The sequence below is a fragment of the Halpernia humi genome, assembly GCF_900108025.1.
GTDB classification, from domain to species: Bacteria; Bacteroidota; Bacteroidia; order Flavobacteriales; family Weeksellaceae; genus Halpernia; species Halpernia humi.
Genome location: NZ_FNUS01000007.1, coordinates 1 through 57671 on the forward strand (window position 1 = coordinate 1; position 57671 = coordinate 57671).

Sequence of the window (57671 nt, forward strand, 5' to 3'; positions counted from 1 at the left end):
ACCAATCAATAAATTGATTTTTATTAAGTTTTTTAAGCGAAAATGGCTTAATTCCTTAATGGTAAAAATAAATTATAAATTTAAACAGGCTCTAAAAATTACAAGTTTTTAAACCACAAAAGGAACAAAAGTTTTATTCTTAAAGCATTTAATTAATACGTTTTAAAGACCAAAGAGTATTTAATTTTTTTTGTCATTCCGTAGGAATCTAGGCTGCTGAGATTCCTACGGAATGACAAACTCTCTTCATATAAAACTTTTGTGGTCTTAAAAGCGATATATTTTTCCATTTATCTTTTGTGGTTAATCCTTCGCAACTTTCACTTTTGCATTATTTTCTAAACCATAATTTCCAGAAGTAATAATTCTGTCTTTTAAATTAATATTTCCTGAAACTATTTGCACATAATTTTCATTCTCGGTTCCTTTTACGATATCCATTTTTACCGCGGTATCGTTGTTTTTTAATTTCATTACCCAAAATTTAGATTGCGTTTCATCCGTTAAAACGGCACTTTTTGGAACGTAAATTCCAGTATTATTTTGCTGATGTTTTAAATTAATACTGACAATTAAATTTTCAGGAATTGAAATATTTTCGTTTGGTTTTACTAAGACTTTTTCGGTTTGAGAAATCGGATCAATTGAAGGCAACAATTTTGCAATATGCCCGTGAAGCGTTTTTCCGTCGGGTAAATTAATTTCTAAATTTTTATTGTTGATGAGCATTTCGTGGTATTCATACGGCACATTCATCACAAAACCGAAACTTGAAGCATCGGTAATTCCGGCTAAAATTTCACCTTCCTGAACGTAATCGCCAATTTGATGATTTAAAGAATTTACAAATCCACTTGCCGGACAAACCACGGAAGTAACGCCAGAAAACCGGAAAGATTTATCCAATTTATTAATCGTATTTCCAAGCGCGCGCGATTCTTTGGTTTGCACAGAAAATAAAATTTGCCCTCTTCGTACATTATCGCCCAAATTAATTCTAAGATTTGTGATGTAACCAGTTGCGTTCGCTTTCACATCAGATTTTAATAAATAAGTTGCCGTTGCATTAATGGAAATCGCGTTATTTATAGAAAGCGTATCCGTGGGAAATACCACAGAAACTGGCGTAGCAGAATTTACAGCAGAATCTTGCGCAACAGTTTCCGTATTTTTTTTACAAGAAAAAAGTATGAAAACGAAGGTAAAAGTCAGGATAATTTTAAATATTTTTATCATGGTAGAATCATGTTATCTAATTGATTTTCTAAATGTAAAATCTGCATTTTATATTGCAAAAGTCCACTTTTTAAGTTGGTGTAATTGGTAATTGCTAAAATAAAATCGACCATTTTTACATCGCCAGTCGGTAATTGTTTTAGGTTGGCTTCAATTAAAGTTTTGGAATATTTCATTTGTGTTGTAGCCAGATTTACCATTTCGTTGTACTTTGAGATCTGGTTTTTTATTACCGCTTTTTGTTGTTTAAATTGCTTTTCATAAAAATCGGTGTAATTTTTTCGCGTGTCGAGTTCTATTTTTTTCTGTTGCAAAGACAATTCTTTTTGATGACCATCATAAATCGGAATATTTAAAGAAAAACCTGCGCTAATGCCAAAATTTTTATACGGCGTTTGCATTAAAGCGGAAGAATAACCGCCATCTGCATACAAGGAAAGTTTCGGTTGGTAACTGTAATTGATTAAATTAATGTCGTTTTCTAATTTCAAACTGTCTGTTTTGAATTTTTTAGAATAAATACTTTCTTTAAAATCCGGTTCTAATTGCAAATTAAATTCTGGTTTTTGCAAGTCTGAAATGTCTTTTTCTTCATCGCCAGAAAGCAATTGCAGCAATCCAAAATTATTCTGAAAATCGGCTAAATGTTGCTTAAGTTGCAATTCATTTTGCTGTTGCGTCACTTTAAAACTCAAATAATCAGTTTGCCGAAAGACGGATTTTTGGGTTAATTTTTTTAAAATTAAATCTTCTTGCCCGAAAATATCAATAATTTCTTGGTCAATTTTTGTTTGCTCTTGGTTTTGATACGCCAAAAGATATTGCTCTGTAATGGCTTTTTTTAAATTTAAAGCCGAAAAATTTTTCTGATTTATTAATTGCTGAATCGCTAAAGAAAAAGAATTCAGTTTTGCATTATAATTTTTTTTACTTAAAAAATCACGGGAAACTCTGCCCAAAAAAGTGAGATTATTTCCGTTAATCGTGGTGTTTCCGCTATATCCGTAACCATTAATTACCGGCGAATAAGACGCATCTGCAATGCCATTTACTTTAAAACCAAATTCTTTGCGCATTTTTATGCTGTCCAAAGAAGTAATGCTCATTTGGTTGTTGAAATCTTTTAAATTCGGATTATTTTGCTGGGAAGTTTTTAGATAATAATCGAGTGTGTTTTGCGCCGTGAAAAATCCCGTATTTAAAAAGGAAAAAAGCAGAAATAAAAATAATTTTATTTTTTTTGACTCGAACATTTAGGATTAAATCTGGAAATTAAATTCAAAAATAAAGTTTAATTCTGTATAAAAACTGAATTTTACAAACCAAAATATTTAATTTTAATAGTATGTTTAAAAAGGAATGCACCAGTTTCTTCACAAAGGCACGAATTTCATTTTTCAATTTAAGCAACATTTTTTGTCATTCCATAGGAATCTAAGCAAAGAAAATAAACCGCCTAGATTCCTACGGAATGACAAAAACCGGTTTTAAAATGTTTTTTAGGTTAAACTCAGTTTCCTTCGTGAAATCTTTGTGTCTCTGTGGTTAATTTAAACGGTTTAAAACAAAAAAATGGCGGTTTTCCTTAAATTCATAACTTAAATTTAAGTGGAAAGCATTGGCAATTTGTTTCGCAATTTCTAAACCTAAACCCGTTCCTTTTTCTTTATTATTTTGCCGTTGAAATCGGTTGAATAATTTTTCTTTATCTAATGCTTTTCCATCTGATAGATTAGAAATTAGCAATTCGTTTTCGCTAAAAACCACTTCTACTTCGCTGTCTTTTGGTGCATATTTTAAAGCATTTAAAAGTAAATTTCCCACCAAAATTTCGGCTAAATTTTCGTCTATTTCAACAATAAAAATTTCTGATAAACTCGTTTTTAAATAAAGATTTTTAAATTTAATTTGCTCTTGGTAATTTTTAAAAAATTTTTCTGCCAAAAGATTAAGATTAACGTTTTGAGTTTCAGAAAACTGTTTGTTTTCAATCTTCGAAAGCAACAAAAGGGATTTGTTGAGTTTGCTCATTCTGGAAGTCGCATTCGAAATATCGTTTAAAATTTCTGCTTGTTGCGCCGAAATGTTTTCAGTTTGCCAGAATAATTCTAAATTATTTTGCACAATTGCAAGTGGCGTTTGCAACTCGTGAGAAGCGTTTTCTGTAAATTCTTTTTGAGATTGATAGACTTTTTTATTGTTGGAAGAAAGTTCGTTTAGCGAAAAATTCAGGTCATTAAACTCATTAATCTTGCTTTTTTCTAAATTCAATTCATCTACTTTATCTACGCGAAACTGTTTTAATTTTTCTAAAGTTTTATAAAATGGTTTCCAAACTTTTTGCTTGATATTGTAATTTATGATGAGCAAAGTCCCGACTAAAACGAGCAAAATTGAGATTAGAAGTTTTAAAATAATTTTTAACAAATCTTCACTTTCCACCAAAGATTCTTTTATTTGAACATTATAATTAACGCCATCAGACTTCACTGAAAACTGTAAAATTCTATAAAATTCTTTTTCGTTTTCTATATTATTATAAATTTCTTTTGTGAAAAGTTGGTCTTTTGAAAAGGCATTTGAACTTTTAACTACAGTTATTTCATTTTCTAAAATCAAAAAATTCTTATCGTGTAGATTTTGTAATTTTTCAGTTACCAAAGTTTTTTGATCTTGCAGACTTTCATCAATATTATGTGTTAAAACCGATTGCAACACAAAATAAAAAACAGGAATAGAAACCAGCATTACTAAAACCGAAACACCGATGTAACGCAATGAAATATAATGCGTTAACTTCATTTCGCTTCAATTTTATAACCCATTCCGTAAACCGATTTTATGCAATCTTTTGCGCCAATTTTGGCTAATTTTTTCTTGATATTTTTTATGTGCGCGTAAAGGAAATCAAAATTATCAAAAAAATCAATATTGTCTTCTGCGATGTGTTCTGCAATGGCGTTTTTAGAAATAATTCTGTTTTTATTCACAGAAAGATAGAGCAAAATATCGTATTCTTTTCGGGTAAAATCAATGGCTTTTTTATTAAATAAAATGATTTTTGAATCGGTGTCAATTTCTAAATCATTAATTAAAATTGTAGAATTTCCTTTAAATTGTCTTCTTCTAATGACAGAAGAAATTCTGGCGCCGAGTTCGGCAAGATGAAAAGGTTTCGGCAAATAATCATCTGCGCCGAGTTGCAAACCAAGAATTTTATCGTCTAAAGAATTTTTAGCAGAAATAATAATAACGCCGTCGGATTTTTTTTCTTCTTTTAAAAATTTTAGAAGATTTAGGCCGTTTCCGTCGGGCAAAGTGATGTCTAATAAAATGCAATCGTAGGCGAAAGATTCTAATTTTTCTATGGCATTAGAATAATTTTTGGCGACTTCACAACTGTATTTTTCGTTTTTCAGGTATTCTAAAATACTTTTGCTGAGTTGGTCTTCATCTTCGATTAATAAAATTTTCATTGAAATTTTTTAGAAAATTAAGTCTTAAAACTGAATAAAAACTGATTTTTTCTTAAATCATCAGTCAAAATGTTTTTAAAACCCTATTTAAATCTATCCCAAAGCTTGCTGCAAATCATTTACAACATCTTCCACGGTTTCCAAACCTACTGATACTCGCACTAATCCGTCTGTAATCCCTACAGATAATCTTTCTTCGACGGATAATTTACTGTGCGTTGTAGAAGCAGGATGTGTAACAATTGTGCGAGTGTCTCCTAAATTTGCTGAAAGTGAGCACATTTTTATTTTGTCTAAAAATGCTCTTCCTGCTGCCAAACCGCCTTTTATTTCGAAAGAAACAATATTTCCGCCCAAACGCATTTGTTTTTTTGCTATTTCAAATTGTGGATGCGAAGGCAAAAAAGGATATTTCACGGTTTGCACGTTTGCATTTGATTCTAAAAAAGTTGCAATTTTTAGTGCGTTATCACAATGTTTCTCTACTCTAACAGCCAATGTTTCCAAACTTTTAGACAAAACCCATGCATTGAAAGGCGATAAAGCTGGCCCAGTATTTCTAGAAAATAAATAAATTTCTCTTATTAAATCTGCCCTTCCTACTGCGATTCCGCCCAAAACACGACCTTGCCCATCAATCAATTTTGTGGCAGAATGAATAACGATATCTGCACCAAAAGCAATTGGATTTTGCAAATAAGGCGTTGCAAAGCAATTATCAATGATTAAAATGAGATTGTGCTTTTTTGCAATATTTGCTAATAATTCGAGGTCAATTATATCTACAGCGGGGTTTGTAGGACTTTCGGCGTATAAAATTTTTGTATTAGGTTTTATAAATTGTTCTATTGTTTCTGGCTGATTTATATTGAAATAACTTGTTTCTATATTCCATTTTGGAAAATATTTAGTAAATAAAGCATGAGTGGAACCAAAAACACTTCCTGCAGAAACGACGTGATCGCCGGCATTTAATAATGCTGCAAATGTAGAAAACACGGCTGCCATACCTGTTGCAAATGCATAGCCTTCTTCTGCACCTTCCATTTGGCAAATTTTTTCTACAAATTCTGAAGTATTTGGATTAGAAAATCGGCTGTAGATATTTCTTTCTTTTTCTTCAGAAAACGATGCTCTCATATCTTCGGCATCTTCAAAAATAAAACTGGAGGTTAAAAACAAAGGAACAGAATGTTCTTGGTATTGCGTTCGTTCTAATTGGTTTCTAATAGAATTTGTTTCAAAACCTAGTTTCTTTTTATTCATAATGTTTCAGAATTTAATACAATTTTATAATTAATCTCGGCCGTTGGTTCTATAGTTTTGGCAACAGAACAATATTTTTGAAAAGACAAATCAGCTGCTTTCAAGGCTTTTTCCTTACTTATATTGCCCTCTAAATAGATCATTAAAGTAATTTTTTTAAAAGGAGAAGCAGCATCAATAGGCACGCGAATCCCTTCCACTTCTGTCCGAAATGAAGTGATGTTTTGTTTTTGTTTTTTTAAGATTGAAATAATATCAATACTACTACAACCCGCTAAACTCATCAGTAAAAGTTCCATTGGGCTTGCTGCCAAATCTTGACCGCCAAACTCCGCTCTACTATCCATTTCAACGATGTGTCCTCTTTCATTTTCAGCTTTGAAATGATATGCGTCACCAATTCTATTTAATTTAATTTTCATTTTTCTTTAATGCTTTCTATTCATTTTCCTTTCAAAAACTTGTATTATTAAAATACTTATTTGCAAAAATGTATTTTTTTTAACATTCTGCCACGTTCACCGCTATCGCCAAACCGCCTTCGGAGGTTTCTTTAAAGCGCTCACTCATTTCTTGCGCTGTTTCCCACATGGTTTGGATGACTTGATCGAGTGAAACTTTTGCTTTTTCGGGATCACTTTCCAATGCGATATTTGCCGCTGTGATGGCTTTCATAGCGCCCATAGAATTTCGTTCAATACAAGGAATTTGCACCAAACCGCCTATCGGATCGCAGGTTAAACCAAGATGATGCTCCATCGCAATTTCAGCGGCCATCAAAACTTGGCCCGGACTTCCGCCCATAATTTCCGTTAAACCCGCTGCTGCCATCGCAGATGAAACACCTATTTCTGCTTGGCAACCGCCCATCGCTGCTGAAATAGTTGCGTTTTTTTTGAATAAAGTGCCAATTTCGCCAGCAACTAAAATAAATCTGATAATTTCTTCGTCTGAAGTAAACTCGGTAAAAGCTTGCGCAAACATTAAAACTGCTGGAATCACACCACTTGCGCCGTTTGTGGGTGCAGTAATTATTCTACCAAAACTCGCATTTTCTTCATTGACAGCCAAAGCAAAACAAGACACCCATTTATTAATCGTAGTGAAAGTTTCTTCCGCATCTACAACCAATTTAAACCATTCATCAATATTTTTGTAAATTTTATCGCCCAAAAGTTTACGATTTAAATTTGCAGCGCGACGCGTCACATTTAAGCCGCCTGGCAAAGTTCCTTCAGCATTTACACCTTTGTAAATGCATTCTTTTATCTGTTTCCAAATATAAAGCGCTTCTGCCCTAGTTTCTTCTTGTGTTCGCCAAGATTCTTCATTTATTAAAATTAAATCTGAAATTCTATCTAAATTTAATCGCTCACAATAAAACCTCAAATCTTTTGCTTTATGACAAGGATAAAGCGTTCTAATGCAAGATTCCTCTAAAGAATTTTCTTCTTTGGTTGCTACAAAACCGCCGCCAACAGAATAGTAATCTTGGCTTAAAGTTTCACCATTTTCAAATTTCGCGGTAAAGACCATTCCATTTGGATGAAAATCTAAAGATTTTTCTTTATTTAAAATTAAATTTTTTCCATAAACAAACGGAAGAATTTTCTCACCACCGAGATTTATTTGCTTGCTATTTTTAATTAATTCTATTTTCTCGGAAATTTTTTTGGTATTAATAGTTTTAAAATTTTCGCCACTTAAGCCAAGCATTCCAGCGATATCAGTTCCGTGGCCAACACCAGTTTTTGCAAGTGAGCCAAAAAATTCTACATTTATCTCAGACACATTTTGTATGCTGTTTTCACGTCTTATTTTATCTAAAAAAAATTCTGCGGCGTTCCAAGGCCCCATTGTATGAGAACTAGACGGACCGATGCCCACTTTTATAATTTCGAAAATACTGATGGATTGCATAATATGTTGAAAAATGTTTGTTAACAAAGATAAAAAATTGATGTTAACTTTTGAATAAATTTTAACACAGTGGCAAGAAGGTTTCTTTCATAAAAAACAGAGTGGTAAATTTTGAAAATAAAAAAAGTTAAAATCCTTTAAAGTTTCCTAAAATATTAATTAGCGGATTTGTCTTTTGTATTTTTACCTCATAAATTTTTGAAATGCAGACAAATTACGACTATATCATCATCGGAAGCGGCGCAGGTGGCGGCACAATCGCATACACTTTAGCCGAAAGTGGGAAAACAATTTTAATATTAGAACGAGGAAATTTTCTTCCGCAAGAAAAAGAAAATTGGGATACTGTAGAAGTTTTTGAAAAAGAAAGGTACCACACCAAAGAAGTTTGGAAAGATAAAAACGGTGAAGATTTGCATCCAGGAACAGGTTATTGGGTTGGTGGAAATACGAAAGTTTATGGTGCAGCACTTTTTAGATTAAGAGAAGAGGATTTTGGCGAAATCCAACATTTTGGTGGCATTAGCCCGAGTTGGCCTTTAAAATATGAAGATTTTGAACCCTTTTATGATAAAGCAGAAAAATTGTTTGACGTACACGGAAAAGCAGGTGTAGATCCTACAGAACCGTTTCGAAGTGCGCCATTGCCATTTGAGGGCGTTGCAGATGAACCTAGAATTGCAGAAGTTCGGGAAGGTTTAACGAAAATGGGACTTCATCCGTTTGATATTCCGCTTGGTGTAAAATTAAATGAAAAAAATCTACTACAAAGCAAATGCATAAAATGCGATACTTGTGATGGTTTTCCGTGTTTGCTGCATGCGAAAGCAGATTCTGACATCAATTGTATTCGGCCAATAATGAATAGAGAAAATGTAACTTTATTAATAAATGCTAAAGCCGAAAAATTGCTAACTAACGATGAAGGCACCAAAATTACAGGCGTTGAAACCAATTTAAACGGAGAAAAAATAATTTTTGAAGGCAAAACAGTCATCGTTTCTTGTGGTGCTATAAATTCTGCTGTTTTATTTTTGAAATCTGCTAATGAAAAACATCCAAATGGTTTAGCAAACAAAAGCGACCAAGTTGGGCGCAATTTTATGAAACACCAAAATGCTGCGATGCTCGCGATGAGTTTTAAAGAAAACCCTGTAAAATTTCAAAAAACTTTCGCTATAAATGATTATTATTTTGCCGATCCGCAAAACGAAAATTTTAAATTTCCGATGGGCGGCATTCAACTTATGGGAAAAAGCAACCGCTACATGTTGACTGGAGATGCACCCTTTTTCACGCCTTCGAAAGTATTATCTGAAATGGCCGAGCATTCTGTAGATTGGTGGTTTATGGCGGAAGATTTACCTATGCCAGAAAACCGTGTGGAATGGAAAAATAATCAAATCCATTTAAATTATACGCCGCACAATGAGGAAGCTTTAGACCAATTGTTAAAAAAATTCTCTAAAGTTTTAACGGAAATGGAGGATCATATTAAATTTTTACCAGAAAATATTAACGTTAGTAAGAAGATTCCATTGGCTGGTGTTGCGCATCAAAATGGAACTTTAAGATTTGGAAATAATCCTGAAACTTCAGTTTTGGATATCAACTGCAAAACACACGAGATTGATAATTTATATGTTGTAGATGCCTCGTTTTTCCCAAGTTGTGGCGCGGTAAACCCATCTCTGACGATTATTGCAAATGCGATTAGAGTTGGAGAACATTTAATGGCTTTGGAAACTAACTAATATCATTTTGTCATTAAAATTAGTTTAAAAGATTAAACTCCTTCGGAGTTCTTTTTAATCTTATTCATTTTTTTACACAGATATTGCTCCGATTGAGCATTTTTTTCCGGAAAAAAACCAGGTTAAAATGATAATATAAAAATTTTCAATTTCAGATTAATTTTTGAAAAAGAAACTTACAAAGGCAGGAAAAAAAATCTGTAAATCTGACTTTCTACAAACAAGTAAGTGGTTTCAAGAATTAAATATCTTTAATAAAATCTTCATAATCCAAAAACAAAGTTTCCATTTTATCCATATTTTCAACAAAAAATTCGAAAATATCGCGCCAAGTATTTTTGTTGAAAATACTAACGCCAGTTTTTTCTACCCAGATTTTACTGATTATTTTTCCGTTTTGTAAAGTGAAATTTTCATCTAAAAAAAGTTCTGGGATTTCTCCAAGAAAAAGATTTTCTAAACTTTGTATTTTTTCAAAATAAGCATTTCGGAAAACTTCATCATTCATTTCTATATTTAAAGAAACTTCCGCTTTTTTATTATCGGCGTAAAATTTAAAGGAAAGATCTTTAATTTTTGTATCATACAACAACCATTTTCGGGGAAAAGATTTCCCGAAAGCAGTCCAAAATTCTTTCTTTAAGGTTGCGGCTTCTTCTTTTGAAAACATTTTTTTCTTATTTACTTTTCGAACTTTAAAATACATGCTATTTGAAATCTATGTCGTAACATAGCACTTTTAAATTTTTATTGAGAATAATGCAGTAATTGCTATTTGGTAATTTATAGATTGTATCTCCAACAGTTATTTTATTATAAAGTTCTGAGGTAGAATTAATAAAATTTTCTTTATTTTTAATTTTCAAATCTTTACAGAGCAAAATTTCATTTCTTAGATTATATTTTTTAAAGACCACAGCTTTAAAAGAGGAATCAAACAATTCTTTATTATCTTTTTTTTCTAAAGAATTTGAATATAGCCAACCAGATATTAATGCTATAATTATAACAATTTTAAAAACAAGATCACTATTATTTTTTAAAAACTGCATTTATCAAAAATTTATTAATTAAATGATTTTAAAAATTCAAAATTCTTTCTTTAAAGTCGCGGCTTCTTCTTTTGAAAACATTTTTTTTAATTATTGGTCACGGCTTTTTGTAATTATTGCCGAAAGTCGGAAGACTTTGCGCAGCGCGGTTTAAACATAGGATATTCCGCAAACATTAAATAAGTTTTTCTTTATATTTCGAGCCTAAATAATATAATATTGGAATTAAAATTAAAATCCAAATTAAAAAAATTCGGTTAGGTGTTAGAAAGTGAGTAGCGCTTTCAGTCTGAATAACATTGTGCGTTACATAAAAAAAAACATTTCCAGACCAATGCATAAAACCAGTAATCCAAAGATTCTTAGTTAAAATCAAGGGAATAATAAGTAAAACACCCAAGAAAAAAATATAACTCAAAGTATCAAAACTTTCATTAAGCCTGTAGATGTGATTTAATAAATAGACAAGAGAAGAAATTAGTACAATCCATATAACTTTTATTTTATTATTAAATAAATTGAACACAGTTGCGCGAGTCAAAACGTCTTCCGAAAATGATGAAAACATAACACCGAAAGCAAATGGCAAACTTAATTTTAATATATCTTTCCAATCAGGAATGTTCGTAATAAATTCAACTCTAATTGAAAGCGAAATTAAATAAGGAATTGCATATAATAAAAGGCCTAAAAATATCCCTATCATAAAATGTTTGAGTTTCAATTTCGAAAATGATAATCCCCAAAATGTAAGACCATTGTTCATATTCCAGTTTCCAAAAAACCAAGCCGTTATAAAAAAAAGGAACTGAAAACCAAAAAACCCTGCAATATTATTATTAAATAAAAGCATGTACTCAGCGGAATGGTAAAGCAAAAATAAAACAATAAATGAGACAGAAATTTTTAGCACTTCTAAATGTCTTGCTTTTAAATCTAAATTTCGAAAAATTTTACCCATTTCAAAAGTTTAATTTTTTTCCTTGAATTCTAAAATATTACAATTATCATATTTAACACTTTAATCTTGTGTAAAATTTTAAATCACGCCCAATTCTTTCCCCACTTTTGTGAAACCTGCAATTGCTTTATCCAACTGTTCTTTGCTGTGCGCCGCAGAAAGTTGCACGCGAATTCTGGCTTTTCCTTTTGGCACGACGGGGAAGAAAAAACCGATGACATAAATGCCTTCATCCATTAATTTTTCCGCCATTTTCTGCGCCAAAGGTGCGTCGTAAAGCATCACAGGAACAATTGCCGCATCGCCATCTGGAATATCAAAACCTTTGGCTTTCATTTCTTTACGGAAATATTCTGCGTTTTCCATCACTTTGTCTCGCAAAGAAGTGTCGTTTGAAATCATTTCTAAGACTTTTATGGATGCGCCCACAATTCCTGGCGCGAGAGAATTTGAAAATAAATACGGACGCGAACGTTGACGCAACATATCAATAATTTCTTTTTTACCGGACGTAAATCCGCCCATTGCACCGCCCAAAGCCTTGCCCAAAGTTCCGGTGATAATATCCACTCTTCCCATTACGTTGTTTGCTTCGTGCGTTCCGCGACCGGTTTTGCCGATAAATCCTGTGGCGTGACAATCATCTACCATAACCAAAGCGCCGTATTTATCGGCTAAGTCACAAATTCCTGCTAAATTAGCGACGATTCCGTCCATTGAGAAAACACCGTCTGTGACGATAATTGTATGGCGGTGATTTTGTTTTGAAGCCTCAATTAATTGCGCTTCTAAATCTGCCATATTATTGTTTTCGTATCGGTATCTCGCTGCTTTACAAAGTCTTACACCATCAATAATGGATGCGTGATTTAATGAATCTGAAATTATACAATCTTCTGCTGTAAATAATGGCTCAAAAACACCACCATTGGCGTCAAAACATGCGGCGTATAAAATGGTATCTTCCATTCCTAAAAATTCTGAAATTTTGCTTTCTAAAGTTTTGTGAATATCCTGAGTTCCACAGATAAAACGAACGGAAGACAAGCCGAAACCGTGAGAATCCATCATTTCTTTGGCCGCTTTTATGACTTCTGAATTATCGGAAAGTCCGAGATAATTATTCGCGCAAAAGTTGAGTAATTCTTTGCCATTTGCAGTAATTTCTGCCGATTGTGGCGAAGAGATGATGCGTTCTTTTTTGTATAAACCTTCGTTTTCGATAGTTTGAAGTTCGGATTGTAGAGTTTGAAGAAATTTTTGTGAAAGCATGATTTTAGATGTTAGATTTGAGATTTGAGATTTGTGATGTGAGATGTGAGATTTGAGATATTAGTTTAAAATCTGTAAAATTATTGAGTCGCTAAATTACGAAAAATGGAAATGATTTTTGGTTTTGATTTTGAAAATTGCAATTCTATGTAATGAAATGATTCTAAGGAATTTGTTGATTATAGTGAAATTTTAAAATCAAAACTTTAATTTGAAGATTATTAAGTTTTTTCGGGACTTTTGGTTTTACTAAAAAACTTTGTCAAAGTACTTGCTCTGCGCTTTAAAACTTTGACAAAGTGGATGGGATTTCTTGCAGGAATTATTCGGAATTATTGGAATTATTTGGATTTTCCGGATTTTAAAAATCTAAACTTTAAATTATATTATTAACAACTAGAATTATGAAGATTTGGAGATTATTTTGTTTTTTCGAGTCGTTTAGTTTTACTAAAAAACTTTGTCAACGTACTTGCTTTGCGCTTTAAAACTTTGACAAAGTGGAGCGAAATATATAAAAACTTTGTCAAAGTACTTGCTTTGCGCTTTTAAACTTTGACAAAGTGGATGAAAATATATTTTTGAAAAAGTACGTTTATTCTTTAATAAATTTAAAATTCTGACCTGCAATTTTTAAAATGTAAAAACCTTTAGCAAAACCAGAAATATTAATATTTGAGTTCGGGTAGAATTTTCCACTTTTAACTTTTCTGCCATCGGCTGAATAAATTTCAAAAATTTCGCTTGTTTGTAAACCAAAAATTGTTAAAGAATTTTTGGCTGGATTTGGATAGATTTGAAGTTTAGAATTTATTGAATTTTGGTTTGTTTGCAAATTTGAGTTTTGCGTTATAGTTGAGTTTTTCTCGAGGATTTGCAACTCATAATTGAATTCAACATTAGCAACAGTAAAATTTAGTGGTTCAGTAAAATATTGATTATTACTGTCATTATCTAAAGCAAAATAGGCGGTTTCGCCCAAAGTTCCTGTCACTTTTATTGGCAATGGTATTTTAAAATAAGAAACGGAAGAATCGCTTTGTGTTTGTGAAATTTTAAATGTAATACTTTGGTTTACAGAAGATTGTTTATATTGAATAGTATAAGTGGGATAGCCTTGTCCGTAAATCCATTCGTTAAAAAATTCTGTAAAATCTTTGCCAGTTGATTGAAGTAATGAATTTTTAAAATCTTCAGTTTTTGCGTAATTGTAAGCCAAATTTGGTCGGGAATTATAATCTCTTAAAGCCTGATAGAAATTATCATCACCCAAAATCCATTTCAACATTCTTAGCACATAACCTCCTTTTGCATAAGATAAACGACCGTCAAAAATGGCATTAATATTTGCTAAATTGACATCAGAAACGTAAACACTTCCGCTTGGCAGCGATGTAATGAAATTTTTTTGATTTAATAAATAGGCTTGAAATTCTGCGGGCGTATTTAATAATTTTTCGCGTGTAAGATGCTCGCCAAAAGTTGCAAAACCTTCATTTAGCCAAATGTCGTTCCAAGCGCCGCAAGTTATTTTATCACCAAACCATTGGTGAGCAAGTTCGTGAGCGATTAAAGTCTGCGTCCAGCCGCCCATAGAAGTTATTGTAGCGTGTTCCATGCCGCCGCCCCAGCCAAATTCCATGTGACCGTATTTTTCATTTCGGTAGGGATAATCGCCAAAAAACTGCTCATAAACTGGGAGAATTTGTTTCGTCCAATCGATGATGCTCATTTTGTTGGCATCCGCTGCGGTAGAAGGATAAACATAATTTACAAAAGGAAAAGGCGGTGTAGAAATCACATCATTAAATTTGGTATAATTGGTGATTCCTAAAGCGATTAGATACGCTGGAATTGGATATTTAGTTTGCCAAAATGTGGTTTTATTAGCGCCAGAAACTGTTTCAGAAATTAATTTTCCGTTTGAAGCCACATTATATTGCGAAGGCGCCGTTACAATCATTTGAATTTTTTCAATTTTATCATTCATACTTTGCTTTGTGGGAAACCATTCTTGCGCACCGTAAGGTTCAGAAAGCGTGTATAAAACTGGTGTTCCGCTCTGTGTGCTGGTTGTGAATGCTCCTGTTGAAAGATCTGGAATCCCAGAATATTTTATTGAAAGTGAATCTAAAGTATTAGAAGGAAGCGCATTAGCAAAATCAATTTTCAATTCTTTTGTCGGAAGTTGGGTAAAAGTGAGATTATTACCATGAAATTTCACTTCAGAAACCGTTAAAGTATTGGCCAAATCAAAATAAATTGAATTTATATTTTGATTGGGAACAAATGCTGAAGTTACAATCCCCGTAACCTTTTGTACAGAAGGATCTAATTGTAATTCTAATCTTTGAGATTTCAAATCATAATTTAAAGTATTGGGATTTATATTAAACGAAATCATTTTTTGATAAGTGCCTGCTTCGCCGTTTATCATTGCTTTTCTATCTCTCTCTTCGCTAATATTTTGCGCCGAAAGAAAGGGGGTAAAACAGTACAAAATAATAATTAAATATATTTGTTTCATATGTAAATATTTATTGTTTTTAAGGTCATATGTTATCGCCCTAATCTTCATTTGTGTTGGTTTGCAATTTTATTATAGGCGATTTCATTTAATGAAAATTTAAATAGTAAAGATAAAAAAAACCTTCCGATAATGTAATCAAAAGGTTTCTCATTTGCGAATTTAGAAATTTTACAATTCTAACGTTGGTATCAATAACTCTTCCATTTTTTTCTTAACATCAGCAACTGAACCAGCATAATTATTAACTAACAAAGAAAAAGTTAACGTTTTGCCAGTTTTTGTTTTAATGTAACCAGCAAGTGCTTTTACTTTATTTAAAGTCCCTGTTTTTGCGAAAATTTGGCCGTTGGCATCGCCGTATAAAAACATTCTTCTTAATGTTCCAGATTGCCCTGCGACCGGTAAAGATTCAAAATAATCTTTAAAATAAGATTCATGCATTCTGCTTGCTAAAAATTTTACTTGTGCAATTGGCGTTACCGTGTTGCTGTGAGACAAACCGCTTCCATCGATATAATTTAAACCATTCAAATCAAAGCCAATATTCGTGAGATGATTGATTACTGCTTTTTTACCAGAAGTAACTGATTGATCTCCGTATTTTTGGAATCCCACCATTCTCATAATTGCTTCCGCTAAAGCATTATCACTATGTTGATTAGTATAGTGCACGATGTCTAATAAAGTAGGCGATTCATAAGTATAAAGCACATTTCTGTGATCGGCCGTTGTTTGGGTTTTTAAATTAATAACAGAACCCGTAATCGGCAATTTACTTTTATTTAAAGAATTTTTTAAAAGTGTTGCTAAATATGAGGGCGCTTCTGGCAACGCCGTACTTAGATAATTTTTACCATCAAACACATCAGCAAAAGCCATTTTGTTGGTGAATGGAGAAACATAAAAATACCTTTCGGTTTCGTTGAATGGATTTTTTGCAGGAACAATCAACTTCTCATTTCTTGGATCAACATCTGCTGTAGAACCAGCCGGTAAATAATAACTTCCATCTTCTACCCAAACAATATTTTCTGGTAAAATCGGGCTTTTATTCACTTTAAAAACAGCAGTTTGAATAATGATATTGCCTTTAATTTTTTTGATACCAGCATCAGCAATGGCGTGAATATAATCTGTAACAATTTGTGTGTAAGATGCAGCACCCGCCTTTCTCGTTCCCAAAGAAGGATCGCCGCTGCCAACGATGTATAAATTTCCCGTAAGCGTGCCATCTTCATCAATATCACCTTTATATTCGAGTTGAGTTTTCCACTTAAACTTATCGCCCAAAAGACCAAAAGCCGTATCCGTCGTTAATAATTTAGTTGTAGAAGCGGGCACAAGAGGCGCTGTTTCATTATAAGAACTAATAATTTTTTTTGCAACAGGATCATAAACTACAAATCCCCAATTTGCATGACGCAAAACAGGATCGCTCATCATTTTGGTAATTCCGTTATCTACTTCTTCTTTTGCTGCATTTATATTTACTGAAGGAATTTCTTTTTCATTCGGTTGATTATCAGCGGCTGAATAATATTTATTGGATGCAAAAGTACCTTGCGAAAAAGCAAAAACTGAAACTGAAAATGTCGAAAGTAAAAGAAGATTTTTTAGTTTTATCATTTATTATTTTATTTATAAATTCCGCCAAATAGTGGATTTATTTTAATTAAAGATAAGAAATTATATTTAAAAACGTTCAAAATTAGAAATTATTGCCGAATGAAACGCCCATAAAACCTATAAATTGTCGATAAAAACTGTTAAATTATGTTAAAAATCAACAGTTATAGACTTTTTGATAGAATGATAGCCTGTAATTTCATCAAATTCTGCTAAAGATTTCAAAATCAAATCTTTATAAATCTGATAATTTTTCCCTTTAGGTAACTTTAATAAAACCTGAAATTGATAGAGATTTCGCACTTTTCCAATTGGCGATTTCTCTGGGCCCAAAATACATTCTGGAGGCAAATATTTATGCAAAACTGAACCTAAAAACTGCGAAGCGCGGTCGGCTTTGTCTTCCCTTCTATGTTTCAGTTCTATCAAAATTAATTTCACAAAAGGTGGATAAAGAAATTTCTTTCTTTCCTCCAAAAAATGTTTATATATTCCAGCCGTATCATTCTCACGAATAAGTGTAAAAACTTGATGCTGTGGATTATAGGTTTGAATTAAAATTTTACCTTCGCCCGAAGTTCTTCCTGCTCTGCCAGAAACTTGGGTGATTAATTGATAGGCTTTTTCTTCTGCCCTAAAATCTTGCGTATAAAGCAAAGAATCTGCTTTGGGAATAGCGACTAATTCTATACTATCAAAATCTAAACCTTTGGAAATCATTTGTGTACCCAGAATTATTTCGGCTTCACCACTTTCAATTTTTTCGTATAATTTCTCGTAAGCGAACTTCTTTCGCATAGAATCCACATCCATTCTATCAATTTCACTTTCGGGGAATAATTTTTGTAATTCTTCCTCAATTTGCTCAATGCCAACGCCTCTTTCATTAATTTTTTCTGAATGGCATTTTGGGCAAATTGCTGGCTTCGTGGCTTTTTGCCCGCAATAATGGCATTTCATTTCGCGAGAATATTTGTGGTAAGTCATCACCACATCGCAGTTGCTGCAATAATTCACATAGCCGCAACTTTCACATTCTACCACGTGCGCATAACCACGACGATTATGAAGGATTATACTTTGTTTCTTTTGTTCTAAATTTTCCTTTAATTTTTCAATTAACTTAAAAGAAAATTGCCCTTTGGATTGTTGCAATTTTTGGGCTTCTTCAAAATTAATGAGTTCAACTGTCGGCAAAGCAACGCCACCAAATCTTTTTCCTAAAAAAACGTATTTTAATTTTCCTTTTTCAGCCAAATAAAAACTTTCGACCGAAGGCGTGGCAGAACCAAGAATAACATGAGATTTATAGAAATTTGCTAAAACCAAAGCCGCATCTTTTGCATTAAAATAAGGTGAAACTTCGCGCGGCCGATAAGAAAAATCGTGTTCTTCATCTACGATAATTAATCCTAAATTTAGGAAAGGTAAAAAAAGTGCATTTCGCGTCCCGATTAAAATCTTAATCTCATTATTCCTCACTTTTCTCCACACTTCTACCCTTTCAAAATCCGTCAATTTGGTATGATAAAAACACAAACTTTTGCCATATTTTTTTTCTAACCTTTGGATAATTTGTTTGGTTAATGAAATTTCTGGCAGCAAAAAAAGGACATTTTTTTCATTATTAATGCATTCTTGAATATGTTCTAAATACAGATGCGTTTTTCCGGAAGCCGTTACACCATGGAGTAAAACATTAATATTTTGTTTAAAAGAAAGATTAATTTCTTCATTTGCTGCAAACTGTAAATCTGTTAATTTTTCTAAAGTTTCAATTTCTCCCTCGAAACTTTCTAAACGGTCTTTTTGCAACAAATACTCTTCTATTAAATTTTTTTCTAATAATGATTTGAGTTGAGAATGCGAAAAATTTCCTTCCTCGAAAACGAAGGATTTTTTAACGGGTTGATTTTCATTCTCTTGTTGCTTGCTTAAAATTAATAAAAATAGATCCTTTTGTTTAGGCGCTTTATCAAGACTTTTTAAGACTTCTGGCAAGAAATTATCGCGCAAAACATCTTGATTTACCTTCAAATAAGAAATTTCTTTTGCTTTATATTTTTCCGCAATTTTTTCATCCACTTCGATGTATTGCAAATCTATCAACGCATTGATGGTTTTTACAATTAATTTTTTAGGAATAAATGCTTCAATCTCCGTCACATTAATCATTTGCCGAACTTCTAGGGCTTGAATGAGATACATTTCATTCACGTCTAAATTTTCGAAATTAATTTCTGTGTTTGGTTTTAATTTCAAATAAGTTTCACTTTCTAGTTTTAAAGAAGATGGAAATGCAAAACGATAAAATTCCCCGATATTTTGCAAATAGTAGGTTGAAAGCCAATTCCAGAAATGCAATTGCGCTTCCGGAAGAATGGGTTTTTCGTCTAAAATACTGATGATTTCTTTCGCTGTAAAAGTTTCCGGTTGGCGATTGTGTATTTCGAAAACAATGCCTGTATAAATTTTTTTGCCACCAAAAGGAACTAAAACGCGCATTCCGATTTGGATTTCTTGCAGCAATTCTTCGGGAATTTTGTAGGTGAAAGTTCCTTTAAGATTTAAGGGCAATATGATTTGGGCGAAATATTTTATTTTGTTGAACGCAAAGGCGCAAGTTTTTTATTTTTTCCCCATGGGTTAAAACCCATGGCTATTTTTGTTACGCCACTTCGTGGCTTTCTCAATCTCAACTCTTCAATTTTGACTCTCGATTCTTGAATCTTGATTCTCGATTCTTGAATCTTGACTCTTAAGCCTTGATTCTTGACTCTCGACTCTTGATTCTAATTTAAATTTTTCCTACGTTTCAATTCTTTCGAAATCAAAGCGAGTTCTCTACCGGTTTGCCCGGCGACAGAAGTATTTTCTTGTGCACGACGCGTTAAATAAGGCACAACATCTTTTACGGGACCATAAGGTAAATATTTTGCAACATTATAACCCATTTCGCCTAAAACGAAAGAAATATTGTCACTCATGCCGTATAATTGTCCAAAATAAATATGTGGATCGTTGTTTTGCAAGCCTTTTTCTTTCATTTTATCCATTACCAATTCTGTAGATTTCTCGTTGTGTGTCCCAAAAAATGCTGAAATTCTTCCTAAATTATTTAAAGTAAAATCAATCCCAGCATCGAAATTATCGTCTGTTGCTTGTTTTGTAGGTTGAATGGGATCTTCATAATTCATTTCTGCGGCTCGATTACGTTCTTTTTCCATATAAGCGCCACGCACAAATTTGTAGCCGAGATAGAAATTGTGTTTTTCAGCGTTCTCTAAATCTTTTTGCAAAAATTCTAACCTTTTGGTTCGATACATTTGCACAGTATTCCAAACAACGGCTTTTTGCTGATTGTATTTCTTCATCATTTCAAAAATCAAATCATCTGCCGCGTCTTGCATCCAAGTTTCTTCGGCGTCAACCATAATTTTTACATTTTTTTCAAAAGCCATTTTACAAACCTCATCAAAACGCATTACGACTCTTTGCCATTCTTCTTTTTCACTGCTGGTTAATTCTTTGCCACGTCCTACTTCTGCATATAAATCTAATCGCCCAAAACCAGTTGGTTTAAAAACTACAAATGGAATTGCTGCTTTTCCTTCGGCAAATTTTATATTTTCTTTTATTTCTTCTAAAGTTTTATCAAACGCCGCTTCTTCTTCCATACCTTCGATAGAATAATCGAAGATACTTCCTACGCCGTATTTAAACATTTTATTGACAACTTTAAGACTTTCTTCGCGTGTTACGCCACCGCAGAATTGAGAAAATAAAGTATATTTCACCAAATCGCCCGCAAAAGGAATACTGTTGCTAACGGCAAAATTTAGCACCGACGTTCCAATTTTAGTTAAAGTGGGTTGCTCTATTAACTTAAACATCCAAAACGCTTTGCGTAATTCGGCATCCGATTTATCTGCAAAAGCAATCTTGGTATTATTAAAAACTGACATAAATAGAAGTATTTTATTAGATTCCAAATTTACTAATATTATTGCTTTTTTTTAATTAATTTTTTAGTGGATTTTAATAACATAAATTTCTTTAAAGAAGACACACAGAGATTTTTCTGCTCATTTAAAAACAGTTGAAAAAGAGGTGAATTTAGCTTCAATATTAATGAATTTGTATTCTTTTTAATTATCGTTCATTAATCCTTATCAAGATTATTAAATTCGTGAATTATGGGCTTGTTAAAGAATATTTAATTAATGTTCTAATATTATTTTTAATATAATTAAATTTGTAAAAAACTATTTATGATCTCATTTTTAGATTCAGATTTTACACAACTTAGTCTATATATTTCCAACTTAAAGCCGAGTTTACTATTATTTTTGGTGGATGAAAACACACACGAGCATTGTTTGCCAACAATTTTGGCCAATTTAGAAACCAAAGTTCAATTTGAAATTATTGAAATAGAATCTGGCGAGGAATTAAAAAACATTCAAACGGCGACACAACTTTGGGAAATTTTGGCTGAATTTAAAACAGATCGAAACGCATTAATGCTAAATATTGGTGGCGGTGTCATTACGGATTTAGGCGGTTTTGTGGCTTCAACTTACAAAAGAGGCATCAAATTCATCAATCTTCCGACGACGCTTTTGGGAATGTGTGATGCTTCAATTGGTGGAAAAACTGGGATTGATCTTGGCTTTTTAAAAAATATGGTCGGAACTTTTGCGCATGCTGAAAATATATTTGTGTGTACCAATTTTCTTAAAACTTTACCTTTCTCGGAACTTCGTAGTGGATTTGCGGAAATGCTTAAACACGGTTTAATTGCTGATGAAAAACATTGGCAAGATCTAATTTCGATAAAAGAATTATCGGCAGAATCGATTGCGCCATTTATTAAAAAATCGATGGAAATAAAAGAAAATGTAGTTGAAATTGATTTTAAAGAGCAAAATATCCGAAAAACTTTAAATTTCGGGCATACTTTCGGGCATGCTTTTGAAGGTTTATTTTTAGAGCAAAAGACTTTAATTCCGCACGGGGAAGCGGTTGCAATGGGAATGATTTGTGAAACTTATCTTTCATATTTAGAAGAATTTATTTCGAAAGAAAAATCAGAGGAAATCATTAAGCAAATCAAAAGGTTTTTTCCTTATCATAATATTTCAAATTTTAAAGATGAAGAAATCATCGAATTGATGAAAAACGATAAAAAAAATACATCTGGACAAATAAAATTTTCTCTATTGGAACGATTAGGAAAAGGAAATTTTGACATTAAAGTTTCGCAAGAAAATGTGGTGAAAACACTTCATTTTTATAGAAATTATACTTTTTAACATTTCATCTAAATTTAATTTTAATTTAGAATGATTCTAAATAATCCCCTAGAATTTATCCCAATTTCTTGATTAATAACAAATTAACTTTTTCAAAAAATTAATTAAACGTTTGTTTTAATTTAAAATTTAAACTCCTGTTTAATTGTGGCAAAGAATTTGAAATTATGCCCAAATCAAACTTCAAATAAAGAAAAAATGAAGTTTAATTTAAATTAAAAAAAGTTAACATTATGAAAAAGTTATTTTTAGGTGCAGCACTTGCATTAGGAACATTGACATTTGCGCAACAAATTGGTATTAAAGGTGGAATGAATGTTTCATCGCTTTCGAAAGATTCAAATTTAAGCGATCAGAATTCTAAAATTGGTTTTAATGCAGGTGTTTTTTTAAATGCGCCGATTTCTTCACAGTTTAGTATTCAACCGGAGGTTTTGTATAATGATTTGGGTTCAAAAATTACACAAAGTGAAGTGATTGCAGGAAACACTTACACAACTTCAAAATCTAGAAACTTAGGTTATATTTCTGTTCCTGTAATGTTTCAATACAACGCAACGCCACAATTCTATTTAGAAGCAGGACCACAAATGAGTTTTTTGGTTGATGCTAATGATAAGTTTAAAAGTTCTACAAATGGCAATACAAATAGCAGCACAATAGTTTCTCTAAACAAAAACAATTATAACACTTTCGATTTTGGTGTTGGGATTGGTGCCGGTTATTATTTCACCCCAAGTATTGGTATTACTGCGAGATATGTGGCTGGTGTTACAGATATTTACAAAAATAACTCTGGTGATTCTGTAAAAAATAATGTATTCCAAGTTGGATTGGCGTACAAATTCGGAAAATAATTTTCTGAAAAGTTTTAAGTAAAAAATTAAAATTCATTATTAAGCTGGGCTTTTTTGCTCGGCTTTTTTATTAAAAGATTGGGTGAAATTATTATTTATTCAAAAACAAGTTTCACTTAAAAAAATTCAACGAGATTTTTTTCGAAAAAAATAATTTTTATAATTAATTATTGTTGATTTTCTTAATTTCTTCTGAAGCGATTAACTTTTCAAATTTATTGTGTATGATGAGAATTGCAAGTCCAAATAATATGGCAACAACAATTAAGGCGTCATTAATAATTCCGCTTACTGAGAAGGATATTCTTATAAGAATAGTTGAAATAATAAAGCCCGAATTTCGAATAACTTTATGAAATTCATCTGTAAGAAAAAAAGAAAATAAAAGCAAAATGACATCTGCAATTATCAAAATATTAAAAAACTGTTCAAAGAAAATATTATTAATATTTTTAAAAGAAATAAAATTGGTGGCATTAGATTGAAAAACACCTATACTCCAACTTAAAAATGAATAAATTGCACTCATAAATAATATCGGAACTAAAGCAGTTGCAATCCATTTTTTAGCGTTAATAAATTTTGTAACACTTACATATCTGATTTTTTCTTTTTCATCTTTTCTATAAATTTTTGTTTTTTGTTTATGAAATAGATAGATTAAATAAAACAAAATAACCGATGCGACTAAATCGTAAGTAAATTGGTTGTCATTTTTAATGCTAAACCAATCCGCGGAGAGTGATAAATTTGAAAGATCTTTAAACAAACGCCTAATAATTATAAGCGTAATAATTTCATATTGTTTTGAAATATATGTGGAAGTAGATTTTGGCAGGTAGTAAATTAATAAATATACCTCATAAACTAATATAAAAGAAAATGGCGTATAAATCGCGGCAATAGGATTCTTTAATAGATTTGAGTGTTCATTAATGGAAATAATATTAAAATGAACCAAACCAATTATTGATAGGTGAATTATAAAACTCGCTAAAGCAATCCACAAGATGGCATGTTCACTTTTTTCTTTAGTTTTTTTGGAAAGTAATTTTTGATAAATCTTTTCAGAAAGTGTATTGATTTCCATATTAAATGTCTTTTCTAAAATAAAATTATACGATGTAAATAATCATTTTTACGTGAAAACATTAAATACATTTTTGTAATTGGGTGGTAAATAGAAACCAAAATTATTTCATTATGCTAAGTTAAATCTTTTTTGAGATAAAAAAATTTTCAATATCAAAAACAATAATAAAATTTGCTAGTTTTTAGAAATATCTTTTTTTAATTTTAAAAAAAGACAATTTCGCGCTTTATTTACTTTCAAAAGAAAAAGATATAACGAACTTCAGGTATGATATTCGAAATAGAAAATACTGGTATTGCTCTTAAAAAATAAGATTCAAAAGTCTTTTATGAATTTTCAATGCTTAATTTTAAATTGGCAAAAGCGTCGTTAATATTTTTAAAGATTTTGTTTTCCGATACTAAATCAGGAATTATATCTATGGATTTTAATTTATCCAGAGGTTGCTCTTGCAAATTAACGAATAAAACTTGCACGCCTCGTTGTTGTAAATCAAACACAATATCTTCTAAAATATATAGACCCGACTGATCTACGAAAGGAACCTCATCCATGCGAATAATTAATGCTCTAATATTGCTATCAATAGCGGCTACTTGATTTTTCAAATGAGCAGTAAATCCAAAAAATAGAGGGCCTTTTAAATGTTTTATGAGGATTTTGTCTTTATACTTATCGTAAAATGGCAATTCATCTTGCCAAGGTTTTTCGTCTTTTAAATTTTCAACTGTTTCTAAAAAAATTCCTGCTTCACCAAGATCGCTCGCCTTTTTCATAAATAAAATACAAGCCAGTGCTACTCCAATCCCAACAGCGTGAATCAAACTACCAAAAGTAGTTATCAATAACACTAAAACCAAGACCACCGCATCGGCTTTCGGTACGCGAAATAAGTGCTTTAAGCCTTTGATATCAATTATTTTAAATCCAATAGGAATCAATAATCCCGCTAATACAGAAAGCGGAATATAGGCTGCAAGCGATCCCAATCCTAAAAGAACAACTAATAAAAATAAGCCGTGTATAACACCAGAAATTCGTGTTTTGCCTCCAGCGTTGATATTAACGACGGTACCTTTTGTTGCGCCCGCACCTGGTATTCCACCAAAAAGAGCGGCTAGCATGTTACCAATGCCTTGCCCAATCAATTCTCGATTGCTATTGTGCCGTGTCTTTGTCATATTATCTGCAATCACAGACGTTAATAAAGAATCTATACTGCCTAAAACGGCGAGTACTGCGGCGTATTCTAAAATCAAGGTATAAGATTCTGGTGTAATATTGCTAAACATTTCGCCTATCTTCAAATTTGGAATGCCTGATGGAATTTCGCCAATAATAGGCACATCCCATCCTAAAAAGTAACTTGTAAGAGCAGCAATCACTAAAGCCACTAAAGCACTAGGAATCGCTTTAGTAATTAAGGGAAATAAATAGTAAATCAATACAGTTAAAACACCAAGCGCAAGTGCATAAATATTAAATTCAGCAAAAAGCCTGGGAACATCTTGAATTACTGCAAAAGTTGATTTAGCAGAAGTTAGCCCAAAAAAAGGAAATATTTGAAGAATTATAATAATTAGGCCTACTCCACTCATAAACCCAGATACAACAGAATAGGGAAAGTATTTTACATAACTCGCAATATTTATAAAGCCAAAAACAATTTGCAAAACGCCACCTAAAAGAAAACTTAAAAGAATGATTCCCATGGCTGATTCTAGACTTCCCGTAATGCTGATTGCTGCGGTAACTAAAGCGGCAGACACAACAGTCATTGGCCCTGTAGGCCCACTGGCTTGCGTTTCGGTGCCACCAAAAAGTGCGGCAAAAATCCCCACCATTATCGCGCCATAAAGACCTGCCGTGGCTCCCATTCCCGATTGTACACCAAAAGCAAGCGCTAGTGGTAACGCAACTACACCTGCAACTAAGCCGCCCGTGAAATCGCCTTTTATATTGCTAAAATCTAATAATTTTTTAGGCATAATTTTAATTGTTTGTTTAGGTTCTTAACTAGAAAAACTTCTTCAAATCCAAAAAATAAACATTTGAAAACGAAATTGAAAAATTAAAATTTATTCATTAATATTTCTGGCTTTAATTAAAATTTTTTAGGTTTAAAACTAAATTATCATATCAGAAAAAATATTTTGCAAACTTCTATGATTTTCGAAAATGACTATTTTCTGTTAAAGATAAAAATTTTCTCGAAATATAAACGTGCATTTACTGTAAAATTTGCAATCTTTCTAAACGCCTATTTTGCGGAAAACTAATTAATTTTAGACAGTTTTAGAGTCTGCATTAATCTGGTTTTTTTTCCATTAAATTTTTTTCATATTGAAATCCAAATCATAAATATTTGGTCAAAAAACATTGGTATAAATAAAAAAATCACCTGTTTAATTCTATTTCTACAGGCGGGCTAAAAATACAAAACCTTCATAAATCTCTAAAAACGTCGCACACGCTTGTAGAAATATCTATTTTGGCGAAGTTTCTTTTAAATTCGTTTTATCTATTTTTTTTAGAATAGCGCCATTCAATTTCCAAATAATAATGCTTGTAATTACTAAAATCCACCAATACAGATTCTGTTCAATTTTGTCATCTTTAATTTCATTATATTGATCTTGCGTAATATTTAAAATCTTATTATACTCTTCGATTTCCTTCGTTTTTAAATATTTTGGTTTTGATAATTTTTTATAGATTTTATTTTGTTCAGTTAGTAATTCTATTTTTTTTGACTGATTTTTATCAAAACCTGAAATTCTCACCAAAATTATATTCGCAAAAATTATAAAAAGAATTACCATAAAATATCTTAAAAATTTTAATGTTTTAATTTTATTCTGAATTAACATAGTTTTGTTATTAAAATTACTTTAAAAGATTGAACTCCTCCGGAGTTCCTTTTCAATATTATTCATTTTTTCTACACAGATAATGCTCCTACGGAGCATTTTTATTTTAGGGAAAATTCAAAGATAAAAAGGTATAACATATTAATCTAGGTTTAAAACAATTTTTAAAATGCGGCACTTTATCGATCTTTAAAATTATACTTTTGGTTAATAATTATTCCTCCTGAATCTTTGAAAGTTCCAAATGATCCACACCAATTTACTAAATCATTTGTGTTTTCAGAGTCCCAAAGAATTATTCTATACAAATTGCTGTGTTTTTCCATGCAAACAATAAAGCTTTGCGAAAATAAATTCACAAAGCTTTTTAAATATTAATTATTATTAGAATTATACATGTTTGGGTGAAAAACCGTCGTCATCCAATTCGTGAGGTGTATAATCTGCGTGCATTTCTTTTTCATAATCTATTTTATTTTCTTTTGAAAAACGATGAATCAGACCATCAAAAATGGAATAAACAACCGGAACGATTACCAAAGTTAAAAACAATGAGGAAATTAATCCACCAATTACCACCCAAGCCAAACCACTGTTCATTTCTGCGGCTGCACCTTTTGCAATCGCAATCGGAATCATCCCGAAAACCATCGCAATTGTCGTCATCAAAATAGGACGAAGCCGCGCATGATTTGCTTGTATCAAAGCACGGTAAGTCGATTCGCCTTCTTCTTTCCTATGGTTGGTAAAATCGACAATCATAATAGCGTTTTTGGCCACCAATCCAATTAACATTATCATCCCTAAAATGGTGAAAACGTTGATGGAATTATTGGTTAAAGCCAGCGCGATTAAAACTCCAATTAAGGCTAAAGGAATAGAAAATAAAACCACAAACGGATATACAAAACTGTTGTAAAGTGCCACCATTACAAGATAAACCAAAAGAATTGCAGCCGCTAAAGCGATTCCTAAAGTCCCGAATCCTTCAGATTGATTTTCTTTATCACCACTCCAAATCCAATTTACACCGGCTGGTTTTTTTAATTTTTCAAATTTTGCTTGCCATTCATCTGCAATTGTTCCCGATGGTTTACCAACTGACTGTGCTTCAATGGTTACAGAAGGAGATTTATCTCTTCTTTCTAAGAAACTTGGCCCGGATCCTTCTGTCACTGCGGCGAACTGTTCTAAACGGATTTGCTGTCCTACTTTATTAACAAAAATTAAATTTTTAACATCATTAATGGTAGAACGTCCTTTTTGGTTATACTGAATATTAATATCATATTCATTATCCCCTGCTCGGTATTTCCCGTCGGTATTTCCGCTAAAAGCAGTTTGCATGGTTAATCCTACAGTTTGTAAATTTAAACCTAACAAAGACATTTTATCTCGATCAACTTGAACGTTAATTTCTGGACTTCCGCCTTCAATGCTTAGTTTTACTTCTGCAGCACCAGGAATTGTTCTTAATTGTGCTTCTGCTTTTTTGGCATATTCTAAAGCACTTTTTAAATCTGAACCAGTAATAACCAAAGCCAAAGGTGCACGTTCTGCGCCTAAAAGTCCGATAGGAACAGTTTTTACTTTCGCCCCAATTAAAACATTTTCCAGAGCGCGTTTTAATTTTGCCGCCGCGATGAATGAATTATCTGCTCTTTTTGATTTATCTACTAAAATAACGTCAATTTCAGATTTATAAGCCGTTGCTTGTGCACCACCAAAACCGTCGCTCGTTTGCCCTACAGTTGTAATAATGCGCTCCACTTCTTTTTGAGAAGTTAGAAATTTTTCTGCTTTTTGAGTCATAAAATTTGATTGCTCAATAGAGGCATCTTTCGGTAATTCTATCTGAACTAAAAATTCACCTTTATCAATTTTAGCGAAAAATTCACCGCCAATAAAGCCACCGCCGAATAAACCGAAGATTGAACCAAAAAACAAAACAGTTACTAAAACCATTGTTATTATTTTATTTCTTCTTCTTTTTAAACACCATTTCAATAAACCTGAAACCCAGTGCGTGAACTCATCTAATCTTTTCTCAAAAGCCAAAATAAATCGTTGAAAAATATTTTTTCCTGTTAAAACTTCTAGTTTTCCAAATCTGGAAGAAAGCCAAGGAACAATAGTAAAAGATGAAAGCAATGACAATAATGTTGCAATAACAACCGTCACACAAAACTGCGAAATAATATTAGAAACCAAACCCGTACTAAGAGCAATCGGCAAAAATACAACCACAATCACAAGCGTAATCGCCATTACCGTAAAACCAATTTCGGAAGTTCCATCATAAGCCGCGCGGACTTTGTTTTTGCCCATTTCCATGTGCCTGTAAATATTTTCTAAAACAACAATCGCGTCATCTACTAAAATACCAACAACAAGTGAAAGCCCGAGTAAACTCATTAAATTTAAAGTATATCCCAAAAGATAAATCCCAATAAATGTGGCAATTAAAGATGCAGGAATGGAAACCATCACAATAAATGCATTACGAATACTGTGTAAAAACAGCAACATCACAAGTGCTACTAAAACCACTGCAATCAATAAATCATGTGTTACATTATCTGCGGCAGTTAACGTGAATAAAGTTGAATCATTTACAATATCGATTTTTACATTTTCTTTTTTATAATCGGTTTCAATTTTTTTAATTGCAGCGCGAACAAGTTCACTCACTTCCACAGCATTTGCGTCGGTTTGTTTTACCACTTGCAAAATAATCGCTGCTTTTTGATCGACTCTCGCAATTTTTTCTACATCTTTTTGTGCATCTTCTACAAAAGCAATATCGCCCAAACGAACTTGAGCGCCATTTTTTGTTTGCAGAACTAAATTATTTAATTCCTCAATACTTCTGTATTTCCCAGAAAGCCTAATAATTGTAGAATTGTCTCTAGTTTTTACATTTCCAGTTGGGAAATCAAGGTTGGAACTTAATATCGCTTGTTGAACTTCTGGAACTGATAATCCGTAACCTTCAATTTTCGATTGATCAAGATTTACTTTTATTTCACGTTCCTCTCCGCCAACTAATTTCACCTGCGCCACACCTTTTATTCGTGATAAAACGGGCTCAATTTTCTTATCCAAAAGATCGTAAAATTCTTTTTGGTTTAATGATGAAGTTGCACCTGCTGTAATAATTGGCAAATCGCTTAACGAAAACTTTAGCAAAGACGGTGGTTTTGCATCTTCAGGTAAATCTGCAAGAATTGCATTTATTTTTCTTTGGGCATCATTGATGGCGTAGTTAGTATCTGCACCTGCATTAAGCGTAACTGTAACCAAAGAAAGACTTTCAAAAGATTTTGATTCTACTTTTTTTACGTTTTCAAGCGAAGAAATGGCATCTTCGATTTTTTTTGTGACAGAATTTTCTACCTCACTTGGCGAAGCACCTGGATAAACCGTTGAAATTGTGATGGTATTAATATCAAATTTCGGTATCAACTCATAACCTAAACTTTTGTAACTAAATATTCCACCAATTGTGAGAATAGTAAAGAGCACAATAATTAAGGTTGGTCTTTTTATGGATATTTCTGCTAATTTCATATATCTATGATAATTTTTTATGGTCATATGTTATCGCCAATCTTAATCAATGATTGTTTATCATGTTTTGCAAGGGCGATTTCATATTTATTTTAAATAACTGAATAACATTTAGAATAAATAAAATCCTAAATTTTAAATTCTAATTTTATTTGGCAATTTGAATTTTGTCGCCATTTACAAGATTTATTTGTCCTGTTGTTACAATTTTTTGGTCTGGTTTTAAACCATCAATAATTTCAATTTGGTCGCCAAAAACTCTTCCTGTGGTTACTTTTGTGAGTGTAACTGTGTTGTCTTTATTTATCACAAAAACTTGTCCGCTACTTACGCCATCTACGAAGGCTTCTTTTGGCGCCACCAAAATTGCATGAGAAATACCTTTATCTTTAGAAGAAAAAACGGCCGTTCCATACATTCCTGCGCGCAATTTGTTTTGAGAATTATTTTCAATTTGAATTTCTACTGGGAAACTTAAAGAAGCATCTGCCAAAGGCGCAATAAATGTTATTTTTCCTTGAAAAGTATCTTCTGGAAAAACGCTGGCTTTCACTTCAACCGTTTCGCCTAACCTTAAATTGGCAACTTGCGATTCGTTCACGGTTACTTTTAATTTTAAACTAGAAACATTTACAATGTCAAACATTCTTGTTCCTGGTGCAACAACGCTTCCTGGCTCAATATATCTCACATTAACGACTCCATTTATAGTTGCTTTTACATTGGTATCGCCAACTCGGATGTTAGATTGTTCTAGTTGTGCTTTTGCATTTTTCAATTGCAAGCGAGAATTATCTAATTGTTGTTTCGTAACTCCGCCGGTTTTAAAAGCGTTTTCATAACGTTGGTTATCGATAATTGCATTTTGATAATTGGCTCTCGCTGTAGAATTATCAACTTCCAACTGGTCTTTTTTAATGGTTGCTAATGTTTGACCAACTCTCACATAACTTCCTTCATCAACAAAAACTTTTACAATTCTACCGCTAATTTCTGACGGAAAACTTAATTCTTGAAATGGTGCAAAAGTACCGTTAGAGGAATAATCTGTTGCAATATGTTCGTATTTTACAACCGCAGAATTCACCATAATTGCATCATTTGTTTGTGCAACAATTGCTGTTTGCTCCTTATTTTTTTCTTTATTTTTCATTAAAGTATAGGCGCCTGCAATAACTAAAATAATGGCGAGTGCCGAGTAAATAATTGGTCTTGCTTTTTTCATATGTAGATTTTTATTGTCTTTTAAGGTCATATGTTATCGCCTTAATTTTCATTTGTGTTGGTTTGCAAAATTGTAAATGGCGATTTCATATTTAAAAATATTTCTATTTAATTTCGTTTTTATTTGATATAATGTTTCAAGTCGCCTTGCGATTTATAATATTGAATTTCGGCAATTTTATAGTCTAAAACGGCGTTGGTGTAATTATTTTTGGCTTGTACTAATGAGTTTTCTGCATCAAGTAAATCCGTTAATGTCGCCAAACCATATTGATAATTACTTTTTGTATTGCTTAAAACTGATTCTGCTAAACTTACGTTTGCTTTTTGATTGTCAATGGCTGATAAACTATTAATAATCTGAGATTTAGCATTTTGATAATCTAAATCTAAAGCCAATTTTCTGTCCGCAATATCGGCGTCATTTTTCTCAATATCAATTTGCGCTTGCGCAACTTTGGCTTTCGTTGCAAAACCATTGAAAATAGGAATTCTAACACCTAAACTTATCGTAGAATAATCCGACCAAAACACACCGTTTGATCTGCCGTTGGTTAAAGGAAATTTATTGCCTTGTCCTTGCCAATTGTAGCCAGCGTTCAATGTTGCCGTTGGGTAATACTCTGCTTCGTCTGCTTTCTTTTGATATTCTAGCAACTCTTTTGTTTTCGTTAAAATTTTAATTTCAGTTCTATTATCTGTGGAAATAGTATCGTCTAATAGATGCGGTGTGATTTCCATATCGGCAGCCGCTACGGAAATAGGTGTGTGAATTGCCATTCCCATGTAGAATTTTAAAGCATTTTCTGCTTGGGTTACGGCATTTTTATTTTGAGTAATTAGCGTTTTAATATTTGTTAAATTAACATTAGTTCGGTCTAAATCAATTTTTTTAGCCAAACCATTATCATATAAACTTTTAATAATATTTCTTGCTTTTTCGGTACTGCTGTAACTATTTTCTAAAGTATTTAATTTTTCTTTAACTGTAAAAACTTGAAAATAAGCCGTAGAAACGCGTTCGATAATTTGCTCTTCGGTTAAACTTGCATTCAATTCATAAAATTCTTTAGTAGATTTTGCAGCTTTTAATCCAACAAAAACTTGTTGATTAAATAAAGCTTGAGTTAAATTTACACCTCCATTTGCTATCCATTTTTGCCCGAAAGGCACTAAAATAGTTGTTCCTGGAGCACCGAAAATTTCACCTGGCAAAGCGCTTTCTTGTAAAATCGGATTATAGTTTAAATTTGCTTGCCCGTTAATTTTTGGTAGCGCACCCGCTTTGGCTGCCATAATCTGGTAGTCTGAATTTTTAACATTTAACGACGCTTTTTTTGCATCTGCTTTATTTTGCAATGCAAACTCAATTGCTTCTTTTAAAGTAATGCTTTGCTGTGCATAGCCTTTAATGAAGGTTAATGCTAAAAAAATGATACAAATTAATTTATTCGACTTGGTCATTTTGTATTGTTTTAATTTTCTTTAATATTTTGATTGTCGATTTCAAACTCTTCTCTAAAACTCATTTTTTCTAAAATTTTTCTACCTTCTTCCGTCACAATTGCTTTTAGATAAAAGACAATGGTTTCTGTACAAAGGCATTTTTTATCATTAGATTCGTCTTCAAACAAAGGAGAACTATCGAAAGAAAGAAATAATTGCAAAATAAATTTAGTGTAAAGTTTCTCATCAAAATCCAATTTATATAAGCCTTGCTTTCTTCCCAATTCTATATTATTACAAAAAACCACCGTCATTTTTTCTTGGAGATTTATAATGTGGTCATGATAAATTTGCGGATAATATTTTATAAGTTGACGGATAAATAAATTTTTATTGGTTTGCGTGAATTTTTCAAATTCCTCATCACGCCACATCATTTTAGCAATTGCATTTTCTTCATTTTTTTCTGCAAGCGTCATACTATCTACGACTTTGTCTAAAACTGAGTTTAAAACTAATTGCAATAGATCTTCTTTATTAGAATAGTGTTGATAAAGTGTTTTCTTGGAAATAGCAAATTCTTTAGCGATGTCATCCATCGTTAAAGATTTAGCGCCATGTAAAAGAAATAATGGGGCTAATTTTTCTAGAAATTCAGTTTCATTTTCTAAAATCATTTTGCAAAACTACACAAAGAAAACTAAAAAACAAAAAAAGTTTCCTAGTTTTTACCTGTTTTATTTTTGCAGAATTAATTCAGAAAAAACTCGAATTTATTTACAGTATTGAATAAGGCCAAAGTTTCTTCGTTAATCGCGATATGCGTTTGTATTGAATGCATTTCTATATGCGAATCTTCTTGTTTATTTTTAATATAAAAATTTAACTTTTTATCGCCTTTTTTATTGATTAGAGATTTAAAAAATTCTATATCCTTTTTCCGTAGATCTTCTAAATTAACAACCACACTCATGCTTTTTGCGAATTTCTGCAAAGATTCTCGCAAATCTTCCACATCTGTAATATTCACGAATACACGCCCATCTGCAGCCAAAGAATATTTGAATTTAATAATCACAAAACGCTGCACATCTACTTTATCCCGAAGTCGCAAATAATCGCGGTCGCCTAAACGAAAACTTTGACTTCCTGTATAATCTTCCACGCTTAAAAACGCGATTTTTTCGCCGCTTCTCGGGCTGTCTTTTACTTCGTAAGAAGTGATTAAACCCGCAACTGTGAATTCTTTACTGCGATCGTTTAATTTTTTTCGTTCATTCCAATCCATTTTATTATCTACAAATAAATTTGGATTTAGATCCCCAAAAACCTGATTTTTATAAACTTCTACTTCATCTAAATTTAAAAAATTAAACGCACCTTTTGGCTCTACTTTTTTCAAAACTTCCTCTGCTATTTCTTCATCGTCTTCAACATTTTCTACCAAATCTAAAATTTCTGCATCGTCATTTTCATCTAAAATTTCAGATGGCAAAATCACGTTCTCAAGTTCGATTTCTTCTTTTTTCGTTTCTAAAATTTCTTTTCTGGAAAGCGCGCCCTGAATAAATTTAAACTGATATTGAAATTCATCCAGCGGATGCGCGGAAAGATAAAAACCTATAATTTCTTTTTCTTTATTAAGTTTGTGCATATTTTGCCATTCCGGTGCAGGGTTTATTTTTGGTCTTTCAATTTTCACTTCATCGGCAAAATCGGCAAAAAGCGAATTTTCAATTTCATTCTTACTGTCCTGAAAACTTTGGCCGTATTTTAAAAGAATTTCCAAATTTGTTCTTCCGGAATTATCGGTATCAAAATATTGTGCGCGGTGGTAAGAATCCACCTCATCAAATCCGCCACCCAAAACCAGACTTTCCACTACTCTTTTATTGATTTGTGATGAAGGAACGCGTTCAAAAAAATCATAAATATTTTTAAACTCGCCATTTTTTCTTTCCTTAACAATCGCTTCACTTGGACCTTCGCCAATTCCTTTAATAGCACCCAAACCGAAGCGAATTTGTCCTTTGTCATTCACCGCAAAATGAAAGGCAGATTCATTTACATCAGGCCCTAAAACATCAACACCAATATTTTTACAATCTTCCATGAAAAGTGTGATTTGCTTGGTATTATTAATGTTATTGCTCATCACACTTGCCATATATTCTGCGGGGAAATTGGCTTTTAAATACGCGGTGTGATAGGCAATTAAAGCATAACAAGTCGAGTGAGATTTGTTAAAAGCGTACTCTGCAAAGGCTTCCCAATCTTTCCAGATTTTATCTAATTTTTCTCTGTCCAGATTGTTTTTTTCACCGCCTTCGATGAATTTTGGATACATTTTATCCAGAACCGCTTTCTGTTTTTTACCCATCGCTTTCCGCAAAGTATCGGCTTCACCTTTGGTAAAATTGGCGAGTTTTTGGGACAAAAGCATTACCTGTTCCTGATAAACGGTGATGCCGTAAGTTTCGCTTAAAAATTCCTTGGTTTCTTCTAAATCGTAAACAACCTCTTCGGAACCATTTTTTCGGTTAATGAAATTTGGAATATATTTTATCGGTCCAGGTCGGTAAAGCGCGTTCATGGCTATTAAATCCTCGAATTTATCTGGCTTTAATTCGCGCATATATTTTTGCATTCCCGGACTTTCATATTGAAAAATACCGACGGTTTTTCCTTCTTTAAATAACTGAAAAGTTTTCGGGTCGTCCAAAGAAAGCGTGTCCAGATCAATTTCAATATTGTGTTTCTGCTTAATTAATGCAATAGCGTGTTTTAAAATCGTTAAAGTTCTTAAACCCAAAAAATCCATTTTCAGCAAACCTGCATCTTCCGCCACGGAATTATCAAACTGCGAAACCAAAATATCCGCATCTTTCGCCGCAATCGTAATCGGAACTAAATTTGAAATATCTTCAGGCGTGATAATCACACCACACGCATGAATTCCAGTGTTTCGGATGCAGCCTTCCATTTTTCTTGCTGCATCTAAAACGGCAAATCTATTATCAGATGAATTAGACAAAATGGTTTTCATTTCATCGGCTAAAACACGGTCTTCGGGACGTAATTTTTCGGGTTTACTTAGGGCTTTTCCAATGTTCATTCCGGGCGTTCCGGGAACTAATTTTGCAATATTATTGGTTTCAGAAATAGAAACATCCATTACTCTTCCTGCATCTTTTATGGCAGATTTTCCACCTAAAACTGAATAAGTGATAATTTGCGCCACCTGATTTTTACCGTATTTTTCCACCACCCATTTTATGATTTTATCACGGCCTTCATCATCAAAATCAATATCAATATCGGGCATTGAAATACGTTCTGGATTTAGAAAACGCTCAAAAAGTAAATCATATTTTATCGGATCTACATTGGTAATTCCCGTGCAATATGCCACAACAGAACCGGCGGCAGAACCACGACCTGGACCAACCCAAACGCCCATTTGGCGCGCCACTTCGCAAAAATCTTGAACAATGAGAAAATAACCGGGATAACCTGTATTTTCTACAACTTGAAGTTCAAAATCAATTCTTTCCTTTATTTTCTCTGTGATTTCACCGTATCTTTTTTTCGCGCCTTCATAAGTTAGATGCGTTAAATACGCCATTTCACCGCGTTTACCTGCATCTTCTAAATCTTTAGAATCTAAAAACTGTTCTGGAATTTCAAACTTTGGAAGCAGAACATCACGCTTTAAAGTATAAGGCGAAAATTTTTCTAAAAACTCTGTATAATTTTCAAAAGCATCCGGAAAATCCTGAAAATCTTTTTTTAATTCTTCTACATCTTTTATGTAGTAATTTTCACTTTTTAAACCTCGTCTTTTGCCAAAACCTTTTCCAATTTCAGTTGTTAATTTTTCGCCATCTTTGATACAATATAAAATATCCTGAATTTTAGAATCTTCTTTTTCGGTATAAAAAGTTTCATTTTGTGCTAAAATTTTAACCAGATAATCATCCGCAAACTGCAGTAAAATCTGGTTTAAATAATCTTCTTCCGGCAAATTATGGTTTTGAATTTGAACATAAAAATCATCGCCAAATTCATTTTTCCACCATTTGAATAATTCTTCACCTTTCTGTTCCCCAAAATTTAAAATTGTATCGGGAATATCGCCATTTAAACTTGAGGTTAATGCAATTAAATCTTCTTTGTACTCGGAAATCATTTCTCGACTAATTCTAGGAACGCCGAAATAAAAGCCATTAACAAAGCCTAAACTTGAAAGTTTTGTTAAGTTTTTATAACCGTTGAAATTTTTTGCCAAAAGCACCACGTTTGTTCTTCTATCCGGATCATCTTTGGTAAATTGCTTTTGCTCTGGCCGGTCTGAAATATAGAATTCACAACCTAAAATGGGAATTAATTTCTTTTTTAAATTATCTGAACTATTATTATTTTTGTCCTTCTGAGCCTGTCGAAGAATCTCGCTTTCGTCTAAATTTTCTAAAGTTTTATTGTATTTCTCAACTTCTGTCACAAATTTAAAAGCGCCCATTAAATTCCCCAAATCAACCAAACCTACCGCCGGAAAATTATTTTTTGAAGCCTTTGAAATTAAATCCTGAATGCTCGAAGAAGATTGCAAAGACGAATAAATACTGTGGTTGTGAAAATTAAAATAATCACCGATTTCTATTTCGTCCGTGTCACCAAAATCGACTTTATTTTTTCGGTTTTTATTGGCTGAAACCTGTCGGCGAATGACAATATCAAAGGGTTTTATCGGTGAAGAATGTTTGGATTGAAACTTCTGAAAAACCTCATCGCTAATTTTTAAATCTTCCGCTGAAATAATATTTAAGCGCATCATTTCAAAGAAAATCTGCGCAGTAGCATTTACATCTGCTGCGGCGTTGTGCGCTTCATCAAATTTATGCTGAAAAAGAATTTCAAATAATTCTTCCAGTTTTGGCGATTTCCATTTGCCGTTTTTACCACTTCCGAGTTTGCAATAATCTGTTCCCAAAATCATTGTGTCCGCAGATGGAATTTTCTCTAAAGGGTTTTCTAAATTTTTTCGTAAAAATTCGGCACCGACAATATTGTAATCAAAAATAATATTATGACCAACGCCAATTTTTGTTTTCTTTAAAACCTCGGTAAATTCTGCTAAAACATCTTGCAAATCTCGACCTTCTTCACGTGCCATTTTAGTAGAAATTCCGTGAATTCTTGTGGCATTAAACGGAATGTCAAAACCTTCAGGTTTAATAAGATAATCCTGATTTTCCAGCAAAGTTCCATCATCATCGTGCAACTGCCACGCAATCTGCACCATTCTCGGCCAGTTGTCTGAATCTGTGAGCGGTGCGTTGAAATTTTGAGGTAAACCAGTGGTTTCGGTATCGAAAACTAAATACATTTAAAGGAAGAATTTTTGTAAAATTAGTTTAAAATTAGCAGAAAAAAAAGTTGGATTTCAGAGGATAAATTGATTATCATTTGTAATTTAATCTAAATAAAACATTAATTAAAAGCAAATTTTTTTTCTATATTTGGAAATCGCTTAAAATTTTTTCTATCGGTATTAAAAATCTAAAGTGGAACTTTGATTCTCACTTTTTGAAATCTACCATATTTTTCTTTCTAACAGAAATAGAAAATTTCTTAAAAAGCAGGGTCGGACTATCCGAAACAGAGACCTTCTAACTAATTGAAAGTAGGAATTAATTAAAATAATAATATTTTGAAAACTAAAATTTTACTCATTTTTTCAAAAATAAATATCATCTGTTTTGTAATTTTATTCTCACTTTTTTATTCTCAAGAAAAAAGTACTCAAAAATGGGACAAGGGTATTGTATTTGGACCAAACGTTTCCTACTTTTCCAGAGAATTGGTAAATTTCTCGTTTGGGTTTAAAATTGGATATTTTATGAAATCTAATCTTAACAAGGAATTAACTATACATCTTGAAGGTAACTACTCATATAAAAGTGCAAATATTTCTGCTACTTATAGTATTTTTGATGAAAACAATAATTTAGTAGATATTTTTGGAGTAAGACCCATTGCACAAATGGGAAGTATTGATATCCCGATAATGCTTAAATACAAAATTTACAAAAAGTTTTTTATTGAGGCAGGCCCTCAAATTTCATTCTTGTTGCATTCTGATTTTAGGGATAAATATAAGAACGTTTTATTTCCTAAAAATCTTTTCACAAAAACGCAATTGTATGGAAACGTTGGCGCAGGTTATAATATAAATACCAAACTTTCAGTTGATATTTTATATGAAATTGGTTTATCAAACAGTTCAAAAACTTTGAATACAAAGACTAATACTTTTGGATTAAACCTATATTACAAATTGTGATACCATTGCATATTAAAACATTCTACCCTGTCAAATTTTAAAAACTTGGCAGGGTTTTATTTTGGCATAATTTCATAAAAAAAAATCACAAAGCACTATTTTCCAAATTCCCCAAACTTTCCGTAACTTTGGTTTCTATGGAACTTAATACTGAAAAAGTCATTTCGAAAGACATTTTACAACAGGCTTTTCACCACATGATGCTTGCGAAAGCCACCGCAGATATTTATGAGGAAAATAGAAATATTTGCAAATATGTCCATTCCACTTCTCGTGGGCATGAAGCCGTTCAATTAGCGACGGCATATCAGTTAAAAAAAGATGATTGGGTAAGTCCGTATTACCGCGATGAAGCGATGCTTTTGGGAATGGGATTTTCACCTTATGAATTAATGCTTCAACTTTTAGCCAAAAAAGACGACAGGTTTTCCGGCGGGCGTTCTTACTATTCTCATCCGTCAAATTTAGAAGAAAATTTTCCTAAAATAATTCACCAAAGTTCCGCAACCGGAATGCAGGCGATTCCCACGACAGGCGTTGCGCAGGGTTTAAAATATTTAAAAGAATTTAATTTAAAACAGTTTGATGAAAACCTTGTCGTCGTTTGCAGTTTGGGCGATAATTCTGTAACGGAAGGTGAAGTTTCCGAAGCCTTTCAGTTTGCGGCTTTGCATCAATTGCCGATCATTTATTTGGTTCAGGACAATGAATGGGGAATTTCCGTAAAAAAAGAAGAAGCCAGAACTTCTGACGCTTACGATTTCGCCGCAGGATTTGTAGGTTTAGAAAGAATGAAATTCAACGGAACTGATTTCGTGGAAAGTTTTACCCAAATGAAACAGGCTTTTGATTTTGTGCGTTCCGAACAAAAACCTTTGTTGGTTTGCGCCAGAACAGTTTTAATTGGCCATCACACTTCTGGCGTTCGTCGGGAATTTTACCGTGATGAAGCCGATTTAGAAAAACACAGAAGCGAAGATCCGGGAATTATTTTAAAAAATTATTTACTTAATGAAGGTTTTAACGAGAATCAATTAAATGAAATTGAAAGAGAAGCCCGAAGAATCGTAGAAAAAGATTTTGAAAAAGCCGTTTCGGCGCCAGAACCTGAAGAAAATTCTGTAGAAGATTTTGTATTTGTTCCCACACCCATTTTAGAAGAAACCGGAACCAGAGTTCCTGCCAATACAAAAGAAAAAATTGTAATGGTCGATGCGGCGATTCACGCCATTCAAGAGATTATGTACAAACATCCTGAAGCATTGCTTTACGGACAAGACGTTGGTGAAAGAATTGGTGGCGTTTTCCGCGAAACTGTGACTTTAGGTAAAAAATTTGGCGATAAACGTGTTTTTAATACGGCGATCCAAGAAGCCTATATTATTGGTTCTACGGTTGGAATGAGCGCAGTTGGCTTAAAACCAATCGTGGAAGTCCAGTTTGCAGATTATATTTATCCGGGAATAAATCAATTAATTACAGAAATTTCAAAATCATCTTATTTAAGTTGTGGTAAATTTCCAGTTTCAAATATTATCCGTGTTCCAACGGGCGCTTACGGCGGCGGCGGACCATATCACAGCGGTTGTGTTGAAAGTATTTTAGCAAATATTAAAGGAATTAAAATTGCCTTTCCTTCAAACGCGGCAGATTTTAAAGGACTTTTAAAAGCCGCCTATTACGATCCAAATCCCGTGATAATGCTGGAACATAAAGGTTTGTACTGGTCGAAAGTTCCTGGAACGGAAGATGCAAAAACCATCGAACCTGCGGAAGATTACATTTTACCTTTCGGGAAAGCCAATAAAATTTTAGAAGCAGATAATTCTGAAATTCAAAAAGGCAGAACAATGGTCATCATCACTTATGGAATGGGCGTTTATTGGGCAAAAGCAGCGGCAAAAAACCATAAAGGAAAAGTAGAAATCATCGACTTGCGAACTTTAATTCCTTTGGATGAAGACTTGGTTTATGAAAGTGTAAAAAAACACGGCAAATGTCTAGTTTTAACGGAAGAAACTTTACAAAACTCTTTTGCGGAAGGCTTTGCAGCGAGGATTTCCAAAGAATGTTTTAAATTTTTGGATGCGCCAGTTGAAACTTTAGGTTCTTTAAATTTACCAGCCGTTCCAATTAATTTAATTTTAGAAAAAGAAATGCTTCCAAATGCAGAAAAAGTGTCGGCGAAAATTGGGGAAATTTTGGCTTATTAGATTTCATTATTTAGTCAAAAAATAGAGAAATAATTTTCTATTTCATTCTTTCTAAATATTTGTCATAAATAATTCTCGCCACAGGTTTATTTTCTATTTTACTTTCCAAATAAGAAATAATATCTAAATATAAGAAAGCCCGTCGCTCAAAAGGATGTGCTTCATAAACCTTTAATTTCTTATGAAAATCTATAAAACTTTGCTTTATGTTATGCGGGTAAACATTTTGTAATTCTCTTATAAATTTTATCATTTCTTTTTGTACTTCATGCAAATCGTTCATTTTTATCAAAAAACGATAGGTGCTTTTTAGCAAAAATTCCAAATCATCGTCTAAACCCGCTTCATAGTGCGCCAAAATATTTAAAACACGTGCAAAACAGAGCAAATCTTCACGCATCGCTAAGGTTTTATTAGAAATTATTTTGTTCAAATAGTAAATACTTTCCTTGTTATTTCCCGCGCCAAAATGCAAACTGGCAAATTTGAAATAGAAAATCATTTTATGATGCTCGTCTATTTTAGAACTGTAATTTTTAAAATTAGATTCAATTTTTGGAATTAATACCAAACCTTCCTGAAAACTTCCATCAATAAAATGCTGATTAATACGATGAAAATTAAGGTATAAAAATTTCAAGGCTTCTACATTTTCATCTTTTGGAAAACTGTTTTCAGAAACTTGTACTTCAAATTGATGCAGTGCATTTTGAAATTTTACTTTATTTTGAAGAAAAAATAAAGTTTCCAAATGATAGTTGCTACCTTTCAGAAAAAAAACGGGATTTAAAACAATCATATTGGGGTTTTGATGAAATAAATCAACCCATTTCGCTGCATATTTATAACTATTTAAGAAATCTTGAAGTATAAAATTATACCACAAAAAAGCGTTGTAAACCCATAATTTTTCACGAAAACCCAAATTTTTTATTTCATATTTAGGTAGTCTATCCTCCAAATATGCTGTTATCTTATCACTTTCTTCTTTGTTTTTTACATAGCCCGATTTTAAAATAATGCTGTATAATTGAAGCGATAAATTAGATAATTTGCTAGAAATGACATTTAACTGGCTTAATTCTTTTGCCTGAACGGATAATTCATCTGCTCTGGAAGCAATACTTCTGGTGATGTATTGGGATTCTATTACTTTTTCGAGTTCTACAATTTCATACGCCATATTTTTTTCCTCATATTCCATCGCTGTTTCTTTGGCTTTATCTAAAATTTTTAAACTTTGTTTGTAAAGTCCTTTGTGATATAAAATTGAAGCAAAATCTAACTGCTCGCGGAGAACAGAGCGGATGTTTTTATGTAAAGGTGTTAATCTTAAACTAATTAAAATTTGTTTGTACAAATGTGCTTTTACATTGGCTAATTGCTGCTTTTTCACCAAGGCACTTTTCAAAATATCTTTTTCGTTGTAAGAATTAGCCTTATCTAAAAAATTAAAAAGATTGAGATAAATGGAATCTGAATTCACGTCTAAACGGCCAACAAATAATTTAAATTGGCGCTTTTCAGATTTGTTTAAGGACTTTATTAGAGAAAAAAGAAAATCTTTTTGGTCGTTTGCTATCACACGAAAATTATTTTAAATCATTCATTATCAACGTTTTAAAAATTCAAAATAATTTTGAACATCGTAAAACATTGTTCAAATATAAACATAAAAAAAATTCTAAATGTAATTTCGTTTGAGAAAATAAAAATATACACAATCCAATGGCTAAAACACCTATTCAAATATTTGATACCACGTTGAGAGATGGCGAACAAGTGCCCGGCTGCAAATTAAATACGTCGCAAAAATTAATAATTGCAAAACAACTTGATTTGCTGGGAGTTGATGTAATAGAAGCAGGTTTCCCCGTGTCTAGCCCCGGCGATTTCGAATCTGTGATGAAAATTTCTAAAATAGTAGAAAATGCCACAGTTTGTGCTTTAACCCGCGCCGTAGAAAATGACATAAAAGTAGCAGCAGAAGCGCTAGTGAATGCAAAAAAACCGAGGATTCACACAGGAATTGGCACTTCTGATTCACATATTAAATTCAAATTTAATTCCACGCGAGAAGAAGTTTTAAAACGCGCTTTTTCTGCGGTTAAATATGCAAAATCCTTTGTAGAAGATGTAGAATTTTATGCTGAAGACGCGGGCAGAACTGATAATGAGTATTTAGCAAGAGTCTGCGAAGTAGCCATAAAAGCGGGCGCAACTGTTCTAAACATTCCAGATACCACAGGTTATTGCTTGCCAAGTGAATATGGCGCAAAAATAAAATATTTAATGGAGAATGTAAAAGACATTGAAAAGGCCATTTTATCTTGCCATTGCCACAATGATTTAGGTTTGGCAACAGCAAATTCCATTGAAGGTGTAATAAATGGCGCGCGCCAGATAGAATGCACCATCAACGGCATTGGTGAACGTGCAGGAAATACTTCTTTGGAAGAAGTCGTCATGATTTTAAAACAACATCCTTATTTAGATTTAGACACCAATATTAATACGCAAATGCTATACGGAATGAGCCAGTTAGTTTCCGACAGTATGGGCGTTTACGTGCAACCGAATAAAGCAATTGTTGGTTCTAATGCTTTTGCGCACAGTTCAGGAATTCACCAAGATGGAATGATAAAAAATAAATCTACTTACGAAATTATTGATCCTAAAGATGTGGGCGTCACAGATTCTGCTATTATTTTAACGGCGAGAAGTGGCCGCGCGGCTTTAGCATACAGAGCAAAAAATATAGGTTATGAACTAACAAAATTACAGTTAGACGTGGTTTATGCTAATTTTTTAGTTTTTGCAGATCTAAAAAAAGAAATCAATGATGATGACATCCATCAAATTATTGAAAAAAGCAGTATTTATGAACAATTAATTTCAAAATAATGGCAAAAACACTATTTGATAAAGTTTGGGACGCACATGTCGTAGATGCCATAGAAAATGGCCCACAGATTTTATATATCGATAAACATTTAATACACGAAGTTACTAGCCCACAAGCTTTTAATGAATTAAAACAAAGAAATATACCAGTTTTTAGACCTGATCAAATTGTTGCAACAGCGGATCATAACACACCGACGTTAAACCAACATTTGCCGATAAAAGATGAACTTTCTAGAAATCAATTAGAACAACTTTCTAAAAATTGTGCAGAAAACAACATCACATTGTATGAACTTGGGCACAAATATAATGGCATTGTACACGTAATTGCGCCAGAATTGGGAATTACACAACCGGGAATGACCATCGTTTGCGGCGATAGCCATACTTCTACTCATGGCGCTTTTGGAACAATTGCTTTTGGAATCGGAACCAGCCAAGTGGCGCAAGTTTTCGCTAGCCAAAGTTTACTTTTAACAAAACCAAAAAGTTTAAGAGTAAACGTTAATGGAAAACTGAATAAAGGCGTTTTACCAAAAGACGTTATTCTCTACATTATTTCGCAAGTTGGAACCAATGCGGGAACAGGATATTTCTGTGAATATGCGGGCGATGTTTTTGAAAATATGTCTATGGAAGGGCGAATGACAGTCTGCAACATGAGTATAGAAATGGGCGCACGCGGCGGAATGATTGCACCAGATGAAACCACTTTTAACTACATTAAAGGAAGAGAATTTGCACCAAAAGGCGAAGAATTCGACAAAAAAGTAGCCTATTGGAAAACACTTCCTTCAGATAAAGAAGCAAAATTTGACAAAGAATATACTTTCAAAGCAGAGGATATTGAGCCGATGATCACCTTTGGCACAAACCCAGGAATGGGAATGAGTGTTTCTGAAACAATACCGAAAACAAATGACACATCTTTTGAAAAATCTTTAGATTATATGGGCTTCAAAAAAGGGGAAAGCCTAATAAATAAACCTATAAATTATGTTTTTTTAGGTAGTTGTACCAATTCTAGAATTGAAGATTTTCGAGAAGCTGCAAAATATATTAAAGGAAAGAAAAAAGCTGAAAATGTAACGGCGTGGTTAGTGCCGGGAAGCAAGCAAGTGGAGGCGCAAATCATTGATGAAGGACTTAAATCTATTTTTGAAGATGCAGGTTTTGAACTTCGGCAGCCCGGCTGCTCTGCATGTTTGGCGATGAACGAAGATAAAATTCCGCAAGGTGAATATTGCGTTTCTACCTCTAACAGAAATTTTGAAGGAAGACAAGGGCAAGGCGCTAAAACTATTTTAGCAAGTCCATTAATGGCCGCCGCAACCGCAATAGAAGGAAAAATCATCAATATTTCACAGCAATTAAATTAATATGCAAAAGTTTACAAAATTAGTTTCGACGGCAATTCCGTTTGATATAGAAAATGTAGATACAGACCAAATAATTCCAGCGCGTTTCCTAAAAGCAACCGACAGAGAAGGCTTTGGAGACAATGTTTTTAGAGACTGGCGTTTTGATAAAAATGGCAATATTAACCCAGATTTTATCCTAAATAACAGCACTTATTCTGGAAGCATTTTAGTGGCAGGAAATAACTTTGGCTGTGGTTCTAGCCGTGAACATGCAGCTTGGGCACTTTCGGGTTTTGGTTTTCAAGTAATAGTTTCTAGTTTTTTTGCAGATATTTTTAAAGGAAACGCTTTAAATAATGGTTTGCTTCCAGTTCAAGTTTCGCCAGAATTTTTAAAAATTTTATTAGCGAAAATTACTGAAAAACCAGATACAAAAGTTATTGTAAATCTGGAGCAGCAAATGATTTCTATCTATGAAACAGATTTTAAAGAATCTTTTGAAATCGATGCCTACAAAAAAACTTGCATGATTAATGGCTACGATGACATCGATTATCTCTTAAGCAAAAAAGAAAGCATTGAAGCATTTGAAAAACAAAAAACATATTAGAAAAAAAATAATTTTATGAATTTAAATATCGCGGTTTTAGCAGGAGACGGAATTGGGCCGGAAGTTACTGCACAGTCTATTAAAGTTTTAAATGCAATTGCATCACAATTTAATCACAAATTTGTTTTTAAAAACGCAGTTGTGGGAGCAATAGCAATTGATCAAACAGGGAATCCCTTGCCAGATGAAACTTTGGAAATTTGTAAAACCACTGATGCTATTTTATTTGGCGCTATCGGTGATCCAAAATATGACAATGATCCTTCTGCAAAAGTGCGACCAGAACAAGGCTTGCTAAAACTTAGAAAAGAATTGGGTTTGTTTGCAAACATTCGGCCGGTAAAGGCCTATGAAACGTTGATAGAAAATTCTCCGTTAAAAAGAAATATTATAGAAAAAACTGATATTAGCATCTATCGGGAATTGACAGGCGGCATTTATTTTGGTAAAAAACAGACAAGTGAAGATGGCAATACTGCCTCAGATTTATGTGAATATTCTAGGTTTGAAATTGAACGCATTACGCATTTAGCCTTTAAAGCCGCACAAAATAGAAGAAAAAAACTAACTTTAGTAGATAAAGCAAATGTGCTAGAAAGTTCTCGTTTGTGGAGAAAAGTGGTCACAGAAATCTCTCAGCAATACGAAGATGTCGCCTTAGATTTTCTTTTTGTAGATAATGCTGCAATGCAGATGATTTTAAATCCAAAACAATTTGATGTAATTCTAACAGAAAATATGTTTGGTGATATTATTAGCGATGAAGCCAGCGTTATCGGCGGTTCCATCGGTTTACTTGCCTCTGCCTCTATTGGAGAAAAATATGTGATGTTCGAACCAATACACGGTTCTTACCCACAAGCAAAAGGCAAAGGAATTGCAAATCCATTGGCTTCAATATTATCGGCGGCACTTCTCTTAGAACATTTTGGTTTATATGATGAAGCCATTGTCATAAATAAAGCTGTTGAAGATTCTTTAAAGTATGAAATAACTACTGAAGATTTAAATAAAAGCGAAAATAAAATATCTACGGATAATGTGGGCGATTTTATCACAGATTATATTTACAACAGATTAGATTCCGACATGAATTACACCAACATTAATTTAGGACAATCCACCATCATCTAAATTTTAAAAATTTTTACGCAATTAACATAAAAAATGAACGCAAAACTTAACCCATATTACAATGAAAACACCATCATATTTGTTGATGGTGAATTTAAAAAAGCCTCAGAAGCAACTATCGACTTATATTCTCAAACCATGCATTACGGCTACGGTGTTTTTGAAGGAATAAGAGTCTATAAAACCGAAAATGGCCCAAAGATTTTCAAAGCAGAAGAACATTACGAAAGATTACTTAAATCAGCGGAATTAATTCATATTCCATTTACTTATTCTGTAGAAGAATTAGTGGAAAAAACATATCAACTTTTAAAAATTAATAACCTTGAAAGCGCTTATATAAGACCGCTGATTTTTTGTGGTCCCAACATGGGAATTAGTAAAGCAAATGAAGTGTCTATAATGATTTGCGCATGGGAATGGGGCGCATATTTGGGAGATAAATTAATCAGTTTATACCAATCTTCTTTTTGCCGTCCTCATCCAAGATCAACGAAAATTGAGGCAAAAGTTTGTGGACATTATGTAAATTCAATTCTCGCATCAATTGAAGCAAAAGATAAGGGTTTTGATGAAGCATTGCTTTTAGATTGTGATGGCTATTTAGCAGAAGCACCTGGCGCCAATTTATTTTTTGAAAAAGATGGCCAATTATTTACACCACAAACAGGAAATATACTTCCTGGAATTACCAGAGCAACTATTTTTGATTTATGCAAAGAATTAAACATTACTGTGAGTGAAGGTGCTTACAAACCAGAAATGTTAGAAAACGCAGATTCTGCATTTTTTTGCGGAACTGCCGCTGAAGTAGTTGGCATTAAATCCTTTAATTCTAAAGTTTTTCCGCTCGAGTGGCAAGATAGTCTTGGCAAAAAATTACAAACCGCTTATTTAAATTTAGTTTTAGAAAAAGAACTACTAGCTCAAATATAATTACATGGAACTTAATAAATACAGCAAAACTGTTACCCAAGATCCCACGCAACCCGCCGCGCAAGCCATGCTTTACGGTATTGGTTTAGATGACAAGCAATTAAGTCAACCTTTTATTGGGATTGCTTCAATGGGATATGACGGAAATACTTGTAATATGCATCTCAATCATTTGGCTGCTTTGGTTAAAAAAGAGATCAATGAAAACGATATGGTAGGCTTAATTTTCAATACAATTGGAATAAGTGATGGCATTACCAACGGAACTGATGGAATGAGATATTCTCTTGTAAGCAGAGAAATAATTGCTGATAGCATAGAAAGCGTTGTGGACGGTCATTATTACGATGCTGTGGTTGCAATTCCGGGTTGTGATAAAAATATGCCGGGTTCTATTATGGCGATGGGCAGATTAAATCGACCTTCAATAATGGTTTACGGTGGAACAATTGCACCAGGGAAATATCAAGGAAAAGATTTAAATATCGTTTCAGCTTTCGAAGCTTTGGGAGAAAAAATTGCAGGCACCATTTCAGAGGAAGATTTCAAAGGAATAATTAAAAATTCTTGCCCAGGCGCAGGTGCTTGCGGCGGAATGTACACGGCAAACACAATGGCAATCGCTATTGAAGCACTCGGTATGAGTCTTCCCTACTCTAGTTCTAATCCTGCGGTTTCATTTGAAAAAATTAAAGAGTGTGAAGAAGTTTCGCACTACATTAAACTATTATTAGAAAAAAATATTTGTCCAAAAGACATTATGACTTTCGAGGCTTTTGAAAATGCGATTACGACTTTAATTGCTCTTGGTGGCAGTACCAATGCCGTTTTGCATATTATTGCCATGGCAAAAAGCGTGGGTGTGAAAATTACCCAAGACGATTTCCAGAGAATAAGTGAAAAAACACCATTAATTGCAGATTTTAAACCCGGTGGAAATTATTTAATGCAAAATCTTCACGAAGAAGGCGGTGTTCCTTTGGTTTTAAAATATCTTTTTTCTAAAGGAATGCTTCACGGAGATTGCATCACCGTAACCGGAAAAACCTTAGCCGAAAATTTAGAAAATGTTGATGAAATTGATTTTGAAAATCAAAATATCATTAGACCTCTTGAAAATCCAATTAAAAAAACGGGACATCTCCAGATTTTATACGGAAATCTTGCTACGAAAGGTTCGGTCGCAAAAATCACAGGCAAAGAGGGCGAAAAATTCACGGGTCCTGCCAAAGTTTTTGACGGTGAAAAAGAATTAATAAAAGGAATAGAAAATAAAAAAATACAAGCTGGTGATGTTGTAGTCATTAGATATGTTGGTCCAAAAGGTGGCCCCGGAATGCCAGAAATGCTAAAACCAACTTCAGCAATTATTGGTGCAGGCTTGGGGAAAAGTGTGGCATTAATTACAGACGGAAGATTTAGTGGCGGCACGCACGGCTTTGTGGTCGGCCATATTTCTCCGGAAGCCTACGATGGCGGCACTATCGCTTTGGTAAAAGATGGCGATATTATAGAATTAGACGCAGTCAACAATTCAATAAATCTAGCAATTTCTGATTTGGAACTGGAAAATAGGAGAAAAACCTTTCAGCAACCAAAACCAAAAGTGACTAGTGGCGTTTTATACAAATATTTAAAATTGGTTACGGATGCTTCAGAAGGCTGTGTAACAGATGAAAATTAAATTTGCTAAAATATTATGGAAGCAATAAAAGAAAAATTAAATGAACCTTTAATAGAAAAGTTTCACAGTACATCTGGCAGTCTCGCAGTGATTGATGCCTTACTTTCAGAAGATGTAACAACAGTTTTTGGGTATCCTGGTGGTGCAATAATGCCGATATACGATGCGCTTTTTGACTTTGAAAAATCACTCAAGCACATTTTGGTTCGCCATGAGCAAGGAGCAATTCACGCAGCACAAGGATTCGCAAGAGTGAGCGGCCAAACTGGTGTTGTATTTGCCACTAGCGGACCAGGCGCGACTAATTTGGTGACAGGTTTAGCCGATGCACAAATAGATTCTACGCCATTGGTATGCATTACAGGTCAAGTTTTTGCCCATCTTTTAGGGACAGATGCATTTCAAGAAACGGATATTATTAATATCACAATGCCCGTTACAAAATGGAATTACCAAATAACGGATGCCAATGAAATCCCTGAAATTTTAGCAAAAGCCTTTTATATCGCAAGATCTGGCAGACCAGGTCCTGTCTTGGTAGATATTACAAAAAATGCACAACTGCAAATGTTTGATTACAAAGGTTATAGAAAATGTATTCATATCAGAAGTTACCGCCCAGAACCAATTATTAGAAATGAATATATAGAGCAAGCAGCGGCAATTATTAATAATGCTAAAAAACCCTTCATCGTTTTTGGTCAAGGCGTTATTTTAGGAAATGCAGAAAAAGAATTTTTAAATTTTATAGAAAAAACTGGAATTCCCACCGCCTGGACTATCATGGGAATGAGCGCCATCCCAACCAATCATCAATTAGGAGTTGGTATGGTTGGAATGCACGGAAATTATGCGCCCAATTATTTTACCAATGAATGTGATGTTTTAATAGCCATCGGAATGCGCTTTGACGACCGTGTGACGGGAAGATTGGATAAATATGCAAAACAAGCAAAAATCATTCATCTCGATATTGACCCTGCAGAAATTGATAAAAATGTAAAAACCACGGTAGGCGTTTGGGGAAACTGTAAAGAAACACTGCCTCTTTTAACGAAATTAGTTGATGAAAAAACACATGCAGATTGGTTTGCAATGTTCAAAGAAAAAGAAAAAATAGAAACAGACAAACTTATTTCAAAAGAACTGAACCCAACAGAAGGCGAACTTAATATGGGTGAAGTTATCAATATTTTAAATGAATTAACCGCAGGCGAAGCTGTAATTGTCACAGATGTTGGCCAACATCAAATGGTGGCTTGCAGATACTCAAAACAAAATTTATCCAGAAGTAATATTACGAGCGGCGGTTTGGGAACTATGGGATTTGCAATTCCTGCGGCAATAGGAGCAAAATTTGGCGCGCCAGAAAGACAAATAGTTGCGATAATGGGCGATGGCGGCGCACAAATGAATCTTCAAGAATTAGGAACAATAATGCAATTTAAACCCAATGTGAAAATTATTATTTTAAATAATAGTTTTCTCGGAATGGTGAGACAGTGGCAAGAATTATTTCACAAAAGAAGGTATTCGTTTACAGATATTCAAAGTCCAAATTTTGTAAAAGTAGCAGAAGCTTACGGCATCAAAGGAAAGCAAATTTCTGAGCGCGAAGACTTAAGATCAAGTTTAAAAGAAATGTTAGACGCGCCTGAATCTTATCTTTTAGAAATCGCTGTGAAGCATGAAGACAACGTATTCCCGATGGTTCCGCAGGGAAAAGGCGTTTCCGAAATAGTTTTAAGCAAAGAAGAAATTTAAAATAATACCGCTATTAATAGTTGATTAAATTTAACAAAATGGAAAAAAGTTCCATTAAACTTAAAAAAATAGGATGAATCCATTAAAAGAAGAACACACGTTATCCGTTTACACCGAAAATATGGTAGGTTTATTAAACAAAATTTCCATCATTTTTTCGCGCCGGAAAATAAATTTAGAAAGTGTAAATACCTCGCCAAGCGAAATAGAAAATATTTACCGCTTTACCATTGTGGTAAATGAAACCCCAGAAGTTGTGAAAAATTTAGTGCGTCAAATCGAGAAAATTGTAGATGTTTTCAAAGTTTATAGCAACGTGAATGATGAAATTATTTACCAACAAATGGCATTGTACAAAGTGCCAACTTCCGTCATTATGAAAGATGTAAAAGTAGAAAGACTTTTGCGCGAATATGGCGCAAACACTGTGGTGATCAGAGAAGATTATACCGTTTTTGAAGTTACAGGGCAGAAAGAAGAAATTAATAAACTGCTGAAAGAATTAGATAAATACGGTTTAATAGAATTTGTGAGAAGTTCTCGCATAGCCATTATTAAATCTAGTGAAGGCGTGCATAAAAAAGTACTGAATATGGAGAAAAATGACCCACGCAAATCACCAATTAACAATGAATTTTTAAGTTTGAAAAGCAAAATTTTTCAAATGTAAATTTTTAAAATAGGAAAAAGCCAACAAAAATTAAAACAAAAAAAATGTCAAATTATTTCAACGAATTACCACACCGCTTAAAAGTACAAGAATTAGGAAAATGCGATTTTATGGATAACGCAGAGTTTTCTAACGGTGTAGAAAAATTAAAAGGAAAAAAAATAGTAATTGTAGGTTGCGGCGCGCAAGGTTTAGCGCAAGGTCAAAATATGCGCGATAGCGGGCTAAATGTGGCTTACGCTCTCAGAAAAGAAGCAATCGAAACCAAAAGAACTTCTTTTGAAAACGCAACAAAGAACGGTTTTGAAGTTGGCACTTATGAAGAAATGATTCCCACAGCAGACCTCGTCTCCAATTTGACGCCCGATAAACAACATACTGACGTCATTAATAAAGTGGTTCCTTTAATGAAAAAAGGCGCGTGTTTGTCTTATTCCCACGGTTTTAATATCGTAGAAGAAGGCACAAAAATTCGTGAAGATATCACAGTGGTTATGATTGCCCCAAAATCTCCAGCATCAGAAGTGAGAGCGGAATATTTGCGCGGTTTTGGCGTACCAACATTAATTGCCGTTCATACTGAAAACGACCCAAATGGTGACGGATTAGAAATCGCAAAAGCCTATTGCGTAGGAACTGGCGGCGATAAAGCAGGCGTTTTACATTCTTCTTTTGTGGCCGAAGTAAAATCAGATTTAATGGGAGAACAAACTATTTTGTGTGGTTTATTGCAAACCGGCTCCATTCTGAGTTTCGATAAAATGATAGAAAAAGGAATTGATGCAGGTTACGCCTCAAAATTAGTTCAAAATGGTTGGGAAGTCATTACAGAAGCCTTAAAGATTGGTGGAATTACCAATATGATGGATCGTCTTTCTAATCCTGCCAAAATAGAAGCCTTTAAATTGGCCGAAGAATTAAAAGAAATAATGACGCCTTTGTTCAACAAACATATGGACGATATTTTGTCTGGACATTTTTCTAAAACAATGATGGAAGATTGGGCAGAAAATGATAAAAATTTACTAAAATGGAGAGAAGCCACAGGCGAAACTAATTTCGAAAAAACACCCGCAGGAAATGTAACTATTAGCGAACAAGACTATTTTGATAACGCAACTTTAATGGTTGCTTTCGTAAAAGCAGGTGTAGAATTGGCCTACGAAACCATGACGCTTTCTGGTATAAAAAATGAATCTGCTTATTACGAATCTCTGCACGAAACTCCTTTAATAGCAAATACAATTGCACGCAAAAAATTATTCGAAATGAACCGTGTGATTTCAGATACCGCAGAATATGGTTGCTATTTATTTGACCACGCCTGCAAACCACTTTTAGCAGATTTTATGAAAAAAGTGGATACCAATTTAATCGGGAAAAACTTTAATGAAACAGCCGATAAAAATGTAGATAATTTTGAATTGGTAAAAATAAACGCAGCCATCAGAAACCATTCAATCGAAAAATGTGGCGCAGAACTTAGAGCAGCGATGACAGCAATGAAAAAAGTGGTTTAAACGCCACTTTCTAACTAAATTTTTAAAAAACAATGGTTTCAGAAACAATAAAACTAAGTCTTTTAGAAGAAATTCAAGACGCGAAAAAGAAATTTAAAGGTGTAGTTTTCCCTACACCATTATCGCTTAGCAGAAACCTTTCACATGATTTTGAGGCAAATATTTTTCTAAAAAGAGAAGATTTACAAGTCGTTCGTTCCTACAAAATACGTGGCGCTTACAACAAAATGAGCGCGCTTACATCTTCAGAAAAAAAACAGGGAATTGTTTGCGCAAGTGCCGGAAACCATGCGCAAGGCGTGGCATATTCTTGCCATCTTTTGCAAATATTTGGTAAAATTTTCATGCCAAAAACAACACCCAAACAAAAGATTAAACAAGTGCAACTCTTTGGTAAAGAATATGTTGAAATCGTTTTAACGGGCGATACTTTTGATGATTCTTTTGCTGCCGCGAGTGAAGTTTGTACCGCAGAAAATAAAATTTTCATCCATCCTTTTGATGATATTAAAGTAATTGCCGGACAAGGAACTGTCGGTTTAGAAATTTTAGAAGACGCCAAAATGCCGATTGACTATGTGTTTATCCCAATTGGCGGCGGCGGTTTGGCATCTGGCCTTTCTACCGTTTTTAAAAAATTAAGTCCAAATACAAAGATTATTGGCGTAGAACCTGAAGGCGCACCTGCCATGAAAACTTCCATCGACAATGGAAAAAATACAAGATTAGAAACCATCGATAAATTTGTAGATGGAGCGGCCGTAAAACAAGTTGGGAATCATAATTTTAAAATTTGCAAAGAAAATTTAGATGATATCATTCTTGTTCCAGAAGGAAAAGTTTGCTCTACAATTTTGCAGATGTATAATGAAGAAGCCATAATTGTGGAGCCAGCTGGCGCGTTAACAATCTCTGCGTTAGATTTTTACAAAGAAAAAATCAAAGGTAAAAATGTGGTTTGCATCGTAAGTGGTAGTAATAACGATATCGAAAGAACAGCCGAAATTAAAGAACGTTCTTTGTTATATGAAGGTTTAAAACACTATTTCTTAATCCAGTTTCCGCAAAGACCGGGCGCTCTAAAAGAATTTGTAAACGATATTTTAGGAACTGATGATGATATTACCTATTTTCAATTTAAGCAAAAAAACAATAGAGAATCTGGCCCCGTGATCGTTGGTCTAGAATTAAAAAACAAGGCCGATGTTGCACCTATTAAAGATAAAATGCAAGAAAAAGGCTTTGAATTTCAATACCTTAACGACAAGGAAGATTTATTTGCACAGTTAATTGGTTAAAATATTAAAAACATTACGTTTTTTTTTTAATTTTAATATTTAAATAAAAATTTTGTGTCTTTGTGGTTAAAAAAATTAAATTTGTTTATTAAGATTTAACCACATTTATGTCAATAGAAATTCAACAAAAAATAGAAGACCTTCGCAAAGAACTTCATCAATATAATTACGCCTATTATCAAAATGATGAATCTCTAATTTCGGATTTTGATTTTGATTTAAAATTACAAGAACTACAAAAATTAGAAGCGGAAAATCCAGAATATTTTGATGAAAATTCACCGTCAATGCGAGTTGGTGGCGGAATCACGAAAAATTTTCCTACAGTTCAACATCAATTTAGAATGTATTCTTTGGATAATTCTTATGATTTTGATGATCTTGAAGATTGGGAAAAACGCATCGAAAAAACCTTTGGAAAAGATGAAGTAGAATTTGTGGCTGAGTTAAAATACGACGGCGCTTCCATTTCAATTTTATACGAAAACGGAAAATTAATCCAAGGAATTACACGCGGCGATGGTTTTCAGGGCGATGAAATTAGCAATAATGTCCGCACAATTTCAGATATTCCTTTAACCTTAAATGGCGATTTTCCTGAGCGATTTTTTATGCGTGGCGAAATTTATCTCACCCGAAAAAACTTCGATAAAATCAATGAAAAGCGCGAAGAAGAAGGTTTAGATTTATTTATGAACCCAAGAAATACCGCAAGTGGAAGTTTAAAAATGCAGGATTCTGCAGAAGTCAGAAAGCGAAAATTATCTGCAGTTTTATACCAGTTTATTTCAGAAGATATTCCCGTAGAAACGCATTGGGAATTATTGCAAAAAGCAAAAACTTGGGGTTTCAGTATTTCAGATCAAGCGAAACTTTGCAAAAACTTAGATGAAATAAAAGATTTCATTAATTATTGGGATAAAAAACGCCACGATTTACCATTTGAAATTGATGGTATTGTTTTGAAAATCAACAACATAAAACAACAACAGACTTTAGGTTACACCGCAAAATCGCCGCGTTGGGCGATGGCGTATAAATTTAAAGCAGAAAAAGTTGAGACGAAATTAGAAAGTGTGGTTTATCAGGTTGGAAGAACGGGCGCAATTACGCCGGTTGCAAATTTAAAACCCATTCTTTTGGCGGGAACTACGGTAAAAAGGGCGACTTTGCACAATGAAGATCAAATAAAAAAACTCGATTTACACGAAGATGATTATGTTTTCGTAGAAAAAGGCGGCGAAATCATTCCGAAAATTGTGGGAATTAATTTAGAAAAAAGATTACCCAATTCTAAACCAATCGAATACATCAAAAATTGCCCAGAATGCGGAACTGAACTCGTAAAAATTGAAGACCAAGCCAATCATTTTTGTCCGAACGAACTGCATTGTCCGCCGCAAATTGTGGGAAGAATGATTCATTATGTTTCCCGAAAAGCCTTGGATATTGAAAATCTGGGAAGCGAAACAATTGAGCAACTTTACAGAGAAAAATTGGTAGAAAATCCCGCAGATTTTTATGCTTTAACCAAAGAACAACTCTTGCCTTTGGAAAGAATGGCAGAAAAATCGGCGCAAAATATTATCGAAAGTATCGAAAAATCAAAAGAAATTCCATTTGAAAAAGTATTGTTTGGAATTGGCATCAAACACGTTGGTGAAACCGTTGCAAAGAAGTTGGTAAAAAACTTTTCAACTATTGAAGAACTTCGAAATGCAAGTCTCGAAGAATTGGTTCAAGTGGAAGATATTGGAATTAAA

Annotated in this window: 40 protein-coding genes (1 of these 40 running past the window's edge); 16 read left to right on the forward strand and 24 right to left on the reverse strand. The window is 33.1% G+C overall.

Going from position 1 to position 57671, the window contains the following annotated elements; all coding sequences use genetic code 11:
• Positions 1 to 303 precede the first annotated feature (303 nt).
• From C4S29_RS12555 to C4S29_RS12585, 7 genes are all read right to left on the reverse strand, one after another.
• The gene (locus C4S29_RS12555; protein WP_103914451.1) at positions 304 to 1236 is read right to left on the reverse strand and encodes an efflux RND transporter periplasmic adaptor subunit; all 933 of its coding nucleotides are present in this window, start codon (positions 1234 to 1236) and stop codon (positions 304 to 306) included.
• On the reverse strand, positions 1233 to 2489 hold the full coding sequence (locus tag C4S29_RS12560) for a TolC family protein (protein WP_103914452.1): 1257 nt from the start codon (positions 2487 to 2489) through the stop codon (positions 1233 to 1235). Before C4S29_RS12560 ends, C4S29_RS12555 begins: the two co-directional genes overlap by 4 nt.
• A gap of 292 nt (positions 2490 to 2781) precedes the next feature.
• Entirely contained in the window at positions 2782 to 4038 is a 1257-nt protein-coding gene (locus C4S29_RS12565) for a sensor histidine kinase (protein ID WP_103914453.1), read from the reverse strand.
• Positions 4035 to 4712: a response regulator transcription factor gene (locus C4S29_RS12570; protein WP_103914454.1), complete on the reverse strand. Its 678-nt coding sequence runs from the start codon at positions 4710 to 4712 to the stop codon at positions 4035 to 4037. Before C4S29_RS12570 ends, C4S29_RS12565 begins: the two co-directional genes overlap by 4 nt.
• Before the next feature lie 93 nt (positions 4713 to 4805).
• Positions 4806 to 5978, reverse strand: coding sequence for a trans-sulfuration enzyme family protein (locus C4S29_RS12575; RefSeq protein ID WP_103914455.1), 1173 nt, complete (start codon positions 5976 to 5978; stop codon positions 4806 to 4808).
• Positions 5975 to 6400 carry an OsmC family protein gene (locus tag C4S29_RS12580; RefSeq protein WP_103914456.1) on the reverse strand — a complete coding sequence of 142 codons (426 nt, stop codon included), beginning with the start codon at positions 6398 to 6400 and terminating at the stop codon, positions 5975 to 5977. Before C4S29_RS12580 ends, C4S29_RS12575 begins: the two co-directional genes overlap by 4 nt.
• Before the next feature lie 79 nt (positions 6401 to 6479).
• Positions 6480 to 7898, reverse strand: a complete 1419-nt coding sequence (locus tag C4S29_RS12585; RefSeq protein ID WP_103914457.1) for an L-serine ammonia-lyase — start codon at positions 7896 to 7898, stop codon at positions 6480 to 6482.
• A 203-nt stretch (positions 7899 to 8101) separates the two neighbouring features.
• Here C4S29_RS12585 and C4S29_RS12590 point away from each other — a divergent pair, with 203 nt between their 5' ends.
• Positions 8102 to 9652 (forward strand): GMC oxidoreductase, encoded by a 1551-nt coding sequence (locus tag C4S29_RS12590; protein WP_103914458.1) that lies wholly within the window; start codon positions 8102 to 8104, stop codon positions 9650 to 9652.
• Between the two features lie 241 nt (positions 9653 to 9893).
• Here C4S29_RS12590 and C4S29_RS12595 read toward each other — a convergent pair whose 3' ends face one another.
• From C4S29_RS12595 to C4S29_RS12630, 8 genes are all read right to left on the reverse strand, one after another.
• Positions 9894 to 10322: a DUF4268 domain-containing protein gene (locus C4S29_RS12595; protein ID WP_103914653.1), complete on the reverse strand. Its 429-nt coding sequence runs from the start codon at positions 10320 to 10322 to the stop codon at positions 9894 to 9896.
• Between the two features lie 37 nt (positions 10323 to 10359).
• The gene (locus C4S29_RS12600; protein ID WP_103914459.1) at positions 10360 to 10704 is read right to left on the reverse strand and encodes a hypothetical protein; all 345 of its coding nucleotides are present in this window, start codon (positions 10702 to 10704) and stop codon (positions 10360 to 10362) included.
• 175 nt (positions 10705 to 10879) lie between these two features.
• A complete protein-coding gene (locus C4S29_RS12605; protein WP_103914460.1) occupies positions 10880 to 11665 on the reverse strand; it encodes a CPBP family intramembrane glutamic endopeptidase in 786 nt (261 codons plus the stop codon).
• 78 nt (positions 11666 to 11743) lie between these two features.
• Positions 11744 to 12937: a glycine C-acetyltransferase gene (gene kbl, locus C4S29_RS12610; RefSeq protein ID WP_103914461.1), complete on the reverse strand. Its 1194-nt coding sequence runs from the start codon at positions 12935 to 12937 to the stop codon at positions 11744 to 11746.
• A 595-nt stretch (positions 12938 to 13532) separates the two neighbouring features.
• Positions 13533 to 15464 (reverse strand): M1 family aminopeptidase, encoded by a 1932-nt coding sequence (locus C4S29_RS12615; RefSeq protein ID WP_103914462.1) that lies wholly within the window; start codon positions 15462 to 15464, stop codon positions 13533 to 13535.
• Positions 15465 to 15635: 171 nt separating this feature from the next.
• Positions 15636 to 17093, reverse strand: coding sequence for a D-alanyl-D-alanine carboxypeptidase/D-alanyl-D-alanine endopeptidase (dacB, locus tag C4S29_RS12620; protein WP_103914463.1), 1458 nt, complete (start codon positions 17091 to 17093; stop codon positions 15636 to 15638).
• A gap of 150 nt (positions 17094 to 17243) precedes the next feature.
• A complete protein-coding gene (gene priA, locus C4S29_RS12625) occupies positions 17244 to 19670 on the reverse strand; it encodes a replication restart helicase PriA (RefSeq protein WP_233740554.1) in 2427 nt (808 codons plus the stop codon).
• Positions 19671 to 19885: 215 nt separating this feature from the next.
• A complete protein-coding gene (locus C4S29_RS12630) occupies positions 19886 to 21058 on the reverse strand; it encodes a proline dehydrogenase family protein (RefSeq protein WP_103914464.1) in 1173 nt (390 codons plus the stop codon).
• 306 nt (positions 21059 to 21364) lie between these two features.
• On the opposite strand from C4S29_RS12630, the gene aroB reads away from it, so the two are divergent.
• Both aroB and C4S29_RS12640 read left to right on the forward strand, forming a co-directional pair.
• Positions 21365 to 22408, forward strand: a complete 1044-nt coding sequence (aroB, locus tag C4S29_RS12635) for a 3-dehydroquinate synthase (protein ID WP_103914465.1) — start codon at positions 21365 to 21367, stop codon at positions 22406 to 22408.
• Positions 22409 to 22641: 233 nt separating this feature from the next.
• Positions 22642 to 23265: a porin family protein gene (locus C4S29_RS12640; protein ID WP_103914466.1), complete on the forward strand. Its 624-nt coding sequence runs from the start codon at positions 22642 to 22644 to the stop codon at positions 23263 to 23265.
• A gap of 163 nt (positions 23266 to 23428) precedes the next feature.
• On the opposite strand, the gene C4S29_RS12645 is transcribed toward C4S29_RS12640, so the two are convergent.
• From C4S29_RS12645 to dnaE, 8 genes are all read right to left on the reverse strand, one after another.
• The gene (locus tag C4S29_RS12645) at positions 23429 to 24355 is read right to left on the reverse strand and encodes a hypothetical protein (RefSeq protein ID WP_103914467.1); all 927 of its coding nucleotides are present in this window, start codon (positions 24353 to 24355) and stop codon (positions 23429 to 23431) included.
• Between the two features lie 329 nt (positions 24356 to 24684).
• Positions 24685 to 26346, reverse strand: a complete 1662-nt coding sequence (locus tag C4S29_RS12650) for a SulP family inorganic anion transporter (protein WP_103914468.1) — start codon at positions 26344 to 26346, stop codon at positions 24685 to 24687.
• A gap of 498 nt (positions 26347 to 26844) precedes the next feature.
• Positions 26845 to 27180, reverse strand: coding sequence for a hypothetical protein (locus tag C4S29_RS12655; RefSeq protein WP_146063324.1), 336 nt, complete (start codon positions 27178 to 27180; stop codon positions 26845 to 26847).
• Between the two features lie 438 nt (positions 27181 to 27618).
• Positions 27619 to 30798: an efflux RND transporter permease subunit gene (locus C4S29_RS12660; RefSeq protein WP_103914470.1), complete on the reverse strand. Its 3180-nt coding sequence runs from the start codon at positions 30796 to 30798 to the stop codon at positions 27619 to 27621.
• 148 nt (positions 30799 to 30946) lie between these two features.
• Positions 30947 to 32023, reverse strand: a complete 1077-nt coding sequence (locus tag C4S29_RS12665) for an efflux RND transporter periplasmic adaptor subunit (protein WP_103914655.1) — start codon at positions 32021 to 32023, stop codon at positions 30947 to 30949.
• A gap of 119 nt (positions 32024 to 32142) precedes the next feature.
• On the reverse strand, positions 32143 to 33486 hold the full coding sequence (locus tag C4S29_RS12670) for a TolC family protein (protein ID WP_103914471.1): 1344 nt from the start codon (positions 33484 to 33486) through the stop codon (positions 32143 to 32145).
• An 11-nt stretch (positions 33487 to 33497) separates the two neighbouring features.
• On the reverse strand, positions 33498 to 34145 hold the full coding sequence (locus C4S29_RS12675) for a TetR/AcrR family transcriptional regulator (RefSeq protein ID WP_103914472.1): 648 nt from the start codon (positions 34143 to 34145) through the stop codon (positions 33498 to 33500).
• Positions 34146 to 34219: 74 nt separating this feature from the next.
• On the reverse strand, positions 34220 to 38854 hold the full coding sequence (dnaE, locus tag C4S29_RS12680; protein ID WP_103914473.1) for a DNA polymerase III subunit alpha: 4635 nt from the start codon (positions 38852 to 38854) through the stop codon (positions 34220 to 34222).
• 324 nt (positions 38855 to 39178) lie between these two features.
• On the opposite strand from dnaE, the gene C4S29_RS12685 reads away from it, so the two are divergent.
• Both C4S29_RS12685 and C4S29_RS12690 read left to right on the forward strand, forming a co-directional pair.
• Complete coding sequence (locus C4S29_RS12685; protein WP_159969857.1) at positions 39179 to 39811, forward strand: porin family protein; 633 nt, start codon at positions 39179 to 39181, stop codon at positions 39809 to 39811.
• A 137-nt stretch (positions 39812 to 39948) separates the two neighbouring features.
• On the forward strand, positions 39949 to 42024 hold the full coding sequence (locus C4S29_RS12690) for an alpha-ketoacid dehydrogenase subunit alpha/beta (protein ID WP_103914475.1): 2076 nt from the start codon (positions 39949 to 39951) through the stop codon (positions 42022 to 42024).
• Positions 42025 to 42061: 37 nt separating this feature from the next.
• On the opposite strand, the gene C4S29_RS12695 is transcribed toward C4S29_RS12690, so the two are convergent.
• On the reverse strand, positions 42062 to 43606 hold the full coding sequence (locus tag C4S29_RS12695) for a hypothetical protein (RefSeq protein ID WP_103914656.1): 1545 nt from the start codon (positions 43604 to 43606) through the stop codon (positions 42062 to 42064).
• 146 nt (positions 43607 to 43752) lie between these two features.
• On the opposite strand from C4S29_RS12695, the gene C4S29_RS12700 reads away from it, so the two are divergent.
• The 11 genes from C4S29_RS12700 to ligA form a co-directional block, all read left to right on the forward strand.
• Positions 43753 to 44928 (forward strand): 2-isopropylmalate synthase, encoded by a 1176-nt coding sequence (locus C4S29_RS12700; RefSeq protein WP_103914476.1) that lies wholly within the window; start codon positions 43753 to 43755, stop codon positions 44926 to 44928.
• Positions 44928 to 46310, forward strand: a complete 1383-nt coding sequence (gene leuC / locus C4S29_RS12705; protein ID WP_103914477.1) for a 3-isopropylmalate dehydratase large subunit — start codon at positions 44928 to 44930, stop codon at positions 46308 to 46310. Before C4S29_RS12700 ends, leuC begins: the two co-directional genes overlap by 1 nt.
• A gap of 1 nt (position 46311) precedes the next feature.
• Entirely contained in the window at positions 46312 to 46902 is a 591-nt protein-coding gene (gene leuD, locus C4S29_RS12710; RefSeq protein WP_103914478.1) for a 3-isopropylmalate dehydratase small subunit, read from the forward strand.
• Positions 46903 to 46917: 15 nt separating this feature from the next.
• A complete protein-coding gene (gene leuB / locus C4S29_RS12715) occupies positions 46918 to 48036 on the forward strand; it encodes a 3-isopropylmalate dehydrogenase (RefSeq protein WP_103914479.1) in 1119 nt (372 codons plus the stop codon).
• A 33-nt stretch (positions 48037 to 48069) separates the two neighbouring features.
• Positions 48070 to 48972, forward strand: coding sequence for a branched-chain amino acid transaminase (locus C4S29_RS12720; protein WP_103914480.1), 903 nt, complete (start codon positions 48070 to 48072; stop codon positions 48970 to 48972).
• 4 nt (positions 48973 to 48976) lie between these two features.
• Positions 48977 to 50656, forward strand: coding sequence for a dihydroxy-acid dehydratase (ilvD, locus tag C4S29_RS12725; RefSeq protein ID WP_103914481.1), 1680 nt, complete (start codon positions 48977 to 48979; stop codon positions 50654 to 50656).
• 15 nt (positions 50657 to 50671) lie between these two features.
• The gene (ilvB, locus tag C4S29_RS12730) at positions 50672 to 52420 is read left to right on the forward strand and encodes a biosynthetic-type acetolactate synthase large subunit (RefSeq protein WP_103914482.1); all 1749 of its coding nucleotides are present in this window, start codon (positions 50672 to 50674) and stop codon (positions 52418 to 52420) included.
• A 73-nt stretch (positions 52421 to 52493) separates the two neighbouring features.
• Positions 52494 to 53090, forward strand: a complete 597-nt coding sequence (ilvN, locus tag C4S29_RS12735) for an acetolactate synthase small subunit (RefSeq protein WP_103914483.1) — start codon at positions 52494 to 52496, stop codon at positions 53088 to 53090.
• A 44-nt stretch (positions 53091 to 53134) separates the two neighbouring features.
• On the forward strand, positions 53135 to 54610 hold the full coding sequence (ilvC, locus tag C4S29_RS12740) for a ketol-acid reductoisomerase (protein WP_103914484.1): 1476 nt from the start codon (positions 53135 to 53137) through the stop codon (positions 54608 to 54610).
• A 32-nt stretch (positions 54611 to 54642) separates the two neighbouring features.
• Positions 54643 to 55908 carry a threonine ammonia-lyase IlvA gene (gene ilvA, locus C4S29_RS12745; RefSeq protein ID WP_103914485.1) on the forward strand — a complete coding sequence of 422 codons (1266 nt, stop codon included), beginning with the start codon at positions 54643 to 54645 and terminating at the stop codon, positions 55906 to 55908.
• 107 nt (positions 55909 to 56015) lie between these two features.
• Positions 56016 to 57671, forward strand: the 5' portion of a protein-coding gene (gene ligA, locus C4S29_RS12750; protein ID WP_103914486.1) for an NAD-dependent DNA ligase LigA. Its footprint extends 348 nt past the window's final position; 1656 of the gene's 2004 nt are visible here — the first part of the coding sequence; the start codon lies at positions 56016 to 56018; its stop codon lies off the right edge, out of view.

What these genes read in the sequence shown, in the direction of transcription:
- C4S29_RS12555 (WP_103914451.1), bottom strand. Translation starts at nt 1,236, where the DNA reads ATGATAAAAATATTTAAAATTATCCTGACTTTTACCTTCGTTTTCATA.
- C4S29_RS12560 (WP_103914452.1), bottom strand. Translation starts at nt 2,489, where the DNA reads ATGTTCGAGTCAAAAAAAATAAAATTATTTTTATTTCTGCTTTTTTCC.
- C4S29_RS12565 (WP_103914453.1), bottom strand. Translation starts at nt 4,038, where the DNA reads ATGAAGTTAACGCATTATATTTCATTGCGTTACATCGGTGTTTCGGTT.
- C4S29_RS12570 (WP_103914454.1), bottom strand. Translation starts at nt 4,712, where the DNA reads ATGAAAATTTTATTAATCGAAGATGAAGACCAACTCAGCAAAAGTATT.
- C4S29_RS12575 (WP_103914455.1), bottom strand. Translation starts at nt 5,978, where the DNA reads ATGAATAAAAAGAAACTAGGTTTTGAAACAAATTCTATTAGAAACCAA.
- C4S29_RS12580 (WP_103914456.1), bottom strand. Translation starts at nt 6,400, where the DNA reads ATGAAAATTAAATTAAATAGAATTGGTGACGCATATCATTTCAAAGCT.
- C4S29_RS12585 (WP_103914457.1), bottom strand. Translation starts at nt 7,898, where the DNA reads ATGCAATCCATCAGTATTTTCGAAATTATAAAAGTGGGCATCGGTCCG.
- C4S29_RS12590 (WP_103914458.1), top strand. Translation starts at nt 8,102, where the DNA reads ATGCAGACAAATTACGACTATATCATCATCGGAAGCGGCGCAGGTGGC.
- C4S29_RS12595 (WP_103914653.1), bottom strand. Translation starts at nt 10,322, where the DNA reads ATGTTTTCAAAAGAAGAAGCCGCAACCTTAAAGAAAGAATTTTGGACT.
- C4S29_RS12600 (WP_103914459.1), bottom strand. Translation starts at nt 10,704, where the DNA reads ATGCAGTTTTTAAAAAATAATAGTGATCTTGTTTTTAAAATTGTTATA.
- C4S29_RS12605 (WP_103914460.1), bottom strand. Translation starts at nt 11,665, where the DNA reads ATGGGTAAAATTTTTCGAAATTTAGATTTAAAAGCAAGACATTTAGAA.
- kbl (WP_103914461.1), bottom strand. Translation starts at nt 12,937, where the DNA reads ATGCTTTCACAAAAATTTCTTCAAACTCTACAATCCGAACTTCAAACT.
- C4S29_RS12615 (WP_103914462.1), bottom strand. Translation starts at nt 15,464, where the DNA reads ATGAAACAAATATATTTAATTATTATTTTGTACTGTTTTACCCCCTTT.
- dacB (WP_103914463.1), bottom strand. Translation starts at nt 17,093, where the DNA reads ATGATAAAACTAAAAAATCTTCTTTTACTTTCGACATTTTCAGTTTCA.
- C4S29_RS12630 (WP_103914464.1), bottom strand. Translation starts at nt 21,058, where the DNA reads ATGTCAGTTTTTAATAATACCAAGATTGCTTTTGCAGATAAATCGGAT.
- aroB (WP_103914465.1), top strand. Translation starts at nt 21,365, where the DNA reads ATGATCTCATTTTTAGATTCAGATTTTACACAACTTAGTCTATATATT.
- C4S29_RS12640 (WP_103914466.1), top strand. Translation starts at nt 22,642, where the DNA reads ATGAAAAAGTTATTTTTAGGTGCAGCACTTGCATTAGGAACATTGACA.
- C4S29_RS12645 (WP_103914467.1), bottom strand. Translation starts at nt 24,355, where the DNA reads ATGGAAATCAATACACTTTCTGAAAAGATTTATCAAAAATTACTTTCC.
- C4S29_RS12650 (WP_103914468.1), bottom strand. Translation starts at nt 26,346, where the DNA reads ATGCCTAAAAAATTATTAGATTTTAGCAATATAAAAGGCGATTTCACG.
- C4S29_RS12655 (WP_146063324.1), bottom strand. Translation starts at nt 27,180, where the DNA reads ATGGTAATTCTTTTTATAATTTTTGCGAATATAATTTTGGTGAGAATT.
- C4S29_RS12660 (WP_103914470.1), bottom strand. Translation starts at nt 30,798, where the DNA reads ATGAAATTAGCAGAAATATCCATAAAAAGACCAACCTTAATTATTGTG.
- C4S29_RS12665 (WP_103914655.1), bottom strand. Translation starts at nt 32,023, where the DNA reads ATGAAAAAAGCAAGACCAATTATTTACTCGGCACTCGCCATTATTTTA.
- C4S29_RS12670 (WP_103914471.1), bottom strand. Translation starts at nt 33,486, where the DNA reads ATGACCAAGTCGAATAAATTAATTTGTATCATTTTTTTAGCATTAACC.
- C4S29_RS12675 (WP_103914472.1), bottom strand. Translation starts at nt 34,145, where the DNA reads ATGATTTTAGAAAATGAAACTGAATTTCTAGAAAAATTAGCCCCATTA.
- dnaE (WP_103914473.1), bottom strand. Translation starts at nt 38,854, where the DNA reads ATGTATTTAGTTTTCGATACCGAAACCACTGGTTTACCTCAAAATTTC.
- C4S29_RS12690 (WP_103914475.1), top strand. Translation starts at nt 39,949, where the DNA reads ATGGAACTTAATACTGAAAAAGTCATTTCGAAAGACATTTTACAACAG.
- C4S29_RS12700 (WP_103914476.1), top strand. Translation starts at nt 43,753, where the DNA reads ATGGCTAAAACACCTATTCAAATATTTGATACCACGTTGAGAGATGGC.
- leuC (WP_103914477.1), top strand. Translation starts at nt 44,928, where the DNA reads ATGGCAAAAACACTATTTGATAAAGTTTGGGACGCACATGTCGTAGAT.
- leuD (WP_103914478.1), top strand. Translation starts at nt 46,312, where the DNA reads ATGCAAAAGTTTACAAAATTAGTTTCGACGGCAATTCCGTTTGATATA.
- leuB (WP_103914479.1), top strand. Translation starts at nt 46,918, where the DNA reads ATGAATTTAAATATCGCGGTTTTAGCAGGAGACGGAATTGGGCCGGAA.
- C4S29_RS12720 (WP_103914480.1), top strand. Translation starts at nt 48,070, where the DNA reads ATGAACGCAAAACTTAACCCATATTACAATGAAAACACCATCATATTT.
- ilvD (WP_103914481.1), top strand. Translation starts at nt 48,977, where the DNA reads ATGGAACTTAATAAATACAGCAAAACTGTTACCCAAGATCCCACGCAA.
- ilvB (WP_103914482.1), top strand. Translation starts at nt 50,672, where the DNA reads ATGGAAGCAATAAAAGAAAAATTAAATGAACCTTTAATAGAAAAGTTT.
- ilvN (WP_103914483.1), top strand. Translation starts at nt 52,494, where the DNA reads ATGAATCCATTAAAAGAAGAACACACGTTATCCGTTTACACCGAAAAT.
- ilvC (WP_103914484.1), top strand. Translation starts at nt 53,135, where the DNA reads ATGTCAAATTATTTCAACGAATTACCACACCGCTTAAAAGTACAAGAA.
- ilvA (WP_103914485.1), top strand. Translation starts at nt 54,643, where the DNA reads ATGGTTTCAGAAACAATAAAACTAAGTCTTTTAGAAGAAATTCAAGAC.